We start from the raw sequence: 55297 nt of genomic DNA, 5'->3' as shown, positions 1-55297 counted from the left end.
TGCGACGAGCGTGGTCAAAACCGCCACGGGAACGGCGTTCAGCCCCGCCTCCATGCGCGGCGGGATGGATTTCATCCGTGTCATCAGCACATAACCGCCGATGCGGGTGAGATAGGTGGCGATGGCGGCGAGCGCGATCAGGATCAGCGTATCGGTGTGCAGCATGTCGCTCATGGCGTTTCCACCCCGCTTTCAGAATTCGGCTTCGGCGGATAGATGACCGCGACGAGAATTCCGGCGACGGCGCCGAGGCTGACATGCCACGGCGAGCCGACGATGTGATAGGCAACCGTTGCACCAACCGCGCTTGCCAGCATGACAGGGTAGAAATTCTCCCGCTGGCGGAAGCTCAAGACCATGCCCATGAAATAGATCGGCAGCAGCACATCGAGACCGATGGCTTTTGGATCGCCGACAAGATTGCCGAGCGATGCGCCGAGAATGGTCATGGCCAGCCACAGCACATAGACCGGCGCGGCAAAGCCCATGTACCAGGAAAAGCCGACCGTGCCGGTATTTTCGTATTTCCTGACCGATTCGGCGAATTGCGGGTCGACCAGCACGAAGAAGCCCGCGGCCTTCTGCAGGAAAGACCAGTTCGAGATCATCCGGGCAATGGCGGCGGAATAGAGGATATGGCGGAAATTGACGGCGAAGACGGATAGAACGATCAGCCAGGGGGCAACCTTCTGGCCGAAGAGTTCGATACCCACGAGCTGGCTCGCGCCCGCATAGACGGTGCCGCTCATGATCGTGGCTTCGGTGACGCTGAGCCCGTTATCGACGGCGACCGCGCCGAACAGCGCACCGAAGGGGGCGGCGGAGAGGGCGATCGGGAAACCGCTCTTCAATCCCTCGCGAAAATCTGCATTGAACATTTCTGGAAACTCCTTGCCCGCCGCTCTATCGCCGTCCCGCCCGGCTGGCAAACGAATTGCATGAATGGATCGATTGATTCCCTTGAACCTTCCGTTACGGTAACGCCTCATATGGCAGGAGCCGGGCGGATGGTTTCACCGCCTTCCTCCCGTACCCCTCAACAGTCAGACGATGGAAGATCGATGCTGGAAAAGCAGGAAAAGGCCGCCCTGGCCGCACGTATCCGGGACTATCTTGCCCGGGAGACCGAAGCCGAAATCGGCCTTCTGCAGGCGGAAATCTTCGTGGATTTTCTGGCCGAGGAGCTGGGGCATGTTTTTTATAATGAGGGGCTCAGGGATGCACATGCCGCGATCCTGAGACGCCTTGAGGATGCGGCAGGCGATATCGACGTGCTGGAGAAGCCGAAGCCGCGCTAAACTAGTCCCGCAATATGTCGCGGCTTTTGAGAATGGCCGCGCCTTTTTCCCGCATCGTCGAAATCGCGGCCTTGATGCCCTGCGGATCGATGCCGCGGCTAGCATCTTCGATGAAGCGGACATTCACACCGGGCAGCATGTCGAGGGCATCGAGCACCGAAAAACTGACGCAATAATCGGTGGCAAGGCCGCAGACGTCGAGTTGCGTGACACCCTGACGGCTCAGATAGTCGGCCAGTCCCGTCGTCGCGCCCTGGTCATTGTCGCGAAAGGCGGAATAGCTGTCGACGGCGGGGTTTTCGCCCTTCTGCTGAATATAATCGAAGGCGTCCGTCTTGAGGTCGGGATGGAATTCCGCATCCGGCGTGCCCTGCACGCAATGATCCGGCCACATCATCTGCGGTTTGCCGGAGAGTTCGCCCATGTCGAAGGGTTTCTTGCCGGGATGCTGGGAGGCGAAGCTGCCGTGATTTTCCGGGTGCCAGTCCTGCGAGGCGACGATGAGATCGTAGCCGCCATTGTCGATCAGGGCATTGGCGACGGGCACGACCCTGTCGCCATCGGCAACGGCCAGATTGCCGCCCGGGCAAAAACCGTTCTGAATATCGATGAGCAGCAGCGCCTTCATGATGTGCCTCCCTTTTCACGGCAGGATGCCAAGCCGGCTTTAACGGATCAAGCCCCTTTCGACCTCTCCGGCAGGCACGGATGTTTCGGGCAGGGGGCTTGCCCTGTCGCAGTCCTGCCGCATTTGCAGCAAATTTCCGGCCAAGTCGGAATTTACCTGACAATGCGGCGACGGAAATTTTTAGGCCGATGACGACCCTCTAAGGGGCATTTCCCCGGACGACGCAGTGCGGATGCACGCAGTCCCGGCGCAAGTCATTGTTTTGCCTTCGCCTTACAATGCGCAGACCTTAACGAATTATTTTTGCAGGGACTCGTAAACACTTTGGTTACCATAATTCGTCATGCTTCGAACCAGTCAGTTCCGAAACCGGCGTGGTGTTTGCCCGCCCTTCGGATGTCCCAAAATCCCTCCGGCGTCGGCCGGGTGTGCGTGAACGGTTCGAGTAACGAGTATCATGGCGTTTTCTGCTGCGGCCTATAATGGCGCCGGTCTTGCCGGTTCGTCTCGCCTCAAGAGAGGCAAATCCTTTGCGTTCGGCCGAATGTCCGCCCTCCTTGGCGGCGGCGCCTTTGCCGGCCTTTTCGCCTTGGCCGCCTTTGCCTCGCTGCACAGCATGGCCGCCGCTTCGCATGGTGTCGGGCAGTTTGAAAAGACGCTGGTGACGCGATTCGCTTCCACTGAGACGGCAATTGTCCACGCGGCCGCGCGGGATATTCACGTGCGCAAGTTTTCCCGCCTGAGCGACCATAGCCATGGCCAGCAGAAGGCGGTTCGCCTCGCCGGCATCATGCCCGAGATCGGTGCGAAGGAATTCGGCGAGCGCTTCGGCGCGGCTGCCAATGCAAAAGAGCAGGCGAACGTGAAGCAGCTTGCCGCGCTCAAGCCGTCGGCGATCGTCGATTCGGCGCTGGGTCGCACCTCCGAGGTTGCCTATCAGAGCGCCGTTCCGCAGCATCCGGCATTTGAAGTGGCGCTGGCGCGGCCGCAGATCGAGGAAGAGGCAAGCAGCCTGCTGCCCGATGACGTGCCGCTGCCGAGCTTCCGTCCCGAGGTTGCGACGGCTCAGACGGTTGAGCCGTCACCGCGTCCCGCGACACCGTCCAGGACCGAGGAACATGTTCCGGCCGTCGCTTCGGCGCCGGCTTTCGATGCACCGGTTCCCCTTCGCGCGCCTGCACCGCCGAAGCAGAGCACCGGCGCCATGCTCGCCTTTGCAAAGCCTGACAATCCGATGCGCGAGCCGAGCAAGATGGATGCGGTTCCGTGGCCGGATCGCGGCAATGGCACGGCGATCTACGATATTTCCTCCGGCGTGGTGCACATGCCGAATGGCGAGAAGCTCGAAGCGCATTCCGGCATCGGCAAGATGCGCGACAACCCCGATTACGTACATGTGAGAATGCGCGGTTCGACGCCGCCTTCCAGCTATCGTCTGACGATGCGCGAGGCGCGGTTCCATGGCGTCGAGGCCATTCGCCTGACGCCGGAAAACGGCGTCAACCCGCACGGCCGCGACGGCCTTCTGGCCCATACCTACATGCTGGCGAAACGCGGCGAATCGAATGGCTGCGTGGTGTTCCGCGATTACCCGCGCTTCCTTGCGGCCTTCAAGCGCGGCGAAGTCAAGCGCATGGTGGTGGTGCCGAAGTTGAACGGCAACCGGCCGACACTTGCGAGCAGCGGCGGTAAAAGTGGCGGCAAGACCCTGCTCGGCATGTTTTCGCGCGGCAGCGATTCCTGAGCTTTCCGCATTTTCCTGACTGGAAATGCTCTAGCGACCGCGCCGCTGTGTCAGCACCATGCCGGCGAAGATGAGCAGAATGCCGAGTGCGCTTGCCCAGAGTTTCGGCGGATGATCGCCGAAAAGATCGAGAACCACGCCTGAGACCATCTGGCCGCTGATGACCAGAAGGGCGGTGTTGACCGCACCGATGCGCGGAATGAGCCAGCTTCCCGAAGCGATGAAGACGACGCCGATCGGCCCGCCGATAAAGGCAAGCCAGGGCGCATCGGCCGCGCCCGGCGGAATGAGGCCGCCGACGATGAGGCCGATGACCGTCAGCACGGCAAAACCGACAATGTGGTTCCAGAACGATGCGATGAGCGGCGAGTTGGACAGGCTGAGGCGGCCGTTGATCTGGCGGCTCAGCGCCACGAAGACGCCGCCGGTAAAGGCCATGGCGATCCAGACAATCATGCCGTTCTCCCGACAAGGATGATGAGTGCGCTGCCGCACAGGATCAGCGCCACAGCCGCCATGTCCCGCAGGTCCGGCTTTCTTTTGGGCAGGCCGAAGAGTCCGAAAAGATCCGCCAGGAGGCTGAAGATCACCTGTCCACCAAGCCCGAGCGCAATGGTGCCGGAAAGCGCCAGCGGCGAATTGACGGCGGTGGAGGTGAGGATGACGATGGCGGCACCCACGACCCCGCCGCAATAGGCCCAGAGCGGCGCTTTCGGTTTTTCTGCCGCGCCCACGTCTTTCTTCGGACGCATGATGGCGAGATAGATCAGCGCCGCCACCGTGCCGGTGCCATGCGCCGTCCAGGAGGAAAACAGCGCATTGCCGTAATGGGCAAGCTGACCGTTGAAATGCACCATCAATGTCAAAAGGCAGCCGCTGGCGAAGGCGGCGGCAAGATGCAGCGGGTTGAGGCGTGAATGCGTCGTGTCTGTCATGGCGGGCCGGCAAAGCTGAAGATGGAGACGAGCTTTAGCCCATATATGCCTGAAGCGGAATCGAATTGCGCCGGCTCACGGTTTTAGACGACATTATCCTGTGCGTTGCGGAACAAGCGATGCGGCCACGCATTATTCCACCATGAAGAAAACGACGCGCAAACCATTGAACCGGATGACGATTTTCGTCATTTCGATTTTCATTCTCGCAGCCGTGATCGCGGCCGTCTATCTCGTCGGCTTCACGCCTGGCGAAGCATAAGACGGATCGATCAATGACCGGACGGGGCGGTCTTGCCTTTGCCGCGCTCCATCGCAACGCACATTTTGGCGACGGCGAAGCGAATGCCGCGCAGCAGGAACCGGCTGGTTTCCAGATAGGCGCGATAGGGCAGAACGGTGAAATAGCGCCAGCGCGGCAGGCGGTAGATGCGCAGATTGTTCTGGATCTGGCTTTCCCCATCCGCATCCTGCGTGGCGCAGAGCGGGTAGAGGAAGGCCGCCTTCAGCCCCGCGAGATATTCCAGATCGAATGCGATGTCATAAGCGAGCCGCATGGGGATGAGTTTCGATATCCATTTTCCGGCGCGGCGGTTGACGAGATAGGCTCCCGACCCTTTTTCCCGCGTGATGGCAATGGCGAGCGAACGACCGTTGGAAAGCGGGCGGAACGGGAATTTCCGGCCATTGCTGACGGTCGTGAGCCGCAGCAAGTCCCAGTCGCCGCCATTCAGCACCGCCTCGTCTATGGCGTTGAGAAAATCATCGTCGAAGACCACGTCATCCTCGAGGATGAGCGCGATATCTGCATCGCCCGCCATGAATTTATTGGCGCAGGCGACATGGCTGAGATAACAGCCGATTTCCGGCGGCGAGGTGCGGCGGCCATGCATGAGCATGTAGGACATCTCGCTGAATTCCGGGATTGGGTAATTCAGTTCCCTGCCATTGACGCCGGGGACACGCTCCGCCTTGAGCCCCATGGCGTCGAGGCGCGCGGTCATATCCGCGAGGCGTTTGGTGGCGCTGTCCATATTGATCAGGAAAACGGCGAGCCTGCGCTGGCTTTTCGGTAATATATGCAAAGCTGTCCTCGCCGGTTCCACTTCCCCATTGCAACTCCTTTATTGCAACGGCATGACGCAGGCTATGGAAAAAGCGGCCTTCAGGCACTCATGGTTGTCGAATCAGACCTTTTCCACAAATCCGTCCAGCACGCGCTTCTGGCCGGCGCGGTCGAAGTCGATGGTCAGCTTGTTGCCCTCGATGGCGGAAATATTGCCATTGCCGAATTTGAGGTGGAAGACGCGGTCGCCGACAAAAAATTTCGATGGCGTGTCGGCAACGGATTTCGCCACCAGTTCGCCGTCAATCGTGCGGGTGCGCGGGCCGCTTTCGCCATAACCGATCCGTTCCACCGCATGGCCGGAGCGCGTGCCCCAATTGTCACGGGTGGCGTCGCTGCGGTTCTGCTGCGCGCGCTTCCAGCCGGGGGTGGAATAGTTGTTGGCGAAGGGATCGGCCTTGTCGAAACGCGACTGGCCGTAACCGCCGCGGCCGCCATAACCGCCGTAACTGCTGTCGGATGCCGCGACATCCACATGGGCGGGCGGCAATTCATCGAGGAAACGCGAGGGCAGGGTGGATTGCCACAGCCCGTGAATGCGCCGGTTCGACACGAACCAGATATGGCAGAGCTTCTTGGCGCGGGTGATGCCCACATAGGCAAGACGGCGTTCTTCCTCCAGACCGGAACGTCCGCCTTCGTCCAGCGCCCGCTGGTGCGGGAACAGGCCTTCTTCCCAGCCGGGCAGGAAGACGGTGTCGAATTCCAAACCCTTGGCGGAATGCAGCGTCATGATGGAGACGGCATCGAGATTTTCGTTCTGTTCGGCATCCATGACAAGCGCCACGTGCTCGAGGAAGCCGCGCATGCTCTCGAAGGCCTCCATCGAGCGGATGAGTTCCTTGAGGTTTTCCAGTCGTCCGGGCGCTTCGGCCGTCTTGTCGGCCTGCCACATGGCGGTATAGCCGCTTTCGTCGAGAATCTGCTCGGCAAGCGTGGTGTGCTCGGTGTTTTCCAAGAGGCCTTGCCAGCGGCGGAAATCCTGCACCACATCGAACAGCGCCTTGCGCGCCTTCGGCTTCAGCTCGTCGGTCTCGATGATATCGGCGGCTGCGGCCAGCATCGGAATATCGCGGGCGCGGGCATAGTCGTGCAGATTGCGGATCGTCGTATCGCCAAGACCGCGCTTTGGCGTGTTGACGATACGCTCGAAGGCGAGATCGTCGGCCGGCTGGCAGACAAGGCGGAAATAGGCCATGGCGTCGCGGATTTCGAGGCGCTCATAAAAGCGCGGGCCGCCGATGACGCGATAATTGAGGCCAAGCGTGACGAAACGGTCTTCGAACTCGCGCATCTGGAAGGAGGCGCGAACGAGGATGGCCATGTCGTTCAGATTATGGTTCTTGCGCTGAAGCTGTTCGATTTCCTCACCGACCGCGCGGGCTTCCTCCTCGGAATCCCAGGCGGCATGCACCACGACCTTTTCGTCATCCGGGCTGCTGCGTTCGGTGAACAGCGTCTTGCCGAGACGGCCCTCATTATGGGCGATCAGATGTCCGGCCGCGCCGAGAATATGCTCGGTGGAGCGGTAGTTACGTTCGAGCTTGATGACCTTGGCGCCCGGAAAATCCTTGTCGAAGCGGAGGATATTGTCCACTTCCGCGCCGCGCCAGCCATAGATCGACTGGTCGTCGTCGCCAACGCAGCAGACATTCTGCGGTTCGCCCTTGGCGCGCTGGGCGAGAAGCCTCAGCCACATATATTGCGCCGTATTGGTGTCCTGATATTCGTCCACCAGAATGTAACGGAACTTCTGGTGATACTCCTTCAGAATATCGGTGTGGCGGCGGAAGATGCTGATGGGGTGCATCAGAAGGTCGCCGAAATCGCAGGCGTTCAGCGTTTTTAGGCGGTTCTGATAGGCGGTGTAAAGTTCGCGACCCTTGCCGTTGGCGAAGGCGCGGCTGTCGCCCTCGGGAATGTCCGGCGGCATCAGGCCCTTGTTCTTCCATCCGTCGATCATGCCGGCGAACTGCTTTGCCGGCCAGCGCTTGTCGTCCAGCCCTTCGGCTTGAATGAGCTGCTTGATCAGCCGCACCACGTCATCCGTATCGAGAATGGTGAAGTCCGATTTCAGGCCGACGAGTTCCGCATGGCGGCGCAAAAGCTTGACGCCGATGGAGTGGAAGGTGCCGAGCCAGGGCATGCCCTCGACAGCGCCGCCGACCAGAACGCCGATACGTTCCTTCATCTCGCGGGCAGCCTTGTTGGTAAAGGTCACGGCAAGAATCTGGCTCGGATAGGCGCGGCCGGTGGCCAGAATATGGGCGATGCGGGTCGTCAGAACGCGGGTCTTGCCGGTGCCGGCACCGGCGAGCACGAGAACGGGGCCGTCCAGCGTTTCCACGGCCTCGCGCTGTTCCGGGTTGAGGCCGGAAAGATAGTCGGGCGCAGCACGCGTCTGATCGCGCGCCGCCATGGCGCGGGCGGCAATGCCAAGCCCGCCGCCGCTTTCCGCACCGGCATTGTTCGTTGCCCTGCGCGGTGCGGCGGGTTCCTCATCGAAGAACGGCATATCGTCAAAACTGTTGCTCATGCGGCCCAATGTAGTGATTCGGGATATAAAGGCCAGAACCGTGTTCTGCTTTTATTCCGGTATCAACCGTCAAAACGCCCATTCCAAGGCATTTTTTCGTTTCATGTCTGCCTGTCGGCGTCGAAAGCGGCGTCAACGGGCACTTGCAGCGCCACCGCAAGCTGGTTGGTCTTGGCGGCAAGCGCGATGACGCGCAGCAAATCGGCATGCTGCTCTGTCGTCATGCCTTTGGCTTTGGCGGCGGCCGTGTGGGAATGGGCGCAATAGGAGCAGCCATTGGTGACGGAAACGGCGATATAGAGCATTTCCTTCACCACGGGATCGAGCGCCGAAGGTGTCGCCATCACCGCCTTCACCTCACCCCATGTCTTTTCAAGCAGATCGGCATCGAAGGCGAGGTAGAGCCACATATTGTTGATGAAATCCGATTTGCGGGTGGCGCGGATGTCATCGAACACCGCCTTGACGCGAGGATCGGTTTCCGGGTTTTCGGTCTTCGTCACGGTGCTCATCGCTTCCTCCGGTTATGGCGTCTCGGGGGCAGATTAGCCCAATGGCGGATATTTGCGACAGGAATGCGTGGCCCGGATTGCCGTTTGGCTGCGCCGGGCGGCATTTGCGCCCAAATTACAATTACGTAAGGAACGGATTTGTGCGTTGCCTTGCCTTGGCCAAGCAGGAATACTGCATCTGTCCCGGAACGTGTCGTTTTCGGGAATGCTTTGTGCTGCGCGGATCAACCGGAGAAATATATGCGGGTCTGGAAACAGGTGGGTGTCAGTGTTGCCGTCGTGGGAGCGGGGCTCTGTCTCTGGGGCTTCTATTCGCCCGAAGCCCGCAATGTGCTCGCCGCGATAGGGCTTGGCAAAACGCCTGCCGGGGCGATTGAAGTCGCCGCATCCGGCGGCCCGGCAGCCGGTGCGTCCACAGGCCAGAATGCCGGCGGTGCGCGCCGCAACGGCAACGCCACACTGGTGGTGACGGCCACGGTGAAGAAAGGCACGGTCAATGACCGGCTGAATGCCATCGGCAATGGCGAGGCGATCCAGTCGGTTGTCGTCATGCCACAGGCTTCCGGCACGCTTTCGGAAATTCGCACGTCGTCCGGCGCTCGTGTCGTGAAAGGCCAGGTGCTGGCGCGGCTCGACGATGAAGAGCAGGTGATCGAGCGCGACAAGGCGCAGGTGGCGCTGCGCAGCGCCGTTGAAAAATCCAATTCCTACAAGAACCTGAAATCCGTCTCCCGCCTCGATGTGCTGGATGCGCAGATTGCCGAGGAAGCCGCCAAGCTGGCGCTGAGCACTGCCGAACTCAATCTTAAGCGCCGCGACATCGTTGCGCCGATAGAGGGTGTGGCGGGTATTGTCGCCGCCAATATCGGCGATAACGTCACCACGCAGTCAACCATCGTCAGCATCGACGACCGTTCGGAAATTCTCGTCAATTTCTGGGCTCCCGAACGGTTCGCAACCGCGATCAAGGTCGGCATGCCGGTGGAGGCGACGTCGATTTCCCGACCGGGCGAGACTTTCAAGGGTGAGATCGAGGCCGTCGACAACCGCGTCGATGAGGCGAGCCGCACGATCCGCATCCGGGCGAAGTTCGGCAATGAGAAGGACGAGCTGAGGGCCGGCATGTCCTTCGGTGTCACCATGCGCTTTGCCGGAGAAACCTATGCCTCGGTCGATCCGCTGGCCGTACAGTGGGATGCGGAAGGCTCCTATGTCTGGCGTGTGACCGACAATAAATCGAACAAGGTGCGGGTGCAGATCGTGCAGCGCAATCCCGATGCCGTTCTCGTCAAGGCGGAGCTGGCGGATGGCGAGCCTGTCGTGATCGAGGGCCTTCAGCGCGTGCGCGAAGGCGGCGCGGTCCGCGTCGGCAGCCAGCCGAAGCCCGAGGAGGTTGCCAGCCAATGACGACGCAACCGCCCTCGGTTAAGGATTCCAAACTCGCCTTTACGGCATTGTTCGTACGCCGGCCGATTCTGGCGGCGGTTCTCAACACGCTGCTGGTCGTTGCCGGCCTTGCGGCGCTGGTGGGTGTCGAAGTGCGCGAACTGCCTGACGTCGACCGGCCGACGATCAGCGTCAGGACCACCTATGAGGGAGCCGCACCCGAAACCATCGATCAGGAAGTGACGCAGACCATCGAAGGTGCGGTGGCGCGTGTCAGCGGCGTCAAGTCCATTTCGTCCAACTCGCAATTCGGCACCAGCCGCGTGACGCTGGAATTCGGCGACAATGTCGATCTCGCCGTTGCAGCCAATGACGTGCGCGACGCCATTGGCCGCGTCACCAACCAGTTGCCTGACGATGCCGACGAGCCACAGATCATCAAGGCGGATTCCGACAGCCAGCCGATCATGCGCCTTGCCGTCACCTCCTCCACGCTTAGCATGGAAGATCTGACCAAGCTGGTGGATGACGAGATCATCGACCGTCTGGCCGCCGTCGACGGCGTGGCCGATGTGGAGCTTTACGGCGATCAGGAAAAGGTTTTCCGGGTCGATCTCAATCAGGCCGCATTGGCGAGCCGTGGTCTGACCGTGACCGACGTTTCCAATGCGCTTGCCAGCGCCGCCCTCGATGTGCCGGCGGGATCGCTGAAAAGCACGACGCAGGATATCGTCGTGCGCGCCACGGCCAGCCTGACGAAGCCCGAAGATTTTTCCAACCTTCTCATCAAGAACAATATCCGCCTCAGGGACGTCGCGACCGTCATGCTGGGCGCGGACGACGAATCCACCTCGCTGCGCTCCAATGGCGTGCAGGGCGTCGGTCTTGGTGTCATCCGTCAGGCGCAGTCCAACACGCTCAGCATCTCGACCGGCGTGAAGGCCGCCGTCGACGCCATGTCGGCCAATCTGCCCGAGGGCACGCGTATCGTCGTGACCAGTGACGATGCCGTCTTCATCGAAGGCGCGCTGCACGAGGTCGAACTGGCGCTCGGTCTCTCGGCGATCATCGTCGTCGTCGTGCTCTATCTCTTCCTGCGCGACTGGCGCGCCACCCTCATTCCGGCAATCACCATGCCGGTGGCGCTGATCGGCACCATTGTCGCCATCTATATGGTCGGCTTCTCGGTCAATATCCTGACGCTGCTTGCCATCGTTCTGGCGACGGGCCTCGTGGTCGATGACGCCATCGTGGTGCTGGAAAATATCGTGCGCCGCCGGGCGGAAGGCATGGGGCCGCGGGCCGCTGCCGTTCTCGGCACGCAGGAAGTCTTTTTCGCAGTCATCGCGACGACGGCGACGCTTGCCGCCGTTTTCATTCCGCTCTCCTTCCTGCCGGGCCAGCTTGGCGGTCTGTTCCGCGAATTCGGTTTCGTGCTGGCCTTCGCGGTGGGCTTGTCCTCCATCGTGGCGCTGACGCTCTGCCCGATGCTCGCCTCGCGTATGCTGAAGGAGGGGCTGAAGGAGCCAACGGGGCCGCTCGCATGGTTCGGCAATGTCTTTGCCTCCACCTACAAATCGACGCTTTCCGCCTGCCTCAACAATCCGCTGATCGTCATCGTCGTGGCGCTGATCTTTTCCGGTTTGTCATGGATCGCCTTCGGCATGATCCAGAACGAGTTGACGCCGCGCGAAGACCGCGCCTCGATCATGATGCGGGTGACAGCGCCGCAGGGCGTCAGCCTCGAATATACCCGCGACCAGTTGCAGCGGATCGAGGAAAACCTGCAGCCGCTGCGCGACAGCGGTGAAATCCGCAATATTTACTCCATCACCGGCATGAACGGCTCGTCCAATACCGGTTTCATGGTGCTGACGCTTGCGCCCTGGGCCGATCGTGAGAGGACGCAGAACCAGATTGCCGCAGATGTCACCTCCGCCGCCAACAGGGTTCCGGCGCTGCGCGGCAATGCGATGCAGCCGAACAGCCTCAGAATTCGCGGTGCCGGCAACGGCCTGCAGATGGCGATGGTTGGCAGCAACTATGCGGCGCTGACCGAGGCAACGCAGAAATTGCTGCTTTCCATGGAGGAAAGCGGCCTGTTCGATACGCCACGTTTCGACAATGAGCCCAATCAGGCGCAGATTTCCGTCTCCATCGACCGCGAGCGTGCGTCGGATCTCGGCATCGATATCACCGGCCTGTCGCGCGCCATGCAGTCGCTGCTGGAAGGACGCTCGATTGTCGACGTCTTCGTGGATGGCGATGCGATCCCGGTGCGGCTCCTGTCCTCCACCCGACCGATCAACGATCCGACCGATCTGGAAAACGTCTTCCTGAAGACGGGCGACGGCAAGATCGTGCCGATGTCGGTCATCGCCACCCTGAAGGAAAATGCGGTTGCGCCGCAGCTCAACCGCGAGCAGCAGCTTCCCTCCGTTGGCTTTACCGCCAATCTCAAGGACGGCGTTTCGCTGGGTGAGGCCCTGCAAAAGGTGAATGAGCTCTCGCAATCCGTCCTGCCGCCCGGCGCACGCCTGCTGCCGCTGGGAGAGGCTGCGACGCTGGAGGAAAATTCGAGCGGCATGTTGCTGACCTTCGGTTTCGCCATCGTCATCATCTTCCTCGTGCTCGCCGCGCAGTTCGAAAGCGTGCTGAGTTCGGTCATAATCATGACGACGGTGCCGCTCGGCCTTGCCTGCGCAGTCATCGCGCTGCTGGTCACCGGCTCGAGCCTCAACGTCTATAGCCAGATCGGGCTTGTGCTGCTCGTTGGCGTGATGGCCAAGAACGGTATTCTCATCGTCGAATTCGCCAACCATCTGCGCGATCAGGGCGCAACCGTGCGGGAAGCCATTGAAAAGGCCACCAGCATTCGCCTGCGCCCCGTCATGATGACGATGATCGCGACCATTCTCGGCGGCGTGCCACTGGTGCTGGCGCAGGGTGCCGGCGCGGAAGCGCGCATCGCGCTCGGTTGGGTCATCGTCGGCGGCCTCGGTTTTGCGACGCTGGTGACGCTTTACATCACGCCGGTCTCCTACCTGCTGATCGCCCGCTTCGCCAAGCCGCAGGCGGATGAGGAAATCCGCCTTCACCGCGAGCTTGAACTTGCCGCCCGCCGCAAGGCGCTGGAAGAGGACAAGCCGCTGCTCGCAGCGGAATGAAAAACGGTTGCCGCCAAACAGTGTTTGGCGCAATCGCGATGCTGGACAAAGCGTTAACCTTATCCCATACCACCTGACGGAATTTCGTAACGGATCGAATCCTTTACGGGCAGATGTTGCGGTGGAGACGGACGATGGCGCTGAAAGATGTGGTGGCGGGAAAGCGGAACGAAGAGGGTATCGCGTCTTCGCTCGCGGTGCTGAAGCAGCAGCTCGGCGACAGGCTCCAGACCGGACAGGCGTTTCGCGAGCAGCACGGCCACACCACCACCTATCTGACGCTGCAGGCGCCTGACGGTGTCGTTTTTGCCGAGAGCGCGGACGATGTAAAGGCGGTGGTGAAGGTCTGCGCGCAATACAAGGTGCCGGTCATTCCCTTCGGAACGGGGTCTTCGCTGGAAGGGCAGGTGAATGCGCCTGATGGTGGAATCTGCATCGATTTCAGCCGGATGAATCGCATCATTGAGGTGAATGCCGAAGATCTTGACGTGACGGTGGAGCCGGGCGTGACGCGCGAGGACCTCAATGTCTATCTGCGCGATACCGGCCTGTTTTTCCCCATCGATCCCGGCGCCAATGCCTCCATCGGCGGCATGGCCTCGACGCGGGCCTCCGGCACCAATGCCGTGCGTTACGGCACGATGAAGGACAATGTGCTGGCCGTTACCGCCGTTGTTGCCAATGGCGAGGAAATCCGCACCGCGCGGCGCGCCCGCAAGTCGTCCGCGGGTTACGATCTGACACGGCTTTTCGTCGGTGCTGAAGGCACGCTCGGTGTCATCACTTCCGTGACCTTGCGGCTTCAGGGTATTCCGGAAAAAATCGCCGGTGGGGTCTGCACTTTCGACAGCATCAAGGCGGCTTGCGATGCCGTCATCATGACGATCCAGATGGGGGTTCCGGTCGCCCGCATCGAATTGCTGGACGAAGTGCAGGTGCGGGCCTGCAACGCCTATTCCGGCCTGAACTATGCGGAGAAGCCGACACTCTTCGTGGAATTCCACGGCACCGAGGAAACGGCGGCGCTGCAATCGCAGCAGTTCGCCGAAATCGCGGCCGAATGCGGCAGCGTCGACTTCCGCTGGACAGGCGATGCGGCCGAGCGCAACAGGCTATGGAAAGCGCGGCACGACGCCTATTGGGCCTCGCGGGCGCTTGCCCCCCATCTCGACGGGCTTTCCACCGATGTCTGCGTGCCGATTTCGCGTCTTGCCGACTGCGTTGTGGAAACACAGCGGGATATCGAGGAAAACGGCTTTCTCGCACCGATCGTCGGCCATGCGGGCGACGGGAACTTCCACGTCCTTATTCTGTTCGATGGCAAGGACGCGGAAAGTGTGGCGAAAACCGAAGCCTTCGTCGCCCGTCTCAACCGCCGCGCCATCGCCATGGACGGCACCTGCACCGGCGAACACGGCATCGGACAGGGCAAGATGAGTTTCCTCGCCGAAGAGGCCGGTAATGCACTGGATCTGATGCGCGCCATCAAAACGTCGCTCGATCCCGATAACATCTTCAATCCGGGCAAGTTGTTCCGGCTTGTCTGATCATTCTCACAATTGATTGGTACAAAAGGCTGCTTGCCGTTAAGGCAGAAAAGAATAGGTTTGCAGCGTTCGCGAAGGGAGATGCAGGTCAGTGCTCGGACGTATTCTGGTTTTTCTGGGCGGACTGCTGGCCGTGGTGCTGTTTTCGGCGCTGCTTATTCCCTATTTCGTCGACTGGACGGATTTCCGCCGCGATTTCGAGGATCAGGCGAGCCGTATTCTCGGCAAGAAGGTGGTGGTGCATGGCCGGGTTGAAGCCCGTATCCTGCCTTTCCCTTCGGTAACTTTGCACGATGTGCGGGCCGGAACGGATGCGGATGGATCGCCGCTCATTCAGGTCGCCCGTTTTTCCATGGATGCCGAGCTTGCGCCTTTCCTCTCCGGCGAGGCGCGCATTTTCGACATGCGCATCGAGGAACCGAAAGCCAAGATAAGGCTGCTGAAGGACGGCACGCTGGACTGGATGCGCGGCAGCCGCGCGGAAATTCCCGCCCGCACCGTGGTTCTGGAAAGCGTACAGATCGAAGGCGGGCAGATCGAATTCATCGACGAGCAATCCGGCCGCAACCGTGTCGTGACCGGCCTCAATGCAGACATGTCCGCCAATTCGCTGGCCGGGCCGTGGAAGGCGGAGGGACGCGCCGCCGTCGACGGGCATCCGGGCTCCTTCTCGCTCTCCAGCAGCGAGCCCGATTATGCCGCCGGCCGCATGGGGCTCAGGGTGCGGGTGGTGCCGGATGAACATCCGGTCGAGGTCGATCTCGATGGGGCGATTGCTGCAACAGCGGGCAAGCCCGCCTATAGCGGTTCTTTCGCTTTCAGTTTCCGCGAAGACGAAAAGCAGAAGCAGCAGGCCGGACAATCGCTGTTTTCCTCGCCGCGCACCCGCGGCAGCTTTGAACTCACCAATGAGAGCGTGCGTATCCCGAGCTACCGAATGGAGCTCGGCGGCAGTGAAAATCCCTATGTCGTGACCGGGGAAGCGACGCTCGATACCGGCGCCAAGCCGGAATTCCTGCTGACGGCCGATGGCCAGCAGATCGATGTCGCCCGCTTTGCGCCGCCCGTCGTGCAAGCGGGCAAGACCTCGCGCCAGCCCACCGCCTCGGTTCGCCAGCGTATCGAGGCTTTTGCGGCCATGGTGGCCCGCATTCCGGTGCCGCCGGTACCGGGCAAGGCCAGCATCAGCCTTCCGGCGCTCGTTTCCGATGACACGACCATTCGCGATATCAGGCTGGATGTGCGCCCTGAAGGCAGCGGCTGGCAGGTGGTGAATGCCGTGGCGACCCTGCCGGGCAGGACGCAGCTCGAAGCCAAGGGATCGTTGACGCTTCTCGGCGGCCCTGCTTTCAACGGCAATCTGCTTCTCGCCTCAAACCAGCCTTCGGGTCTGGCGAACTGGCTTTCCGGTTCCGTCGATCCGGCGATCCGCCAGCTCAATGCTGCCGGTTTTTCTGCCGATGTCTCGCTGACGACGCTCAACCAGCGTTTCGACAATCTGGAGCTTGCAGTTGGCGATGCGTCGCTGAAGGGTGAGCTGGAGCGACGTTCCGACGGCAAGACCTCCAATCTTTCCATCGATCTTGCCGGAAACGAAATCGATCTCGATGCGCTGAAGGCGCTCGGCAGTCTGGCGCTTGGCGATCAGGTCGGCAGCTCCGTCCTTGACCACCGCATTACCGCAAAATTCAAGGCCGACCGGTTCAACATGGCCGGTGTGACCGCCAATCACGTCGAGACCGCCTTCACCATGGCGGGGGGCGTTCTCTCGCTGGAGAACATGACGGCCGGAGACATCGCCGGTGCGGAAGTCAGGGCAAGGGGTGAGCTGCAGGGTTCGCTGCTGAAATATGCGGGCAAGGGCACGGTGAACCTGCATGCGGCGGATATGCAGCCGTTCTTCACCATGCTGCAGCAGAAATTGCCGAACCATCCATTCCTCAGCCGTCTGGCGGCGAGCGCTCCGTGGTACGCCAATTCCGATCTTTCAATGGATGTTTCGGTCAATAGCGAAAATGGCGGCGCCAATGTCGCCGTTTCCGGCACCGTCAATGGCAGCCGGCTGTCGGCCGTGGCCAAGATGCCGGATTTCCTGTCGATCACCGATGATACCGCCATGTCGCTGGAAGCGGTTCTGAAAAACCAGTCGACGGCCATCCTGTTCGGGCAGGCGGGGCTCGATCCGCTGCCCTTCGATGCGGATGGCGAAGGGCTTTTATCCGTCAAGCTCAACGGCACGCTCGGCTCGCCCGCCCAGACGGAACTGCGCTTCTCGACGGAGCGCACGCATTTTTCAATGAACGGTTCCTTTGCCGTTTCATCCGCCAATTTCGGTGAGGGCAGCGCCGACGTGGCGCTCGAAAGCGCTGACATCGAGCCCTATCTCATCATGAACGCCGTCGGCCTGCCGCAGCTTGGCGGCGGCATGGCGTTGAAGGCCAATGCGAAAGTGGCGGTGGATGGACAAAAGATCGCGCTTTCCTCGATAGGTGGGCAGGCGGGCGGAAATCCGTTCTCGGGCAATCTGACCTTCCAGCGCGCCGCGCCCTATCCCGTCACCGGCGATCTTGCGGTCAGAACGGCCGATCTCGCCTGGCTGGGTGATGCGATCTATGGGCCGGTGATCGATCCGGAAACCGGGGCGCTCAATGCCAAGCCGCTGGCCATGGCCGCGTTCCCGCAGCTCAAGGCTTCGCTTGCCTTGAAAGCGGAAAGCTTCGAGGCTGGCCCCTTCGGCACTGTCACGGGTGTTTCGGCCAAGGTCACGCATGATGCGGGCAGTCTCTCGCTCGATGATGTTGCCGGCACCTTCATGGGCGGCAAGCTCACGGGGCGGCTCGCCATGTCGACGGGCGAGGGGGCGGGCATTTTCCGCACCAAGATCGCGGTGACCGACGCCAATCCGGAGCCGATCCTGTGGGCGAATGCCAACGGGCCGGTCGCGGCGGGCCGGGTCGCCATCGACCTGACGGCCGAATCGACCGGCAAGAGCGTCGGTGAAATGCTGAAATCGGCAGGCGGTTCGGGTGAAATCCGGGTCGGTGGGCTGGTGCTGAGGGGGCTAAATCCCGGTGCCCTGCCTCCGATCCTGCAGGCGGCCGATGGCTTGCAGCAACCGATCGACGCGCCCAAGGTGCGGCCGCTGGTGGACCAGAGCCTGTGGCAGGGTGAAATCGGTCTCGGCGATGTGGCCCTGCCATTCTCGCTGAATGGCGGTGCGCTTCATTTCAAGAATCTGCGGGCGGGGATCGATCCGGTAACGCTGACGGCCGATGCGACGGTCGATCTTGCGGCTTCGACAGTGAATGGCGACCTCGATCTCCTGTTCAATCCCGGCACCGAAACGGTTGCGGGGGCCGAGCCTTCGGTACGCCTGAATTATAACGGCCCGCTTGCCGCGCCGGCTTTGACGACCGATGTTTCGGCGCTCAGCAATTACCTGTCGCTCCGGGCTTTCGAAAAGGAGCGCCGCCGGGTGGAGGCCATGCAGGCCAGCGTTCTCGAAAAGCAGCGACTGCGCCGGGAAGTGGCGCTTTATCGCTCTCAGGCGGCCGAGCGGCAGGCCGAGAAGGAACGGGCAGAGGCGGAAGCCAAGGCCAAGGCGGAAGAAGAGGCGCGTTTGAAGGCCGCAGCCGAAGAACGTCTGCGTCAGGAAAAGGAACAGCAGGAGCGGTTGCAACAGCAACAGCAGCAACAGCAACAGGGGCAACAGCCGACGCCCGAGCGGCAATCCGCGCCTGTTCTGGTGGTGCCTCCGACGGAAAACGCCATCCGGCAACTGGCGCCGGAAAACGCTCCCGCCACGCCGTAAGCTTGCGTGGCAGGGAGGCCGATTTCCCTTTAAGCGAGTTGACGGACGGCGCTGGGCTTCCCTCCGCATGCCGCATCATGCTCTGGCCTGTTTGTTGATGCGTTTAGATTTTTGGCGCAGTTCCGAGGACGTCGAACGAATATGGGTTCTTCACCGGTGACTTTAAGGGCGCCGGACAGCAATGGCTTGACCTAGCGATAAGGCCAAATCTCGCAAAAGATTTGCGGTCTTCCGAGGCGAGCATTTTGCGCTGGCCATCAATCGCTTTGACGGAAAGATAACTGTCAAACCCAGGTTTCGCGTTCGCCGAATGGCGTGTCGGCGTCGAAATTTTTGGTGCCGATCCTGGTGCTTTCACCGGAAAGGCCGGGCTTTTCCGCATTCTCGCTCGAGGATGCCGATTTTTCGGCGCTGTTTTCGAGCGCCTCGAGCTGAGCCTTGAGCGACGCGATTGCGCTCTTCAGCTCTTCCTGTGCTTTTGCTTCCGTGGTCTGGGCAAGCTCCGACTGCTTTTCGGCAATCTGTGCTTTCAGTTCGGAGACGTTTGAAGACGATGTGGATGAAGAAGAAAGCAGGGAAACGGCGGCGCTCGTTCCCGAAACGGCAGAAACCATGGTCGCCTCGTGGCGGATATGTGGAATGGAAGGATATGAAACAAAATCTGGAAGCAAGGCTACGCAATACGGGGATGCCTTGGAGCGCAGATTATGCCGCTAATGTTTAATGAATACTTTCACGGCGTTACGAGTTTTCGGCGGAATTTTTCGTAGTGGCTGATGGGTAAAATCCGGCGGCGACATGCCCGCTCGTGGCAGCAGCCTCTTTGACAGACAGGTTGCGGAAGGTCAGTGGGTTTTCAGCCAGTTCAGCACATAGACCCGCAGGGACGAGGACAGGTTGCTGTCGGCGGAGCGGTTGTCGTCTATTTCGGCAAGCAGGGCCGCGAAACTGATCTTGCGTCTTTCCGCAATGGTTTTCAGCTCGTCCCAGAAGGCGTCCTCTAGTGAAATGCTGGTGCGGTGGCCGTGCAGCGTCGCGGAGTGCTTGCGGATCATCAGATCGGTCTCCGGTGAAACCGGTTGGAGGTCTGAATCATGTCTCCCCGGCAAGTCCCTGTTTTGCGATTCTTTTCCGATAGTCCCGAAATCCGCGACGGTCGGCCGGCAGGTCAGTCTTTGCCGGTCCCGTCATCGTTTTTTTCGAGCCGCCCCTGATCGAGCGCCTTTCCGGCCTTTTCGTTCAGGGCCGAGGTGAGATTTTTTTCGGTCTTGGTGCGGCCGAAGGACAGGCGGTTCTGCTCCGCCTGCTTTTCTTTTTCGCTACGGGCTTTCTGTTTCCGAAACTGGCGCAGATTGACGATATCGGCCGGCATGGGGATATCTCTCCTCGGGTTTCGTAAGCTCGGCGTAAAAGCCGTTATTGCTTCTTGCGGAAGGCATCCAGCGAAACAACCGAGCCTTCCTTCTTTTCCTCGCCGGATTTGGGCGTCTCGGCAGCGGCAGCGGCAGCGGGCTTTGCCTCATGGGAAACGGGATAAGCGGTGATCTCCGCGTCTTCGATTTCTTCCTCTTCGGCCAGAGGCACGTCGAATTCGAGTTCGAAATTGACGGAAGGATCGTAGAAACCACGAATGGCGTTATAAGGGATCACCAGCTTTTCCGGCGTATCCGAGAAGGACAGACCGATTTCGAAGCCGGTTTCGGTTACTTTCAGGTCCCAGAACTGATGCTGGATAACAATGGTCATCTGCTCGGCATATTTCGCCTTGAGGTGCTGGGAAATCCGCACGCCCGGCGCGCCGGTCAGGAAGGTGATGAAGAAGTGATGGTCGCCGGGCAGACGGCCGGTTGCGGCCACTTCCCCCAAAACCTTACGAATAACGCCGCGAAGGGCATCCTGTGCGAGAATGTCGTAACGGATATGATCCTGCCCCATGCGGTCCTGTCTTTCCCTTATTCGAACGTCTTTTCATGCACGGCGCGGCTTGCGCGCCAAGGACGCTGTAACACTTTGAATCTTCGCGTAATCCTTGAGCCGGGATCATTTCCGATCCTGACGCTCACGCGTTGGCCAAGTATACGCAATGTCCTGAACGGCAGCAACGGAAAAGCCGATGCCGATTGCGAGTCAGCTATCATATAACCAATTCAGGCAAAATGGAGAAGGTGGAGGTTTCTGTTGCCAGGTACCTCCGAACCCCGCCTCACGGGGCTAACCGTGAGGACTTTAGAGCGGAATTCCCGCACCGCCATTAGGCAGCGAGAGCATATTCCTTAGCGTTGTTGTCGTTTGCAACTACACTTGTGACCCGATAACGGCGGTATCATGCCGAGCAAAAGTTCGATCTTTACGCCCTTGTCGATCCTATTTCGCCCCCATCAAAAGCCGGCCTTCGTTTCATGAAAGTCCGCCGGTTTTTGGTGGAGGCGCCGGGTACCGCCCCCGGGTCCAATAGGTTTATTACACCGACCGTTTATCGCCATAGCCGGGTTGCCCCGGCAAGGCTCATATAGGCGTTTCGACCGCCTGAGAAAAGGGGGGTGATGACAATTCCATGAAAAGGTTTCGTGATTGCGGCCCGCACTTTAGACAATTCTTGACGACGAGGGATTGCTGTCCCATTGTCCATGCAACCGGTCACCAGAAGCAACACCGGGCCGGGGACACACGAAGGAGTGGACATGACTGACTATCTCGCAGATGTGAAGAAATACGACGCAGCAGCCGACGAAGCCGTGGTCGGCAAGATCGTCAAGCATCTCGGCATCGCCCTGCGCAACCGGGATTCCTCGCTGGTGTCCGCTTCCGATCCGGAAGAGCTTGCACGTGTGAAGGCGAGCTGGTGCGGCAAGAAGCTCGGCGTGACCGACGGTACGGCCGATCAGGCGATCGATGCCGTTGCCAAGGCCATGGCGGCGGACCGCTCCAAATCGCGCGTGACCTTTTATTATCTGGTCGCCAAGGAACTCGGGAAACTGCAATCTCTCTGATTTTTCCTGAAAGGCGGGGATAAGCGTTTCCCCGGTGATTGGTTCTGCCGCCCTGTGCTATTATATTCCCCTGATATCAGGGAATCGGCGGCAGAACGCATGAAACAATATCTCGATCTTCTCCGGCATGTGATGGAAACCGGCTCCGACCGCGGAGACCGCACCGGCACGGGTACGCGCTCGGTGTTCGGTTACCAGATGCGTTTCGATCTCTCCGAAGGCTTTCCGGTTCTCACCACCAAGAAGCTGCATCTGCGCTCCATCATTCATGAACTGCTGTGGTTCCTGAAGGGCGATACCAATATCGCCTATCTCAAGGAAAACGGCGTTTCCATCTGGGACGAGTGGGCCGACGAGAACGGCGATCTCGGTCCGGTCTATGGTGCGCAGTGGCGCTCGTGGCCCGCACCGGACGGTCGCCACGTCGATCAGATCGCGCTTTTGATCGAGGGCCTGAAAACCAATCCGAACTCCCGCCGTCACATCGTTTCGGCCTGGAACCCGGCGCTGGTGGATGAAATGGCGCTGCCGCCCTGCCATTGCCTGTTCCAGTTCTATGTTTCCGATGGAAAGCTGTCCTGCCAGCTCTATCAGCGCTCGGCGGACATTTTCCTCGGCGTGCCGTTCAACATCGCGTCCTATGCGCTGCTGACGCTGATGGTGGCGCAGGTCACTGGCCTGAAGCCGGGCGATTTCGTCCATACGCTCGGCGATGCGCATATCTATGCCAATCATTTCGAACAGGCGAAGCTGCAGATGACGCGCACGCCCAAGGCCCTGCCGACGATGCGCCTCAACCCGGATGTGAAGGACCTTTTCGCCTTTAAGTTCGAAGACTTTACGCTGGAAAACTACGAGGCCGATTCAAGCATCAAGGCGCCGATCGCGGTATGAGCGAGCCGCGCGTCACCATCATCGTCGCGGTGTCCGAAAACGGCGTCATCGGCCGCGACCTCGACATGCCGTGGAAGCTTTCCACCGACCTTAAGCGCTTCAAGGCGATGACGATGGGCAAGCCGCTCATCATGGGCCGCAAGACATTTTTATCCGTCGGCGAGCGTCCATTGCCGGGCCGCCCGCATATCATCGTCAGCCGCAATGCCGATTACCGGCCGCAAGGCGTGGATGTCGTCTCCTCGCTGGAGGAGGCTTTGAAGCTCGCCAGAAGCAAGGCTGCGGAGCTGGGTGTGGATGAGGTATTTGTGGCCGGTGGCGGTGAGATTTACCGTCAGGCCATGCCCTTCGCCGATCAACTTTCCGTCACCCATGTCGCGGTAAAGCTCGATGGCGACACTTTTTTTCCGGAAATCGATCCTGCCGTTTTTGAGAAAATCGAGGAAATCCCGGCTCCCGCAGGGGAAAAGGACAATTATCCGGTTCTGTTTACCACTTATGTGCGAAGAGCCGCGTCAAAGTGAACTATTTACCCTGATTGGGTATTTAGTTACCACCTCTGCGTTGAAACGGACGCTTCTCCTTCCTATAACGGGTCGATATTCCCGCCGCACGCGAGCAATCGCTTTCGAACGGAACCGGGAGAGGCTTTTATAAAGAGGTATTGATGCCCTGGAGCAATCAGAATGGCGGCGGCGGCCCTTGGGGCGGCGGCGGTGGAGGAAACAACCAGGGCGGCGGTGGCGGCCCATGGGGGCAGGGGCCTAACCGGCCTCGCGGCGGTGGCGGCCCGCCCGATCTGGAAGAGATCATCCGGCGCAGCCAGGATCGTTTCAAGAATGTGCTGCCCGGCGGCTTCAACGGCGGCGCAGTTGCCATCGTGGTTCTCGTCGTGCTGGTTTTCCTCGGCATCCAGTCCATCTATACCGTCCAGCCGGACGAGCGCGGTGTGGAGCTGCGTTTCGGCCGCCCGAAGGACGAAATCTCGATGCCCGGCCTGCATTTCCATCTGTGGCCGATCGAGACGGTTGAAATCGTCAAGGTCACCGAGCAGCAGCAGAATATCGGTTCGCGCGCCTCGTCGTCTTCGTCGAGCGGCGTGATGCTGACGGGCGACCAGAACATCGTCAACGTGCAGTTCTCGGTGCTCTATACGGTTTCGGATCCGAAATCCTATCTCTTCAACGTCGACAGCCCGGCCGAAACCCTGCAGCAGGTTTCCGAAAGCGCCATGCGCGAAGTCGTCGGCCGTCGTCCGGCACAGGACATTTTCCGCGATAACCGTCAGGCGATTGCGGCGGATGTGCGCACCATCATCCAGTCCACCATGGACGGTTATGGCGCGGGCATTTCCATCAATGCCGTGGCCATCGAAGATGCGGCGCCGCCGCGCGAAGTGGCCGACGCCTTCGACGAAGTGCAGCGTGCCGAACAGGACGAAGACCGCTTCGTTCAGGAAGCCAATCAATACGCCAACCAGAAGCTCGGCGCCGCTCGCGGTCAGGCCGCGCAGATCCTCGAAGAAGCGAACGCCTACAAGTCGCGCGTCGTCAACGAGGCGCAGGGTGAGGCGCAGCGCTTCGTCTCCATCTATGACCAGTATCGCACCGCGCCGGACGTGACCCGCCAGCGCATGTTCCTGGAAACGATGGAGCAGGTCCTGAAGGGTTCCAACAAGATCATCATCGACGAAAAACAGGGCGTGGTGCCTTATCTGCCTCTGAACGAGATCATGCGTAACAATCCGGGCGCAGCACAGCAGGGAGGCAACTGATATGGGTAACCGTCTTTCTGCCATTCTCGTCGGTCTCGCCGTCGTGCTTTTCCTCGGTTATTCGTCGATCTTCGTCGTCAACGAGCGCCAGCAGGCCATCGTCGTCCGCTTCGGTGAAATCCAGGATGTGAAAACCGCGCCGGGCCTCTATTTCAAGCTGCCCTTCGCCTTCATGGATGCCGACCGGGTGCAATATATCGAGAACCGCGCGCTGCGCTTCGATCACGACAATATCCGTGTTCAGGTTTCCGGTGGTAAGTTCTACGAGGTCGATGCCTTCGTGGTCTATCGCATCACGGATGCGCGCCGCTTCCGGCAGACGGTCTCGGGTGACCAGATGTCGGCGGAGTCGCGCCTGCGTACCCGTCTCGACGCATCGCTGCGCCGGGTCTACGGTCTGCGCGGTTTCGAATCGGCGCTTTCGGACGCACGTGCATCGATGATGCAGGAGGTGCGCGACGATCTGCGTCCCGATGCGGAATCGCTCGGCATCAGCATCGTCGATGTCCGCATCCGCCGTACCGACCTGACGCAGGAAGTCTCGCAGCAGACCTTCGAGCGCATGAAGTCGGAACGTCTGGCCGAGGCCGAACTGATCCGCGCCCGCGGTAACGAAGAAGCGCAGCGCCGCCGCGCCATCGCCGACCGCCAGGTCGTCGAGCTGGAATCCGATGCCCGCCGTCAGTCCGAAGTTCTGCGCGGTGAAGGCGATGCGGAGCGCAACAAGGTGTTCGGTGAGGCTTTCCAGCGCGATCCGAACTTCTTCGAGTTCTATCGCTCCATGTCGGCCTATGCCAATGCGCTGAACGGCAACGGCACGACGCTGGTTCTGTCCCCGGACTCGACCTTCTTCCGTTATTTCAACAATATCGACGGTGCGGCTCCTGCCGCTCCAGCTGCCCCTGCGCCAGCACCGGCGAACTGATAGCGGATAAAATGATTTTGGAGGGGCCGGTTTTACCGGCCCTTTCTTTTTGGTCCGTTTTCGTGCCAATGCTGTGGCTAAGGGCAAGGCGTCCCCCGCCTGTTCACGAAAAGGTATTTTTACACTTCATCATTCCGCCTTATGCTTTGCCGATATATGCAGGGCAAGACTATTTGAAACGCGAGGACGCTTATGGCCGTGACCCTTCTTTCGCCTTTTCGCAGCAGCATCGCCGCAGTCGCGGGCATCGCGCTTGTGGCAGGTAGCCTGACGGCACCGGTTGCTGCGAGAGCGCAGAGCCATGGGCCGGAATCGGTGGCCGATCTTGCCGAGCCGCTTCTCGATGCGGTGGTGAATATTTCCACGTCGCAGAACGTCAAGACCGAGGGCAAGGGCCCGGTTCCGCCGCGTCTGCCGGAGGGCTCGCCCTTTCAGGAATTCTTCAAGGATTATTTCGACAGCCAGAAGCCCGAGGGCGGCGAAAAGGTGAGTTCGCTGGGCTCGGGTTTCGTCATCGATCCGGCCGGCTATGTGGTTACCAACAACCACGTCATCGAGGGCGCCGACGCCATCGAGGTGATTTTCCCGAACGGCTCGAAGCTCAAGGCAACGCTGGTCGGCACCGATACCAAGACCGACCTTTCGGTGTTGAAGGTGGAGCCGAAAACGCCGCTGAAGGCCGTCAAGTTTGGCGATTCGCGCAGCATGCGCATCGGCGACTGGGTGATGGCCATCGGCAACCCCTTCGGGCTTGGCGGCTCGCTGACAGTCGGCGTCATTTCCGCGCGCGGGCGTAACATCAATGCCGGTCCCTATGACAATTTCATCCAGACGGATGCGGCCATCAACAAGGGCAATTCCGGGGGTCCACTCTTCAACATGAAGGGTGAGGTTATCGGCATCAATACGGCGATCATTTCCCCGAGCGGCGGTTCGATCGGCATCGGTTTCGCCGTGCCGACGGAGCTTGCCCAGAATATCGTCCAGCAGCTCATCGAGTTCGGCGAGACGCGTCGCGGCTGGCTCGGCGTTCGTGTTCAGCCCGTCACCGACGATGTGGCGGCAAGCCTCGGCATGGACAGCGCAAAAGGTGCGCTCATCTCCGGCGTCGCCAAGGGCGGACCGGTGGAGAACGGCCCGATCCAGGCCGGCGATGTCGTGCTGAAATTCGACGGCAAGGATATTCATGAAATGCGCGACCTCTTGCGGATCGTGGCGGAAAGCCCGGTCGGCAAGGAGGTCGATGTGGTGATCCTGCGTGACGGCAAGGAGGAAACCGTCAAGGTCAAGCTTGGGCAATTGCAGGATACGACCGACGAAAAGGCCTCGGCCGAAGATCAGCAGAACGAAGATGGCGATAGCGGTGTGGTTGCACCGGAAGATGATGGCGGCGCCGACGATCAGGCGCAGGACCAGACGCCGGAAGTGCGCGAGGCGCCGCAGAGCGTGCTCGGCATGAATCTCGTGGTGCTGAGCAACGAGTTGCGCACCGAAAAGGGCATTGCCGAAAGCGTCGAAGGCGTGCTGGTCGCGAGCGTCGATCCGGGTTCGCCCGCCGAGCAGAAGGGCATGAAGGCCGGCGATATCATCGTCGAGGTCGGGCAGGACTTCATGGAAGTTCCGGGCGACGTGCTGGTGCGCGTCAACGGCCTGAAATCCGAAGGCCGCAAGAATGCGCATATGATGGTGGCCGATGCGCAGGGCAATCTGCGCGTCGTGGCGCTGCCGCTGGAATAAGGCGCTTTCCGCCCGGCCGGGCAGGAATCGGGTGGTTGTGATCCCGGCTGCTCTCTAATTCTTGGTCTCCATCGAACGGAGGCCAAGGATATGAAATTACTCGAAAACAAGGTTGCCATCATCACCGGCGCGTCATCCGGCATCGGCCGGGCGACGGCGATGCTGTTTGCCGCCGAAGGTGCGGCCGTTGTCATCAATGCGCGTGGCGAAAAGGCCCTGCATGAGGTTGCCGCAGACATTCGTGAGGCTGGCGGCCGTGTCCACACGGTTGCTGGCGATGCCGGTGTTGCCGAAACCCATTCCCGGTTGGCGGATGCGGCCATAAGCGTCTTCGGTGGCCTCGATATCGCCGTCAACAATGCCGGTGCGGTGGGAGCCATGAAGCCGCTGGCGGAGATTTCGCCAGCGGAATGGGATCATGCGCTCAACGTCAATCTCACCTCCGCCTTTCTGGGGGCGCGTTACCAAATACCGCCGATGTTGATGCGGGGTGGAGGCTCCATCGTCTTTACCTCGAGCTTTGTCGGCACCAGTGCCGGCATACCGGGCATGGCGGCCTATGGCGCGGCCAAGGCGGGGTTGATGGGGCTGGTGAAAGGCATCACCGCCGACTATGCGGTCAAAGGCATTCGCGCCAATGCGCTGCTGCCCGGCGGGGTCGATACACCTGCCGCAGGAGACGACGCGCAAAAGGAATGGGCCGCCGGCCTGCACGCGATGAAACGTATCGCTGAGCCGCCGGAAATTGCGCGGGCAGCGCTTTTCCTCGCGAGCCCCATGGCGAGCTTCGTCGCCGGTGCCGCTCTGTTCGCTGATGGCGGCAATGCCGCGGTGAAATGACCTTGGGAGCTGGCGGGCAGGTGTCTTATCGCGCCCGCCATTCCTCCAGCGTCAGCGCATAGGTGACGTGCGGCCGCAGATGCGGATGCGTGTCTTCCGGCACGCGCGGATGGTCGAAGTCGCGGGAAGGATCGCGCTTCAGGCCGATGCGTTCCATTACCGCCGTCGAACGGTGATTGTTGTGGACGGCGAAGGAGACGATTTCCGGCGTTTCCTTTTCGTCGAAGGCCATGACGAGCAGCGACCGCGCCGCTTCCGTGACATAGCCGTGGCCCCAGAAGCGGGTGGCGAGCCGCCAGCCGATCTCCATGGTGCCGACCGGGAAGGGCGGATCGAGGTTCATGACGGGGGAGATGCCGCAGAAGCCCATGACTTCACCGGTCTCGCGCAGTTCCATCGCATAAAAGCCATAGCCGCTGCCGCGGATCATGCCGTTGATGGTTTCCAGCACGGCGTCCGCTTCCGCATGGCTGCGGCGGAAGGGGAAAAACTCCATGACCTTTTCGTCGGCGTTGATTTCGCGGAACAGGTCACGGTCGCTCTCCTTCCACTCGCGCAGAATGAGTCGTGGCGTCTCTCGGATGATCATGGAGTGACAAAATCCGTCTTGCGATAGCCCTGGATGTAAAGAAGCGCCGTCAGGTCGCCATGGTCGATGCGCATCTGCGCCTCGGCGGCCACGGCCGGCTTGGCGTGCAGGGCAACGCCGGCGCCGGCCAGATGCAGCATGCCGAGATCGTTGGCGCCATCGCCGACCGCCATCGCCTCTTCCGGCGAGATGCCGAGCCTTGCGGCGATATCGTTCAGCGCATCCACCTTGGCCTGTTTGCCGAGGATCGGTTCGGCAACGGTGCCGTCAAGCTCGCCATCGGCTTCGCCGAGCAGATTGGCGCGGTTCTCGTCAAAACCCAGCATGGCGGCGACGCGGCCGGTGAAGACGGTGAAGCCGCCGGAAACGAGGGCGGTGTAATAGCCCTTGCCCTTCATGGTGGCGATCAGCTCCCTGCCGCCGGGGGTAAGCGTGATGCGCTTTTCGATGACGTCGTCGATCACCGAGACAGGCAGGCCCTTCAGCAGCGCCACACGTTCCCGCAGTGCGGGTTCGAAGGCGATCTCGCCATTCATGGCGCGGGCGGTAATGGCGGAAACTTTTTCCTTCAGTCCGACTTCGGCGGCCAGCTCATCAATGCATTCCTGGCCGATCATGGTCGAATCCATATCGGCGATCAGCAGTTTCTTGCGGCGCTGATCCTGTTCCTGGATGACGATATCGATCGGTTTTCCGACAAGCGTGGCTGCAATAGCACTGCGAGCCTGTTCGGCTGCGGTGCCGGAAGGCAGGGCGATATCGCAGGCGATGCCATCGGCCAGCCAATAAAGGCCCGATGCGTTGACGGCCTTTGCGGCCGCCTCGCCGAGGGCCGGTGTCAGAACAGGATTTGACGGATTGGCGATAAGCGTGGCAACGAGAGCCATGATGAAAAACCTTGATGAGAATTTTGATGCGATCCTGATAACCGGCCCGACGGCAAGCGGCAAGTCCGCGCTTGCGCTTCGTCTGGCGCGGGAGCGGGACGGCGTCGTCATCAATGCCGACAGCATGCAGGTTTACGACACGCTGCGGGTGCTGACCGCGCGGCCCTCCGAAGACGAGATGGAAGGCGTGCCGCATCTTCTCTACGGCCATGTGCCGGCGAGCAGCCTCTATTCAACCGGCGAATGGCTGCGGGAGATTTCCGCCCTGCTTGCGGATTTGCGCGGGCAGGGGCGTTTGCCCGTCATCGTCGGCGGTACGGGGCTTTATTTCAAGGCGCTGACGGGTGGGCTTTCCGACATGCCCGTCATTCCCGATGACATCCGCGATGGGCTGCGTGCCAAGCTGATCGGGGAGGGGGCGGCTGCGCTCCATGCCGAACTCGCACGGCACGATCCGGCCATGGCGGATATGCTGCAGCCGGGAGACGGCCAGCGTATCGTCCGGGCGCTTGAGGTGCTCAAGACGACCGGAAAGTCGATCCGGGATTTTCAGCGCGCCAGCGGCCCGATGATCGTCGATCCCGACCGGGCGCAAAAATTCGTCGTCCTGCCGGAAAGGCCGGTGCTGCATGACCGCATCAACCGGCGTTTCGAGATGATGATGGATAGCGGGGCGGTGGAGGAGGTGCAGGCGCTTCTCGCGCTCAACCTGGCATCCGATGCCACCGCAATGAAGGCGATCGGCGTTGCCCAGATCGCCGATATGCTGGCCGGGCGCATCGGCGAGGCGGAGGTCATCGAAAAATCGGCGGCCGCGACCCGTCAATATGCCAAACGGCAGATGACCTGGTTCCGCAACCAGATGGGAGACGACTGGACACGTATCCAGCCGTGAGAGCGCCCGTCAGTCTTTCCGGTAGAGACTGCCGAGCGGCTTCTTCAGCAGGCTTTCGCGGAGCGAAGGACGTGCATCGCCGGGCGGCGGGCCATTCTGCGCCTGCATCTGGAAACTCGCCTTGCGCAATTCGTTGACCGCGCCGGAGGCGGCATCGGTTGCCGCCGGATTTGGCGATGCGGAGAGCGTGCGGCCGGGCAGCATGTCCGGGCGGTAGGGCTCGTATCCCTCCGGTGCGGCCGTTCCCAGTTCCCGCTTCCAGCGGTCGATGTCGTCCGTCTCCCGTGGTGCGGCTGCCGGCTCCGGCAGATCGGAAAAGGCTGCCTCGACGCTTTGCTGGAAGCCGGTGATAACAGGCTTGGCCGTGGCGCGCATGCGGGTGACGATGTTGTTCAGATCGACCGTGTCAGGGGTTTCATGGTTCGTATGGCTGATGGTGCCGCTTGCTTTCGGCAATTTGGCCGTGGCCACGCGGTCGAAACGCATGCGCATCGGTACATTGACGGCCTCGCCAAAGGCGATGGCCTCGCCATTGCCGATGGAAGACAGAAAGCTGGTGGTCGAGGTCGATGCGTTCGGTACGGCGGAGAGAATGATCTTCTGGTCGATCTCGTTCGACAGCCGCATGGCGAAAACGGTCGAGCATTGCGACAGGATGGTCTGATCCAGCTCGCTTGGCCGCTGGCTGATGACGCCGAGCGAAATGCCGTATTTGCGGCCTTCCTTGGCGATCTGGGCAATGGATTGCCGGGTGGGGAAAAAGCCGCGCTCGGGGTCGGCGGGCACATAACGGTGCGCTTCCTCGCAGACGACAAGCATATGCAGCGAGCCGCGCGCCAGCACCGCCAGTTCGAAGGACATGCGGCAGAGGACGGAGACCACCGAATTCACCACTTCGGAGGGGATGCCGGAAAGCTGGAACACCGAAATCGGCTTGCCTTCCCCGGGAATACGGAAAATATGCGCGACCGTCTCCAGAATGGTGTCGCTGATCGTATTGCTGGAGAACATGAAATTATAGCGCGTGTCGTTGATGGCCGAGAGGATGCGGCCTTTCAGCGAACGCAGCGCGGGTTTTTCGCCACGCCCTTCCAGCCGGCCGATACGCTCGTCGATGAGGGCGAGAAGATCGGCCATGCGATAGGGCACCGGCGTATCCGGCGTGATCGCGCTCTTGTCGGACGTGCGGCGCACGGCGGAACCCTCGGTGCCGCGAAATGCTTTTTTCGCTTCCGGAACGAGGTCGCGAAGGACATCCATTTCTTCCGGCACCGGTTTGCGGCCGCGGAAAATCACTTCCGCAAATTCCTCAAGGCGCATCAGCCAGAAGGGAAGATCCAGCGTATCGGTGTCGATGACGACCGAATGATCGGGAAAGGCGGCCGCGAATTCATTATGCGGATCGAGAATGAGGACGCGCAGCTTCGGGTCGGTCTCGATCGCCTTGTTCAGAAGCAGCGAGACGGCGGTGGTCTTGCCCACGCCCGTCGAGCCGACGACGGCGAAATGTTTGGAGAGCATCTGGGGAATGCTGATGGTGGCGTTGATCGTATCGTCCTGCGTCAGCCTGCCGATCGTGCAGGCGTCGCGCTTGCCGCTGTCGTAAATCTTGGCAAGATCGCTGGTGCGGATGCGATGCGCCACCGCACCGAGATAGGGATAACGGGAAATGCCGGTGGAAAAGCGCTCGCTGCCATCCTCGGTGCGATAGACTTCGCCCACCAGTTCAACGTCGATCAGCAGCCTGTTCGGCCTGTCCGCCGCCCAGTATTCCTCGCCGGTTCGCATGGAAAAGACCAGCGCTGCGACACGGCTCGTACCCATTTCGATGGAGATCAGGCGTCCGACGGACCAGAGCTGCGATGCATCGGTGGTGCCGGGTTCGGTTTCGGCGGCGATGGTGGCATGCGCACCGTTACAGGCGATGACGCGGCCCAGCATGCGGTTCGCCGGCTGCTGGCCGGATCGCCGTTCGTTTTCGTCCATGCGGGACGCATTATGAAACGTGTCGTTACTCACATTTTTTCCCGGTACATGCGGATGATCGCGGTGGTTCGGGCAGTATCTGCGTTCTCGATATTAAAAGATTATGCTTAACAACATGTGTATCGGCTGCGTTCGAAAATTTCGCGCAAGCAGCCTTTCAGGTAATAAAAGAAGGCGGCGGCGATTTTTTCCCGCAATATGCGTTGACGGCTGGGGCTTTTGTGGCTAACACTCCGGCCCATGAAAAATCTTAACGTACTTATCGTGGTGGGACGGCGCATGGGCAGGATGGTGTAACCATCCGGCGAAAGCACCCATGCGCTGAACGAGGCTCCTTAAGGGGCCTTTTTTTATGTCTTCAAACAGGCCCTCGGGCTCCTCGATATCCAAAGCCAAAGCGGGATGGAAACAGGCAATGACGGATAAGGACAATACGGAAAACAGCAATCGCATGACAGGTGCGGAGATCGTTCTGCAGGCGCTGAAGGACAATGGCGTCGAGCACATCTTCGGTTATCCTGGCGGTGCCGTGCTTCCGATCTATGACGAGATTTTCCAGCAGGAAGACATCCAGCATATCCTCGTGCGCCACGAGCAGGGCGCTGGCCACGCCGCCGAAGGTTATGCCCGCTCCACCGGCAAGGTCGGCGTCATGCTCGTCACCTCCGGCCCCGGCGCCACCAATGCGGTCACCCCGCTGCAGGATGCGCTGATGGATTCCATTCCGCTCGTCTGCCTGTCCGGCCAGGTTCCCACCACGCTCATCGGTTCCGATGCGTTCCAGGAATGCGATACCGTCGGTATCACGCGCCCCTGCACCAAGCACAACTGGCTGGTCAAGGACGTCAACGAGCTGGCGGGCATCATCCATGAAGCCTTCCGTATCGCGCAGACGGGTCGTCCCGGTCCTGTCGTCGTCGATATTCCGAAGGACATCCAGTTCGCCACCGGCACTTACACGCCGCCCTCCGCCGCCACCCAGCACGAGAGCTACAAGCCGAAGGTTCAGGGCGATCTGAACGCCATTCATGCCGCCATCGACCTGATGTCGAAGGCGAAGAAGCCGGTTTTCTATACTGGCGGCGGCGTCATCAATTCCGGCCCGGAGGCAACCCGGCTGCTGCGCGAACTGGTCGAGCTGACCGGCTTCCCCATCACCTCGACGCTGATGGGTCTCGGCGCCTATCCGGCTTCCGGCAAGAACTGGCTCGGCATGCTGGGCATGCACGGTTCCTACGAAGCCAACATGACGATGCATGATTGCGACGTTCTGGTCTGCGTCGGCGCGCGTTTCGACGACCGAATTACCGGCCGCATCAATGCGTTCTCGCCGAATTCCAAGAAGATCCATATCGATATCGATCCGTCCTCGATCAACAAGACGGTTCGCGTCGACGTGCCGATCATCGGCGATGTCAGCCATGTTCTGGAAGATATGGTTCGTCTGTGGCGCGCTCTGCCGAAGAAGGTTGAGAAGGCGCAGACGGCCGACTGGTGGGCGCAGATCGAGCGCTGGCGCGCACGCAATTCCTTCGCCTACAAGAACTCCAACGATGTCATCATGCCGCAATATGCCTTGCAGCGGCTTTATGAGGCTTCGAAGGGCCGCGACACCTATATTACCACCGAAGTCGGCCAGCATCAGATGTGGGCGGCGCAGTTCTTCGGTTTCGAGGAGCCGAACCACTGGATGACCTCGGGTGGTCTCGGCACCATGGGTTACGGCCTGCCGGCGGCCATCGGCGTTCAGGTCGCGCATCCGGACGCGCTGGTCATCGATATTGCCGGTGACGCCTCGATCCAGATGTGCATTCAGGAAATGTCCTGCGCCATCCAGTACGGTCTGCCGGTGAAGATCTTCATCCTCAACAACCAGTATATGGGCATGGTGCGCCAATGGCAGCAGCTGCTGCACGGCAACCGCCTGTCCAACTCCTATACGGAAGCCATGCCCGATTTCGTCAAGCTGGCGGAAGCCTATGGCGCGGTCGGCATGTATTGCGACGATCCGAAGGAGCTGGACGACAAGATTGCAGAAATGATCGCGGTCAAGAAGCCGGTCATTTTCGATTGCCGCGTCGCCAATCTTGCCAATTGCTTCCCGATGATCCCGTCTGGTAAAGCCCATAATGAGATGCTGTTGCCGGATGAGGCGACGGATGAAGCGGTTGCCAACGCCATCGACGCCAAGGGCCGTCAGCTAGTCTGAGCCGGGAGAGGAAAAGGACATGAACGCACACCTACAACCCACCGGCTCGGCCTATTTCATCCAGAAGGAAACGGCTGCCGTTGAAAATCACACGCTGTCGGTTCTCGTCAGCAACGAGCCGGGCGTCCTCGCCCGGGTCATCGGCCTGTTCTCCGGCCGCGGTTACAACATCGAAAGCCTGACGGTTTCGGAAACGGAACATGAGGCGCATCTGTCGCGCATCACCATCGTCACGCGCGGCACGCCCATCGTGCTGGAGCAGATCAAGGCGCAGCTTGAGCGCATCGTGCCGGTGCACCGGGTTCTCGATCTCACCGTTCGCGCCCGCGAGCTGGGACAGGAGCGGCCGATCGAGCGCGAAGTGGCGCTTATCAAGGTTGCCGGTTCCGGCGAGGACCGCGCCGAGACGCTGCGCCTTGCCGATGCGTTTCAGGCCAAGGTGGTGGATGCGACGGTGGAGCATTTCATCTTCGAGATCACCGGCAAGTCGTCGAAGATCGACCAGTTCGTGGCGATCATCAAGCCGCTCGGCCTGATCGAGATTTGCCGCACCGGTATCGCGGCGATGAATCGCGGCCCACAGGGGATGTAATCTCCATATCCGGAGCATATGCTGGAATATAAGCCCGCGGTTCGCCGCGGGTTTTTTTATGGCCTCGCCCGGATCGACAGATGTTCAACCATATGGTTGACTTTCAGGGTGGATAGTCTATATTCAACAACATGGTTGAATTATCCGCTTCACATCTCGACACTGTCTTTCATGCCCTTGGCGACGCCACGCGGCGCACGATGCTACGCGATCTTTCCCTTGGTGAGCGAACGGTGAGCCAGTTGGCCCGGCCGTTCGACATATCGCTCGCTGCCGCTTCCAAACATATCAAGGCGCTGGAAAATGCGGGGCTTATCCGCCGCGAGGTGAGGGGGCGCATCCATGTCTGCCGCCTTGCGCCGGAACCGTTGGCGCAGGCGCATGAATGGCTCGATTTCTACCGACAGTTCTGGGGCAGCCGCCTCGATATTCTTGAGCAGATGCTCAGGGAGGATGATCAGGGAAAAATCCCTGCAGATGGAGGAAATGACAATGGCTGATATTGCAATGCCTGACGCCTATGGCCGTCTTGTCGAACCGACGACCCTTAAGATCGAACGGCTGCTGCCGGGGCCTATCGAGCGGGTATGGGCCTATCTCACACAAAGCGAGCTTCGCCGTCGCTGGCTGGCTTCCGGCGAAATGCGGCTTGCGCCCGATGCGCCGTTCGAACTCGTCTGGCGTAACGATGAGCTTTCCGATCCGCCAGGCCGTCGCCCGGAAGGCTTTTCCGAAGAGCACAGAATGGCGTCCCGCATCATCACCGTCGTTCCGCCGCACCGCCTTGTCTTCAGTTGGGGCGAGGGCGCGGAGGTGTCCATCGAGCTTCAGGCTCTGGGCAAGGACGTGCTTCTGACGCTGATCCATCGCCGACTGGCGGATCGCACGGCCAAGCTCAATGTCAGCGCCGGCTGGCACGTGCACCTCGACATTCTCGCTGCCCGGCTTCAGGAAGAGGAACCGGGACCCTTCTGGGATACCTGGCTGGGGTTGAAAGAGGAATACGAGCAGCGCATACCGTAATGAAGCGCGGTGCGTTCTCATGGTCTGACGGCGCGGCTTGTCGCGCCGTTTCTTCTGGTCCGGGATTGATGACGCAACCCCGAACAACAGGCCTGCTTTTCGGCGTGGCGTTCACATTCCGATTCAACCGCTTGAGCGATTGATTCCGAAGTGTTTCGTAACCCTCGGTTACCTCACAGCATTTCCAGCGAAGTTTTGCGCATCGGCGGCGGGAAGACGGCGTCGAGAGCGGCCCAGTCTTCCTCGGTTATTTCAAGATCGGTCGCGCCGCGATTTTCCTCGACGCGGGAAACGCTGGCGGATTTAGGAATGGCGATGACGTCATCCCTCTCCAGAAGAAAGGCGAGCGCCAATTGCGCCGGTGTCGCCTGATAGGCCTTGGCGATGCGGATGAGTTCGTGGTTCTTCAAGATGCGGCCCTGCTCGATGGGGGAATAGGCCATCAGCGGCACGCCGCGCTTCTGGCACCAGGGCAGCAGCGAAAACTCCGGCCCACGCCGGGACAGATTGTAGAGCACCTGATTGGCGGCGCAGTTCTTGCCGCCGTCAACCGCGAAAAGCTCCTCCATATCGTCGGTGTCGAAATTGGAGACGCCCCAGTCGCCGATCTTGCCGTCGCTCTTCAGCCTTTCGAAAGCCGCCACGGTTTCTGCAAGCGGGTGCTCGCCGCGCCAGTGCAGCAGATAGAGGTCGATATGGTCGGTGCCGAGCCTTGCAAGGCTGCGCTCGCAGGCCTCCGCCGTGCCTCTGGCGCTGGCGTTCCAGGGATAGACCTTGCTGACCAGAAACACGTTCTGTCGACGGCCGGCGATGGCCGCGCCGACCACTTCCTCCGATCTACCGTCCGCATACATTTCCGCCGTGTCGATCAGCGTCATGCCGAGATCGATCGCCTTGCGGATGCTTTCGACCTCCTGCGGCGCGGAGGATCTCGTCTCCCCCATGTTCCAGGTGCCAAGGCCAAGGGCCGGAACCTCTTTTCCGGAGGGCAGGGTGACGGAAGGAATATCGTCATACATGGGTTCGCTCCAGCGGTTGGTGATCGGACAATAGAACTTTGTTCCGACTTCTCAAAGCCGGCATGGAGAGGATCGATCCATCAAAAAAATTGACCTCGGCCATCGACCCGGCGGGGTGGCCTGATGTTGGCCCGGCGGATAGGATTTCGGCTCAAGGAGAAATCATGACTGTCGAAACTCTTGTCGCGCTGGTGCTGTTTGCCTTCACCACATCCATCACGCCCGGCCCGAACAATATGATGCTTTTCGCCTCCGGCGTGAATTTCGGATTCCGCCGCACCATCCCGCATATGCTGGGCATCGGGGCGGGGTTCCTGTCGTTGCTGATCGGGGTCGGCTTCGGTCTCGGCGCGTTGCTTCATTCGGTGCCCGTGCTATACACCGGGCTGAAATTCGCAGGCGGGCTCTATCTCGTCTGGATCGCGTGGAAGATCGGCACCTCCCGCAGCCTGAGTGAGGGTTCGGCCGCATCGGAGCCGATGAGTTTCCTTGCCGCCGCCGCCTTTCAGTGGGTCAATCCCAAGGCGTGGGTGATGGCGGTGACGGCAATGGCGACCTATACGGATGAGCGGCAATATTTCCTCACCGTGCTTCTCGTCGGCGTGGCCTTCGCCGCGGTCAATCTTCCCAGCGTTTCCACCTGGGCGGGTTTCGGCTCGGCATTGCGGGGATGGCTGGCTGTGCCGGTCCGGCTCAAATGGTTTAATATCACCATGGCCGTGCTTCTCGTCATCAGCCTCTGGCCGATGCTGAAATAACGGTCTTCACGTCGGGAACTGCCGGTAACATTCCTCGGCGATTGCCTGCACCTCGTCGCGCGTCAGCTCGGCGGACACGGCGTAACCCAGTTCATTGTCGATCCAGTAGAAGGTCTCGATACCGTCGGCGCTGGCCATGCGGAAGCTGGTGGTGCGGTTTTCCTCGTTGTGGCCGATCAGCACCGTCACCCGGCGGCCGGTCTTGTCCTGATACATCAGCATCGCGCCCGGTTTGCCGCTGACGGGGATAAGGCGCCCGCCGACGAGGTCGTATCCGATCTTCGAGAGATCGGGGATGGTGAAGGGGTAACCGAGCCGCTTGCCGAGCCATGTGGCGAGATGCTGCTGTTCTCCCGCGCCGACTTCGACGGGATGGCGCACTTCGCTCGCATAGATGAGATAGGCGGATTTCGCCTGCGCCGGAATATCCGTCGTCAGCGACGCCAGGGTCACGTCCTGCGGCGTGGAAAAAGACGGCGGCAGAAGCCTGCCCGCCGCAGCACCCGCCACGAAGATCAAAAGGGCGGCCGCTGTTTGCAGCAGAACCGGTTTTGCCCGCCATGCGCGGTCCCTCTTTTGCGGGCTGAGCATCGATGCGTCATGCGGATGTGCGGCGGCATAGGAGGCGAAGGCGTTGCGCAGAATGTCGGCCTGTTTTCTCCATTCCTCCACACGGGCCTGCTCTTCCGGCCTTTCCGCCAGCCAGGCCTCGACAGCCGCGCGGTCATCGTCGGAAAGAAGTCCGTCGACATAGGCGTGCAGATCGTCTTCGGTTATGGCGTCCGGCCGTTTCATCGTGGTCTCCGCAGGGGAATGATATTATCTGCCGCCAGATGCTGGCGAAGGGTTTCGCGGGCGCGGGAAAGTCTGGACATGACGGTGCCGAGCGGGATCGCCAATGTCTCGGCCGCCTCCTGATAGCTGTAGCCTTCCACCGTCACCAGCATCAGCACGGCGCGCATGTCCGGCGAAAGAAGGGCGAGTGCGCCGTGCAGCCGGTCGTTCTCCAGCGTGTCGGAGAGCGTCTCCGCGCCGGCGATGCTCTCATGGCCGTCCAGGCTCTCGGACGGGTGGCGTTTCTCGGCGCGGTGGCGGTTACGATAAAGATTCGTCATTATCGTGTAAGCCCATGATTTCAAACCCGTTCCGCGCCATTGCCTTTTATTGGCCAGCGCCTTTTCCACGCAGTCCTGCAAGAGGTCCTCGCCATCGGCATCTGAACGGGAAAGGCTGCGGGAATAACGGCGCAGCATGGGCATCAGCGCCAGCATTTCGGTTTCGAAACTGCCGGCTGCGGGGGAATGGTTCCCCCGCTTTTCGTCCGTCATGCCATCAGGGTTTTGCGGCATCCCATACACCGTTCACACCATCACCGGTGGCATCGCCCTTCTTGGTATCCTTGACCCAGTAATAAAGCGGCATGCCATCCTTTGCCCACTGCATCTTGCCATCCTTGCGCTTCACGAGGGAATAGGCGCCCTCGGCCTTGTCGCTGGCGGCTGCGAAAAACGGCGGCCAGTTCACCGCGCATTTGTCATAACAATTGGATACGCCCTTCTTGTCGTTCTTGAAAGTGTAGAGCGTCATGCCTTTTTCGCCCGCCAGCACATCGCCCTTGGCGGTCTTGACGGTTTCGACCATAGGGGCGGCGTAGGCCGTTCCGGCAAAAGCCAGAACGAGGGCGGGAACGATAAAGCGGATCTTCATGGACATATCCTCCTTGGTTCGGGCGGCCTCTGCCGCCAGCACATCAAGAGACACCGCAACCCGACGGATTATTCCCTGGGGCAAAGAATTTTCGCGATTTTTAAACTTATCCATTGAGCTAACTATTTCGACGTGATAGTTAGCCTTATGGAAAACTATTCAGCTGCGCTCGACGATATCTTCCAGTCTCTTGCCGATCCGACCCGCAGGGCGGTGATCCTGAAGCTGGGCGGCGGGGAGGCGAGCATCGGAACGCTGGCCGAGCCCTTCGACATGGCCCTGCCATCCTTCATGAAACATATCCGCCAGCTGGAAGAGGCGGGGCTGATCGTGACGCGCAAGCAGGGGCGTGTCCGGTTCTGTTCCCTGGAGAAGCAGAGGTTTTCCATGCTCGATGGCTGGTTGTCGCAACAACGCGCCATCTGGGAAGGCCGCACGGACCGGCTCGAACAATTCATCATGGCGCAACAGGACAGGATGTCCAGCAAAGGGGAGAATGACCAATGACCGAGACTTTCAATCCCGATCTCGATCTGAAGATTTCACGCATCATCAGAGCGCCGCGCCGGCTCGTCTGGAATGCCTGGACGGACAAGGCCAGCCTCGAACAATGGTGGGTGCCGCATCCCGGCCAATGCCGGGTCGACCGCATGGAGCTCCATCCCGGCGGCGCCTTCGAAACGCGCTATAGCGAGGACGGCACGGCCTTCGGTCCGCATGTCAAAGGATGTTTTCTGGCGGTGGATCATGAGCAGCGTCTGGTTTTTACCGACGCGCTGACGGCGGGTTTTCGCCCCTCCGCCCAGCCGTTCCTCACCGCCGTGATGACATTTCGCGATCACCCCGACGGCATGGAATATGTGGCCTATGCCATGCACAACAATCTTGAGGATCGCGACAGGCACGCGGAGATGGGCTTCTTCGACGGCTGGAACACGGTTGCGGAGCAATTGGCGCAGCTTGTCGAGCGACAGGCGGCCAATTGAGCCGCATCAGCCGAACAGGAGAATGTCCGGCTTGTTGAGCATGAGCCAGATGATGCCGAGAACCGCGAAAAAGGCGGGAAAACCGCAGGCGAACCAGATGCGGTAAAGGCGGAACCATTGTGCCGGCAGGGCCTGTCCGGTGGCGGCGCAGTCGCGGGCGATATCGCGCAGTCTGATCTGTATCCACACCACCGGCAGCCAGAAAATGCCGGTGAAGACATAAAGGGCGAGCGAAAGCGCGATCCAGCCTTCGGTCAGCGGCCAGCCGATGATGCGCGCGAGAAAATATCCGGTGACCGGCTGGATGATCGCGGCGGTGGCGGTAAAGACCGTGTCGGCGATGACGACGGTGCCTGCGACATGGGCGATCAGCGCCGGGCTTGCTGTCTGCCGTGCCATCACCATGAAAAAGGCAATGCCCGCGCCGGTGCCGAACAGCACCGTTGCGCCGATGACATGGGCGAGCCGCAGCAGTTCCTCAAGTGTCATCAGCGTTCATCCAAGGTGGCGAGGGCAACGAGCGTCAGGGCGACGGAAGGCAGAACCTTGACCAGAGGACCGAGCGGATCGAGCCAAAGGGTTGGTTCCAGCAGGCTGCCGCCAGCGAGGTAAGCGGCGCTGACCAGCAACATGCTGATGAGCGCCTTTCTGGCGAGCGGTCGCAGCAGGACTGTGACGCCGAGGGCGATATCGAGGAGGCAGGTGGTGAGTGTGAGCGCGACCGCCAGTGCCTGCGGCATGAAGGGCAGGAAATGCGCTGCTGCTCCAGTGATATTCAGCAGCGGCATGAGGCCGGACAGCAGCCAGAATAAAGACAGGCAGAGAATGACCAAGGGTTTCAGCAGATATAATCTGGCAAACCACAGGTCCTGCACACCGGAAGGGTGGGCGGCCAGCGTCTGTTCCAGGGTCTTGAGTGAGGCCATCGCCGGTCCTGCTTCATTCTCCGTTACGATGCCTTCCGACATGACCGTCATGGCGGTCGAACGCAGCGGCGACCGCCAGCCGAGTCTGCCTGCGGCATCCGCCACAAGGCCGACGGGGCGCATGAAGGCGGCGGGAAGATTTATGACCGGAGCACGGGGCAGGCCCAGCCATTGCCGGTGTCTGGCGACCACGTCCTGCAATGTCAGCGTTTCCTTCGCGGCGAGTTCGAGATCGCTGTCCGGCGGGATTTCGCCTTCGATCGCCGCGCATACCATGGTTGCCACATCCTCCGCCGCGACCGTCCGGACGGCGATTTGTCCATTGACGAGCGGCACCACGAAGGGAAAACCTGCAAGCGCGCGCACGAGCGCCGTGCCGCCGTGCGCGTTTCGCCCAACCACCAGCGCGGGGCGCAGAATGACGTGAGACAGACCGCTTGCGGCGAGCGCCTCATCGGCGCGGCGTTTGGTGGCAAGGAAGGGCAGGCCGGATGCGGCCCCCGCCGTGCGGGCCGATATCTGGATTATCCGTCTGCCGCCCGCCTGCGCCGCTGCTTCATAGAGCGCCAGCATCGCCTTTTCCTGCGTCGCGGCAAGGTCATCCGACAGGCCGTCCTGAAGCGCGCCCGCGCAATTGACAATGGCGTCGTGGTCATGGACGAGCGATGACCAGTCTGTCGCGTGCGTCATCTTGGAAAGATCGGCTGAGACCCAGTTGGCGAAAGGCCATTTGTCCCGGGCGCGGGTGACCGAACGCGCCAGCCCCGTCACGGAATGCCCGCGGAGGTGCAGGCTTTTGAGAACCTCCGAACCGATGAAACCTGTTGCGCCGAGAATCAATATCTTCATACGAGGGATGATAGCGACCACGGCTTAAAAACCAGCCGTGTTTTATTGCCGCATTCTCACACGGCGATTCATCTTTCGTTCTTTTTCTGTTGCGCATCAGGCTCGAATCCTGCGATGAGGGCGCATGTTATTTTCACCGCAACAGGACGAAGCGCTGAAGGCTGTTTCCCGCTGGCTGAAGGAAGGCCGGACGCCGGTTTTCCGGCTGTTCGGTTATGCCGGAACGGGCAAGACGACGCTTGCCAAGCATTTCGCGGAAAATGTCGATGGCGAGGTGCTGTTTGCGGCCTTCACCGGCAAGGCGGCGCAGGTGCTGCGCTCACGCGGGGCGACCAATGCCCGCACCATCCATTCGCTGATCTATCGCCCGCGCGGCGAAGAAACCGTGGAAGACGAGGAAACCGGCAAGACTTCGATTGCGCCGATGTTCTCCATCAACCGCCAGAGCCCGCTCGCCAAGGCGGCGCTCATCATCATCGATGAATGTTCGATGGTGGACGAGCAGCTCGGCAGGGACCTGATGAGCTTCGGCACGCCGATCCTCGTGCTCGGCGATCCCGGCCAGCTGCCGCCGGTTTCGGGCGGCGGTTTCTTCACCGAGCAGGAGCCGGACTATCTGCTGTCGGAAATCCATCGCCAGGCCAAGGACAATCCCATCATCCATCTCGCCATGGACGTGCGGGAGGGCCGGGAGATCATGCGCGGCGATTACGGGACCGCGCAGGTGATTTCCAAGTCCGAAGTGACGCAGTCGCTCGTGCTCGAGGCCGATCAAGTGCTCGTCGGCACCAACCGCACCCGCCGCCGCTACAATCAGCGGCTTCGCGAGCTGAAGGGTTTTACCGCCGATTACCCGCAATCCGGCGACAAGCTGGTCTGCCTCCGGAACGATCCGGCCAAGGGGCTGCTCAACGGTTCGCTCTGGCAGGTGATGAGTTCATCGCGCGAGACGGTGAAGCCCGGCATCAACCTGATGATCCGGCCTGAAGACGACGATATGGATCGCGGCGCGGCCAAGATCAAATTGCTGAAGGCGGCCTTCGAGGATGTGGAGACGGAAATTCCGTGGTCCACGCGCAAGCGTTATGACGAATTCGATTTCGGCTATGCGCTGACCGTGCACAAGGCGCAGGGTTCGCAGTGGAACAACGTGGTTCTTTTCGACGAGAGCTATGCTTTCCGGGACTCGCGCGAGAGGTGGCTTTACACCGCCATTACCCGCGCGGCGGAGACACTGACCATCGTTCGTTGATCGTGACTATGCGCGGATGACGCCGAGCAGAACCGCCTTGGCGACCGCCTGAAAGCGGTTGCTGGCATTGAACTTGCCGATGATCTTCGCCTCGAGAACATTGAGGTCGCTGCCCGAAAGACCAAGGGCGCGGGCGAGCCGCACCGGCGCATAACCCTCCGCCATCAGTTCCAGGCATTTGCGTTCGGTGTCGGTGAGGGCGATGTCCTTTGCCGGCGCCCGTTCCGCGCCATCCATGCCGTCCGCATCGGTGTCAGTGACCAGCAGTTCCTCGATCTGCTGGGCCTGGCGCTGAAGGGTGGAAAGCTCGGCCGTCAATTCCCGCTTCCGCTGCCGAAGCGCGGCGTGGAATATATCGTCCGCCTCGCTTTGCGAGAGCGAACGGACGAATTTTTCCATGATCTCGGTAATGGCGGCGACGGAAATGCCCACTTCGCGGCAGACGTTGATGACGGCCATGCGCTGGACGTTGCGGTGGGTGTAGACCCGCATCTGGCCGATGCGCTTCGAGGTCAGCAGCGCCTTTTCTTCGTAAAAATGCAGCGTCCGGTGGGTCACCCCGAAGATATTGGCCATGTCGGCGATGGGCACGGGTTCCGCGGGCAGGGAGGAGGGCAGGCTTATATCCGGTAGAAAGCTGCTGATCCTTAGATTGGGTTTGTCCTCGTCGCCGTGACTTTCGAACGGCATCCGGCCATCCTGCATTGTCTCCCCCTTCGCGCTCTTTGACAGTGTGCCTGCCTTTTTTAAAGGTGTCCGTTGCTTGTTCCCCCAAGACGGACATGTTTTCCGATCAAGACCTCATGCCAAACGCTACATCAGAACCGTAACGTGTATTGCCTGTTTTCGTTCCCGCAATAATAAAAAATTTGCCGGCCTCCTTGCGATTGGCCTCAACCTGCGTGAAACAGGATGTCAATTCCGAACCGGAGCCCGATGCCATGCCCGCAAAACTTTCTGTCAATCTGAACGCAATTGCCATGTTACGCAACCGCCGCGATCTTCCATGGCCGGATGTCGCGCATTTCGGGCATATTGCACTGGCGGCGGGGGCAAGCGGGCTGACTGTACACCCGCGGCCAGATCAGCGCCATATCCGCTTTTCCGATCTGCCGGTGCTGCGCGCCCTGATCGACGACAGTTTTCCCGGCGCGGAATTCAATATCGAAGGTTATCCGAGCGAGGATTTTCTCGTGCTTTGCGAGAAGACCCAGCCGGAGCAGGTGACGCTGGTGCCTGACGACCCGTCGCAGGCGACGTCCGACCATGGCTGGGATGTCCGCAAGCACGCCGTTTTCCTGAAAGACGTGGTGGGACGCCTGAAGGCCGGCGGCATGCGCGTCTCGCTTTTTGCCGATGGCGATGGCGAACGCGAGCCGGTGGAACTGGCCGCCGAGACGGGTGCGGCGCGCATCGAACTTTACACCGGCCCCTATGGCGGCTGTTTTGACGATCCGCAAAAGGGTGAGGCGCTTCTCGAAAAGCTCGGGCAGACGGCGGATCATGCAAGAGCGCTCGGACTTGCCGTCAATGCCGGCCATGATCTCACTGTCGCAAACCTGCCCAGGCTGATGAAACGTATCCCTTATCTGGCTGAGGTTTCCATCGGTCACGCGCTGACGGCGGATGCGCTTGAATATGGCATGGCTGAAACAGTCCGGCGTTTTTGTCACGCCTGCGGTCAGCCTATTTCATAACCAAAGTCAATTTTTTCGCCTATGCTTTGGCCGCGCATGCTCCGTGCGCGAGCTTTTGAAGGCAGAAGACATATGCAAGAACATCACGTTGTCGTCGTGGGTGGAGGCTTCGGCGGTTTGCAACTGGTACACGGGCTGGAGGGGGCCCCTGTCCGCATCACACTGATTGATCGTCGCAATCACCACCTGTTCCAGCCATTGCTTTATCAGGTTGCGACGACGGCTCTGGCGACATCCGAAATCGCCTGGCCGATCCGCCATCTCTATCGCGACCGCAAGGAAGTCACGACCCTGCTTGCAGAAGTGACCGGCGTGGACCGTGCGGCGCGGACCGTGCATCTGAATTCGGGTCAGGTCATCGGTTTCGATACGCTGGTGCTGGCCACCGGCGCCCGCCACGCCTATTTCGGCCGCGACGAGTGGGAGCGCTCCGCCCCCGGTCTCAAGACGCTTGAAGATGCGACGACAATCCGCCGCCGCCTGCTTTTGGCTTTCGAGCGGGCCGAACTCGCCACCAGCGAAGAGGAACGGCAGGCGCTGCTGACTTTCGTCATCATCGGCGCAGGTCCGACGGGCGTGGAAATGGCAGGCATGATTGCGGAGCTGGCGCACAAGGCGCTGCCGGCGGAATTCCGCAATGTGGATACCAGAAAGACCCGGGTGCTGCTCGTCGAGGCTGGCCCTCGCGTTCTCCCGGTCTTCACGGAAGACCTTTCTGCCTATGCGAAGGAAGCGCTCGAAAAACTTGGCGTCGAGGTTCTGCTCGGCACGCCGGTGACAGCTTGCAGCGATGAGGGCGTGACGGTGGGCGAGACCTATTACCCCTGCCGCACCGTGGTCTGGGCCGCCGGCGTGCAGGCGTCGCCCGCCGCAAAATGGCTCAACGCCGCCGCCGACCGGGCGGGACGTGCCGTTGTCGGGCCGCATCTTCATCTGGAGGACGATCCGAATATCTTCGTGATCGGCGATACGGCCGCCGTCAATCAGGAAAACGGCAAGCCGGTACCGGGCATTGCGCCTGCGGCGAAGCAGCAGGGCGCCTATGTCGCGAAAGTCATCAAGGCGCGGCTGGCCGGCCAGCCGTCACCACCGCCGTTCCGCTACAGCCATCAGGGCAATCTGGCGACCATCGGCAAACGCGCGGCGGTGATCGATTTCGGCAGGTTCAAGCTCAAGGGCGTGCTGGCATGGTGGATATGGGGGCTTGCCCACATCTACTTCCTCATCGGAACCCGGTCACGGCTTGCCGTGGCTTGGAGCTGGCTGTGGATTTACCTGAGCGGCCAGCACAGCGCGCGGCTGATTACCCAGAAAGAGACGTTGAAGGACGAGGCCTGAGGGGCGGGCGGGCAAAGGAAAAGACGGGAAGCATTGGCTTCCCGCCCTTATGTTATGACAGCTGCGCCAAACTACTCCTCCGTCATGCCGGACTTGATCCGGCATCCAGCCGCCGCGCGTATGCGCGGCGAGAAGAGTTTTTCAGCCCAAGGACTTGAGCTGGCTGGACCCCGGATCTAGTCCGGGGTGACGGAGTGTGGATGGGGCGGGTTTGCCCAATCCAAGGCTCACGCGTCGAGCGATGCCATGTCGATGACGAAGCGATACCGCACATCGCTCTTCAGCACGCGCTCATAGGCTTCGTTGACGTCCTGGATGTTGATCGTCTCGATCTCCGACACGATGTTGTGCTTGCCGCAGAAATCCAGCATTTCCTGGGTTTCCTTGATCGAACCGATCATCGAGCCGGACAGGTTCTTCGCACCGAAGATCAGCGCGAAGGCGTGAACCGGGATCGGATGTTCCGGCGCACCGACGACGACCATGCTGCCCTTGGGCTTCAGGAGGCCGAGATAGGCGTTCCAGTCGATGGCGACGCCGGCCGTGCAGATGATCAGGTCGAAGGTGCCGGCCAGCTTCTCGAAGGTCGAGGCGTCGCTGGTGGCGTAATATTCCTTTGCGCCGAGCTTCAGGCCGTCTTCCTTCTTCGACAGCGTCTGGGAAAGCACGGTGATATCCGCACCCATGGCCGCGCCGAGCTTGACGCCCATATGACCGAGGCCGCCCATGCCGACAATCGCGACCTTCTGGCCGGGACCGGCATTCCAGCGGCGCAGCGGCGAATAAAGCGTGATGCCGGCGCAGAGAAGCGGTGCGGAAGCGTCGAGCGGCAGGTTGTCCGGGATCGACAGGACATAACCTTCCTTGACGACGATCGAGTCGGAATAACCGCCATGGGTCGCGGTCTTCGTGAACGGATCGACGTCGTTATAGGTCTGGACGAGGCCGGGCATATAATGTTCGTTGTCGAGATCGCGAGTGGCGCAGCCAACACAGGAATCGACGAAGCAGCCGACGCCGACATGGTCGCCGACCTTGAACTTCGTGACCTTGGAGCCGACAGCCTTGACGACACCGGCAATCTCATGGCCGGGAACGATCGGGTAGACGGCGTTCTTCCATTCGTTGCGGACGGTGTGGATGTCCGAGTGGCAGATGCCGGCATATTTGATGTCGATGACGACGTCATCATCGTTCGGCTCGCGACGTTCGAAGGTGAACGGGGTAAGCGGCTTGGACGCGTCGGTCGCAGCGTAACCTCTAGCAATAGCCATCTGAATATCCTTATCGAGGGGTTGGGGACGACGGAATATGCGATGGAAGCGCGAGACAGCGTTAGAGCGATTCTCCGAGCTTTTTGCACGATCCTGCAAAAATATGGTGGCGCACTCTTTGCGCGGGCCGTGCGGCTTTCTAGATAAAAGGCAGCAGACGCACCTCTTCCTTCAGTTAAGGGATTTCCCCTATGTCCTTGCCGTTCAATGTCTATCAGGAGATCGCCTCAATTGCCGCGCGGCATGCTACCCAGGACGGTGAGGTGCAGACGGCAATCGACTCCCTCGGCATCAGCAGGCGTACGACGCCGAGTGCGCCTTGCCACGGCAGCTATCGCCCCTGTCTCGCGCTGGTGATCCAGGGCTCGAAAAGCGTTCAATTGGGAACGGACACCATCAATTATGGCGCGGGGGATTATCTCCTGACCTCGCTTGATCTGCCGGTTGCATGGCGGGTGGTGGAGGCGAGCAGGGAGGTGCCGCATTTCTGCATTGCGCTTGCCATCGACAGTGAGAAGCTGCTCGATCTCATGCGGCGTGTGCCCATCGATCCGCCTGCCGAGCCGGCGAATGCCCAGCGCGGCATCGTCGTCAATACGGCCACGCCGGAACTTCTCGATGCGGCTATCCGCCTGTTGCGCCTGCTCGACCGTCCGGCGGACATCGCGGCCATGGCGCCGCTGATCGAACAGGAAATCCTCTACCGCATTCTGACCGGACCGGCAGGCGGGCAGCTTATGAACATCATCGCGGCCGGCAGCCATGGCAACCGCATCGCCCGCGCCATCGCCTGGCTGCGCGAGAATTTCGCACGCCAGCTACGTATCGAGGATCTGGCCGATCATATCGGCATGAGCGTCTCGTCCTTCCATCATCATTTCAAGACGATCACGGCCATGACGCCGGTTCAGTACCAGAAACAACTGCGGCTGCATGAGGCGCGGCGGCTGATGCTGCTGGAGCGGCTGGATGCGGGCACCGCCGGCCACCGCGTCGGTTATCAGAGCCCGTCGCAGTTCAGCCGCGAATATAGCCGTTTCTACGGGTTGTCGCCGTCGCGGGATATCGATGCATCGCGTGAGATTATCGCGGCGGAACAGGCTGTTTCGCCCTCGACCCTTCGGGCTTGAGCATAGGTCGTTGTTTTATGGCCCGTTCCTTCCCGGAGGGGACGGAACGGGCCGGCATTTCAGCCGAGCAGCGCGGATCTATGCGCGCTGAAGAAATCCGCTGCGGATTGCGGCGTCGCGCCCGTCAGCGTTTCGAAGTCTCGGGTCACGATGTCGAAGTTTCCGGCGGCGATATTGGCGTCGGCGGAGGCAATCATGCCGGCAATGATTTCCGGCAATCCCGTCGCCGCTATTGCCTGCTTGAGCTGTTCGGGCGTGACCTGCACCACGGCAAGCGGCTTGCCCGTCACCTCGCTTATCAGGGAAGCCAGCCCGTCGGCTGTCGATGTTTCAGTTCCGGTTAGCGTATAGGTACGGTTTTCCGCCGGTTTCAGCAGGGCGGCGGCAGCGGCATGGGCGCAGTCTTCACGGGAAATATCTGCGACCCTGCCGTGGCCCCGCGCGGTGAACCATTGGCCGTTTTTCAGATTTTGCGGCATGCCGTGCAGGTGGTTGTCGAAATACCAGGCATTGCGAAGAATGGTATAGGGCAGGTCGCTTGCCTTGATCGCTGTTTCCGTTCCCAGATGATCGGGTGCGAAGCTGACGAGCGATTTGTCGGGGCTTGGCATCGACGTATAGGCGATATGCCGGATGCTGGCTTTTGCGGCGGCCTCCACCGCCGTTTGATGTTGTCTGAGGCGAAGGCCGGGGACCATGAGCGCGTCGGTGGAGATGACCAGCAGCGTGTCGATGCCGTAAAAGGCCGCGTCAAGCGAAGCGGGGTCGTCGAAATCCGCCCGTCTTACTTCGATGCCCTTTGCAGCAAGGGCGGAGAGCCGGGATATGTCGCGGGTGGCGGCGACGATACTGGCGGCGGGGACATGGTGGGTTTCCAGGAGGTGGCGAATGACGGCCTGTCCAAGCTGTCCGGCGGCGCCGGTCACCAGAATTCTGCTCATGATTTCTATCCTTTCGGTGGTCTCAAAAAGAGAGCAGCACTAAAATAGGAATTGCCGAAAGGCTGTAAAGAAGGCAGGTTCTGTGCGGATCGTTACCAAAAGGGAACCATGCTTATGAACGTTGCCGGGCCCACAAGGCAAGAAAACAGGCTGGACGAGGCCTTTGGGCTGGTGTTTTCCGCCACCAGTCTTGCCGATTGTCCCGTGCGGGATGTCATGAACCAGATCGGCGGCAAATGGTCCACTTTGCTGTTAGGGGCGATAGCATCGAAGCCCTATCGTTTCGGCGAACTGCGGCGCATGGTGCCGGATATTTCCCAGCGCATGCTGACCCAGACGCTGCGTGATTTGCAGCGCGAAGGTTATATTCACCGGCAGGTCTTTCCGACCAAGCCGCCGAGCGTGGAATACAGCATTACTCCGCTCGGGGCATCGCTCTACGCGCCGCTTAAAGTCGTCATTCAGTGGGCGCTCGACAATCACGATGCGATACGCGAGGCGAGAAGCCGGTACGACATCGAGAACTGAATGCCGGCGTCTGCCGCGCTTCATGGTGCACCGCGTCAATTCTCATCCTCCTCTGAAGAATCCGCTTGACCGGGAAGCTGCCTCCGCTTAAATGGCGCTCGAACCGTACCGTACGGTACATTAATCGAGCCCCTGGAGTGGAAAAGACTTGGCTTCCGACCCGATCACAGCGCAGGAATTTTCGCCGCGCCAGAACGCCGTTCTGGATCAGGCATTGCGTCTATTGGTCGAGGGCGGCGAGAAAGCGCTCACTACATCCGGGCTGGCGCGCGCCGCCAACTGTTCCAAGGAAAGCCTCTACAAGTGGTTCGGCGATCGCGATGGTCTGCTGGCGGCGATGATCACCTTTCAGCAGAGCAAGGTCCGCACCTTCGAGAAGGCGGGCGACCGCGTTTCCGCGCCGCAGCTTGCCGATCATCTCGAGGTTTTCGCGCATGATCTGCTGGATGTGCTGGCGGGTGACGTGTCACTGGCGCTTAACCGTCTGGCGATAGGGCAGGCGAGCCGTGACGGCTCGAAGCTCGGCGATCTGCTCTTGGAACGCGGCCGTCGCCAGATTGACCGGCGGGCGCGTGGGTTGATCGAGGCGGGTCGCCGTTCCGGCTACCTGCGTTTCGATGACGCTGAAGAGGCGTATCGCAGTTTTTACGGTCTCATCGTTTCGGATCTGCATGTGCGCATGCTGCTGGGCGAGGCGCCGGACAAGGATTTTTCCGCCCGGGCGAAGAAGGCGGTCGTCGCCTTTCTGACCCTCTACGGCACGGAAAAGGTACATTCGGAACTCAGCGGCAAACCCGCCTGACATTCCGGTTCAGACAACTGAGAGACAAGCATTAGGGAAGGACCATAAAATGCGCGTTTATTATGATCGTGATGCCGATCTCAATCTCATCAAGTCCAAGAATGTCGTCATCGTTGGTTACGGCTCCCAGGGCCGCGCCCATGCGCTGAACCTTAAGGATTCCGGCGCCAAGAACGTCGTCATCGCCCTGAAGGCCGGTTCGCCGACCGTCAAGAAGGCAGAAGCCGACGGCTTCAAGGTCATGACCGTTGCCGAAGCCGCCAAGTGGGGCGACCTGCTGATGATGGCGACGCCTGACGAATTGCAGGCCGACATCTACAAGGCCGACATTGCCGGCAATATCCGCGATGGCGCAGCGATTGCCTTCGCACACGGCCTCAACGTTCACTTCGGCCTCATCGAGCCGAAGGCATCGCTCGACGTCGTCATGATCGCACCGAAGGGCCCCGGCCACACGGTTCGCGGCGAGTACCAGAAGGGCGGCGGCGTTCCCTGCCTCGTTGCCGTTCACCAGAACGCTTCAGGCAACGCCCTTGAACTCGCTCTCTCCTACGCCTGCGGCGTTGGCGGCGGCCGTTCGGGCATCATCGAAACCAACTTCAAGGAAGAGTGCGAAACCGACCTCTTCGGCGAACAGGTCGTTCTGTGCGGCGGTCTCGTCGAGCTCATCCGCGCCGGTTTCGAAACCCTGGTTGAAGCCGGTTACGCTCCGGAAATGGCCTATTTCGAGTGCCTGCACGAAGTGAAGCTGATCGTCGACCTGATCTATGAAGGCGGCATCGCCAACATGAACTACTCGATCTCCAACACGGCTGAGTGGGGCGAATACGTCACCGGTCCGCGCATCATCACCGCCGACACCAAGGCTGAAATGAAGCGCGTCCTGCACGACATCCAGACCGGCAAGTTCACCTCCGAGTGGATGCAGGAATGGAAGGCCGGCGCTGCCCGCTTCAAGGGTATCCGTCGCAACAACGACGCCCACCAGATCGAAGAAGTCGGCGCCAAGCTGCGCGGCATGATGCCCTGGATCGGCAAAAACAAGCTGGTCGACAAGGCTGTCAACTAAGCTTCATTGACTGGTAGAGAATAGGAAGGCCGGAGCGAAAGCTCCGGCCTTTTTTGTTTTCGATGCGCCGTTACACGATGGCGTCGTCTTCCTCGATGACAACGGAAACGGGGAAGTGATCGGAAAAACCACCGAGATTGACGTTTTTGACCGCATCGCCTTTCGACAGGCCGAAGCGGATCGGTCCCTCATTCTTGCTGTGGCTGACCATGGCGGCAATCGCTTCGATTTTTGCCGTCTCCTCACGCGCCTTGAAACCGCTGCTACCGGTCAGAAGCGATCGGGAAACGAGGATCTGATCGAAGATATTGGCGTCTCCGTTGAAATAGAGTGTGCCGTAGATCGTTCTTGCCGTGCCGACGGAATCGACCACCGGCTGGCGCAGGTAATTCCAGGTGAGATTGTAGAACATGGCCGATTGCGAGTTCTCGACATCGTCGCGCTCGCGGGTGGAGTTGGCGTGGTAGCGCAGTGATGCATCGGAAGGATCGTCGTTGAAGTCGCCGAAGGCGATGACGGCGATGTCGTTGCCTTTCTCTTCGCGAATTCGCTGATGCCAATAGCCCAGCGTTTCACCTGCCGTCATGCGAAAACCGGCGCTTTCCACCGCGCCGCCAGAGCGCGACGGCCAGTGATTGGAGAGCGCGATAAGCTGGCGGCCGCCCTTGGTGATGAAGGTGCATTGGGTAATGTCGCGTGTGCCGGTGCGGCGCATCACGAAATGGCTGAAAATCTCGTTCTCGTTGATCAGCAGCTTTTTGCTGTCATAGATGAAGGCGGTATCGATGCCGCGCTGGTCCTTGCTGGAATCGGCATGCACGACCCGATAGGAGCGCGCGGGCATGAGGTCGTTCAGATGTTCCGCCAGCGTCTCCAGAACGAAACGGTTCTCGACTTCGCAGACACCGAGCAGATCCGGTCCCGCGCCGCCGATCTGGCTTATGATCAGACCGAGCTGTTTGACCTTGGTTTTGAACAGGTCCTCGGTCCAGCCTTTCAGATCGTTCTTCAGCCGCTCGGCAATCCACGGCTCGCGCGCCGGATAACCCTCCGGCGCAAACAGGTTTTCGACATTCCAGAACGCCAGGACATATTGGGTCATGATCCGCACACCTCCGGTTGGTTTTTCAAGCCTAGTGGAAGTTTTTGTCATAACAACTTGAAATTGTCATGAAGGCCGGCGGCCAGCGCAATTTTCCCGTTTTTGGCCTTATGTGGCCGGCGGGATGACGCCCTTCGTCAGAAGGAAGCAGCCATAAAATCGTGTCTCCCCCGTGGTGATGACGCAATAGGCTTTTTTTGCCTGTTCGTAGAAGGCGAAGCGCTCGATGCCATACATAGGAGCGGATTTTCCTTCCGCCACGTCGATTTCTTTCTGCACTTCCACCTGTACCGGCTCCAGCTGATCCGGTGCGCCCATCACCTCCATGCGGCCGACCGAGGGCTGCAGCGGTGTGTCGAGCGGCAGGACGGAGAGGATCGCCTTCATGGCGCGGGCTGCGGAGACGTTGTCGATATGCAGCACCTTGCCGACGGTCGTGTGGCGGGCAACCGAATCGGAAGGGAAGTTGGTGTCGGAGATCACCAGCGTATCGCCATGCCCCATGGCGCGCAGCGCGTGCAGGACATCGGCATTCAGCGCCGGGTCGATGTTTTTCAGCATGTCGTCAAACTCCCATGATGCTTTCGCCGTGTTGCGGCGCGCGCGCAATCCAGCCGGAAAACCATGCCGCGTCAATCGCAAAGGTGTGATTGTGAAGCTTTGCGCAAGGGTGTATTTGGCTTTGTCCGCAAAATCGGGCCTCAAGGCAGGTCGGTTGCGGGCAATGTGCAGGGAGGCAGAAATAATTCGAAAAACTGATAAGTCAGTATTGCTGACGTATCGACATTTCTGTAAAGATGCACGCATAAAAACGACACAAGAGGAAACGTACCCATGCTTAATTGGGAACAAATTTTCGCCACGCGCTCTTCGCGCATGAAAGCGTCCGAAATTCGCGAGTTGCTGAAGCTGCTCGAACAGCCCGATATCATTTCCTTTGCCGGTGGTATTCCGGATCCGGCTCTTTTCCCCGCAGAGGAGTTTCAGCAGGCTTATGCGGAAATTTTTTCGGGTTCGCAGGTAAACTCGGCGCTGCAATATTCTGTCAGTGAGGGTTACAAGCCGCTGCGCGAATGGCTGGCCGGCGAAATGGCCGAGATCGGTATCGACTGCACCGCCGACAACGTCTTCATCGTTTCCGGTTCGCAGCAGGGTCTCGATTATCTCGGCAAGCTGTTTCTGTCGCCGAAGGATACGGCGCTGGTGACCTGGCCAACCTATCTCGGCGCGCTTTCCGCCTTCAACGCCTATGAGCCGAATTACGACCAGCTGAACCCCGGCGGTAACCGCACGCCCGAGACCTACCGTGAGAATGCCGCCAAGCTCGGTGGCGCGGTGAAGTTCGCTTATCTCTCCGCCGATTTCTCCAACCCGACCGGCGAAACCGTCGATCTGGCCGGCCGCGAAAAGGTTCTGGCACTGGCCGACGAGTTGGATATTGCCGTCATCGAAGACGCCGCTTACCAGTCGCTGCGTTACGATGGCGAGGCTGTTCCGCCGATCATGGCGCTCGACATCGCCCGCTCGGGCGGCATCGAGAACACCCGCACCATCTATTGCGGCAGCTTTTCGAAGACGCTCGCACCTGGCCTTCGTGTCGGTTACATCGTCGCTTCCGCGCCGGTTATCCGCAAGCTGGTGCTGATGAAACAGGCCGCCGACCTGCATTCCTCGACCATCAACCAGATCGCCATCGAACGTGTCGCCTCGCGCGGCTTCGACAAACAGGTCGCCAAGATCAAGGCAGCGTATAGCGCCCGCCGTGACGCGATGCTGGCCGCGCTCGACAGATACATGCCGAAGGGCACGCGCTGGACGAAGCCGGAAGGCGGCATGTTCATCTGGGTGACGTTGCCCGAGGGTATGGATGGCGCGGCACTGCTGGCGA

At 60.6% G+C, this 55297-nt stretch carries 55 protein-coding genes and 1 other RNA gene (2 of these 56 running past the window's edge); 29 read left to right on the top strand and 27 right to left on the bottom strand.

From position 1 onward, the window contains the following. Both ACIK7D_RS09615 and ACIK7D_RS09610 read right to left on the bottom strand, forming a co-directional pair. Positions 1 to 174, bottom strand: the 5' portion of a protein-coding gene (locus ACIK7D_RS09615) for an AzlD family protein (protein WP_080816506.1). It extends 141 nt beyond the left edge of the window; 174 of the gene's 315 nt are visible here — the first part of the coding sequence; it begins with the start codon at positions 172 to 174; its stop codon lies beyond the left edge, outside the window. After that, positions 171 to 878: an AzlC family ABC transporter permease gene (locus tag ACIK7D_RS09610; protein ID WP_400156178.1), complete on the bottom strand. Its 708-nt coding sequence runs from the start codon at positions 876 to 878 to the stop codon at positions 171 to 173. The genes ACIK7D_RS09615 and ACIK7D_RS09610 overlap by 4 nt, the downstream gene beginning before the upstream one ends. 183 nt (positions 879 to 1061) lie before the next feature. On the opposite strand from ACIK7D_RS09610, the gene ACIK7D_RS09605 reads away from it, so the two are divergent. Next, positions 1062 to 1298: a DUF2164 domain-containing protein gene (locus ACIK7D_RS09605; protein ID WP_400156177.1), complete on the top strand. Its 237-nt coding sequence runs from the start codon at positions 1062 to 1064 to the stop codon at positions 1296 to 1298. A gap of 1 nt (position 1299) precedes the next feature. On the opposite strand, the gene pncA is transcribed toward ACIK7D_RS09605, so the two are convergent. Beyond that, a complete protein-coding gene (pncA, locus tag ACIK7D_RS09600) occupies positions 1300 to 1926 on the bottom strand; it encodes a bifunctional nicotinamidase/pyrazinamidase (protein WP_137452980.1) in 627 nt (208 codons plus the stop codon). 457 nt (positions 1927 to 2383) lie between these two features. Between pncA and ACIK7D_RS09595 the strand changes: the two genes are divergently transcribed. Continuing rightward, positions 2384 to 3670, top strand: a complete 1287-nt coding sequence (locus tag ACIK7D_RS09595) for a tlde1 domain-containing protein (protein ID WP_400156176.1) — start codon at positions 2384 to 2386, stop codon at positions 3668 to 3670. A 30-nt stretch (positions 3671 to 3700) separates the two neighbouring features. Here ACIK7D_RS09595 and ACIK7D_RS09590 read toward each other — a convergent pair whose 3' ends face one another. From ACIK7D_RS09590 to ACIK7D_RS09570, 5 genes are all read right to left on the bottom strand, one after another. Further along, positions 3701 to 4126, bottom strand: a complete 426-nt coding sequence (locus tag ACIK7D_RS09590; RefSeq protein WP_020812062.1) for a DMT family transporter — start codon at positions 4124 to 4126, stop codon at positions 3701 to 3703. Further along, positions 4123 to 4605: a DMT family transporter gene (locus tag ACIK7D_RS09585; protein ID WP_400156175.1), complete on the bottom strand. Its 483-nt coding sequence runs from the start codon at positions 4603 to 4605 to the stop codon at positions 4123 to 4125. The genes ACIK7D_RS09590 and ACIK7D_RS09585 overlap by 4 nt, the downstream gene beginning before the upstream one ends. 272 nt (positions 4606 to 4877) lie before the next feature. Further along, on the bottom strand, positions 4878 to 5690 hold the full coding sequence (locus ACIK7D_RS09580) for a glycosyltransferase family 25 protein (RefSeq protein ID WP_400156174.1): 813 nt from the start codon (positions 5688 to 5690) through the stop codon (positions 4878 to 4880). Between the two features lie 102 nt (positions 5691 to 5792). After that, positions 5793 to 8267 (bottom strand): ATP-dependent helicase, encoded by a 2475-nt coding sequence (locus tag ACIK7D_RS09575; protein WP_400156173.1) that lies wholly within the window; start codon positions 8265 to 8267, stop codon positions 5793 to 5795. A 101-nt stretch (positions 8268 to 8368) separates the two neighbouring features. Continuing rightward, the gene (locus ACIK7D_RS09570; RefSeq protein WP_065655832.1) at positions 8369 to 8779 is read right to left on the bottom strand and encodes a carboxymuconolactone decarboxylase family protein; all 411 of its coding nucleotides are present in this window, start codon (positions 8777 to 8779) and stop codon (positions 8369 to 8371) included. A gap of 240 nt (positions 8780 to 9019) precedes the next feature. Between ACIK7D_RS09570 and ACIK7D_RS09565 the strand changes: the two genes are divergently transcribed. The 4 genes from ACIK7D_RS09565 to ACIK7D_RS09550 all read left to right on the top strand — a co-directional run bounded on the left by ACIK7D_RS09565 (position 9020) and on the right by ACIK7D_RS09550 (position 18690). Beyond that, positions 9020 to 10186: an efflux RND transporter periplasmic adaptor subunit gene (locus tag ACIK7D_RS09565; RefSeq protein ID WP_400156172.1), complete on the top strand. Its 1167-nt coding sequence runs from the start codon at positions 9020 to 9022 to the stop codon at positions 10184 to 10186. Next, complete coding sequence (locus ACIK7D_RS09560; RefSeq protein ID WP_400156171.1) at positions 10183 to 13332, top strand: efflux RND transporter permease subunit; 3150 nt, start codon at positions 10183 to 10185, stop codon at positions 13330 to 13332. Before ACIK7D_RS09565 ends, ACIK7D_RS09560 begins: the two co-directional genes overlap by 4 nt. A gap of 134 nt (positions 13333 to 13466) precedes the next feature. Next, positions 13467 to 14879 (top strand): FAD-binding oxidoreductase, encoded by a 1413-nt coding sequence (locus ACIK7D_RS09555; protein ID WP_400156170.1) that lies wholly within the window; start codon positions 13467 to 13469, stop codon positions 14877 to 14879. A 91-nt stretch (positions 14880 to 14970) separates the two neighbouring features. Beyond that, positions 14971 to 18690, top strand: a complete 3720-nt coding sequence (locus ACIK7D_RS09550) for an AsmA-like C-terminal region-containing protein (RefSeq protein WP_400156169.1) — start codon at positions 14971 to 14973, stop codon at positions 18688 to 18690. Positions 18691 to 18974: 284 nt separating this feature from the next. Here the strand turns inward: ACIK7D_RS09550 and ACIK7D_RS09545 are convergent, their stop codons facing one another. The 5 genes from ACIK7D_RS09545 to ssrA form a co-directional block, all read right to left on the bottom strand. After that, positions 18975 to 19304, bottom strand: a complete 330-nt coding sequence (locus ACIK7D_RS09545) for a hypothetical protein (protein ID WP_400156168.1) — start codon at positions 19302 to 19304, stop codon at positions 18975 to 18977. Positions 19305 to 19535: 231 nt separating this feature from the next. After that, positions 19536 to 19745 carry a ribbon-helix-helix domain-containing protein gene (locus ACIK7D_RS09540; RefSeq protein WP_149146140.1) on the bottom strand — a complete coding sequence of 70 codons (210 nt, stop codon included), beginning with the start codon at positions 19743 to 19745 and terminating at the stop codon, positions 19536 to 19538. 113 nt (positions 19746 to 19858) lie between these two features. After that, entirely contained in the window at positions 19859 to 20062 is a 204-nt protein-coding gene (locus tag ACIK7D_RS09535) for a DUF4169 family protein (RefSeq protein WP_400156167.1), read from the bottom strand. A 44-nt stretch (positions 20063 to 20106) separates the two neighbouring features. Then, positions 20107 to 20625, bottom strand: a complete 519-nt coding sequence (locus ACIK7D_RS09530; RefSeq protein ID WP_400156166.1) for an SspB family protein — start codon at positions 20623 to 20625, stop codon at positions 20107 to 20109. A gap of 229 nt (positions 20626 to 20854) precedes the next feature. Next, positions 20855 to 21229, bottom strand: a transfer-messenger RNA (tmRNA) gene (gene ssrA, locus ACIK7D_RS09525). A 142-nt stretch (positions 21230 to 21371) separates the two neighbouring features. Here ssrA and ACIK7D_RS09520 point away from each other — a divergent pair. From ACIK7D_RS09520 to ACIK7D_RS09490, 7 genes are all read left to right on the top strand, one after another. Further along, on the top strand, positions 21372 to 21680 hold the full coding sequence (locus tag ACIK7D_RS09520) for a DUF2853 family protein (protein WP_003522365.1): 309 nt from the start codon (positions 21372 to 21374) through the stop codon (positions 21678 to 21680). A gap of 99 nt (positions 21681 to 21779) precedes the next feature. Then, positions 21780 to 22574: a thymidylate synthase gene (locus ACIK7D_RS09515; protein ID WP_059756713.1), complete on the top strand. Its 795-nt coding sequence runs from the start codon at positions 21780 to 21782 to the stop codon at positions 22572 to 22574. Further along, the gene (locus tag ACIK7D_RS09510; RefSeq protein ID WP_127757240.1) at positions 22571 to 23098 is read left to right on the top strand and encodes a dihydrofolate reductase; all 528 of its coding nucleotides are present in this window, start codon (positions 22571 to 22573) and stop codon (positions 23096 to 23098) included. The genes ACIK7D_RS09515 and ACIK7D_RS09510 overlap by 4 nt, the downstream gene beginning before the upstream one ends. Positions 23099 to 23241: 143 nt before the next feature. Continuing rightward, complete coding sequence (gene hflK / locus ACIK7D_RS09505) at positions 23242 to 24348, top strand: FtsH protease activity modulator HflK (RefSeq protein WP_400156165.1); 1107 nt, start codon at positions 23242 to 23244, stop codon at positions 24346 to 24348. A 1-nt stretch (position 24349) separates the two neighbouring features. Then, positions 24350 to 25273 (top strand): protease modulator HflC, encoded by a 924-nt coding sequence (hflC, locus tag ACIK7D_RS09500; protein ID WP_020812048.1) that lies wholly within the window; start codon positions 24350 to 24352, stop codon positions 25271 to 25273. 192 nt (positions 25274 to 25465) lie between these two features. Further along, positions 25466 to 27010 (top strand): Do family serine endopeptidase, encoded by a 1545-nt coding sequence (locus ACIK7D_RS09495; RefSeq protein WP_174023727.1) that lies wholly within the window; start codon positions 25466 to 25468, stop codon positions 27008 to 27010. Between the two features lie 90 nt (positions 27011 to 27100). Then, positions 27101 to 27850, top strand: coding sequence for an SDR family oxidoreductase (locus tag ACIK7D_RS09490; protein WP_400156164.1), 750 nt, complete (start codon positions 27101 to 27103; stop codon positions 27848 to 27850). 25 nt (positions 27851 to 27875) lie between these two features. On the opposite strand, the gene ACIK7D_RS09485 is transcribed toward ACIK7D_RS09490, so the two are convergent. Continuing rightward, positions 27876 to 28439, bottom strand: a complete 564-nt coding sequence (locus ACIK7D_RS09485) for a GNAT family N-acetyltransferase (protein ID WP_400156163.1) — start codon at positions 28437 to 28439, stop codon at positions 27876 to 27878. Continuing rightward, on the bottom strand, positions 28436 to 29326 hold the full coding sequence (gene serB, locus ACIK7D_RS09480) for a phosphoserine phosphatase SerB (RefSeq protein ID WP_400156162.1): 891 nt from the start codon (positions 29324 to 29326) through the stop codon (positions 28436 to 28438). The genes ACIK7D_RS09485 and serB overlap by 4 nt, the downstream gene beginning before the upstream one ends. Here serB and miaA point away from each other — a divergent pair. Further along, on the top strand, positions 29325 to 30221 hold the full coding sequence (miaA, locus tag ACIK7D_RS09475; RefSeq protein ID WP_400156161.1) for a tRNA (adenosine(37)-N6)-dimethylallyltransferase MiaA: 897 nt from the start codon (positions 29325 to 29327) through the stop codon (positions 30219 to 30221). The genes serB and miaA overlap by 2 nt on opposite strands. Positions 30222 to 30230: 9 nt before the next feature. Here miaA and ACIK7D_RS09470 read toward each other — a convergent pair whose 3' ends face one another. Beyond that, the gene (locus tag ACIK7D_RS09470) at positions 30231 to 32240 is read right to left on the bottom strand and encodes an ATP-binding protein (protein ID WP_400156160.1); all 2010 of its coding nucleotides are present in this window, start codon (positions 32238 to 32240) and stop codon (positions 30231 to 30233) included. Positions 32241 to 32622: 382 nt separating this feature from the next. On the opposite strand from ACIK7D_RS09470, the gene ACIK7D_RS09465 reads away from it, so the two are divergent. From ACIK7D_RS09465 to ACIK7D_RS09450, 4 genes are all read left to right on the top strand, one after another. Next, on the top strand, positions 32623 to 34416 hold the full coding sequence (locus ACIK7D_RS09465; protein ID WP_035239227.1) for an acetolactate synthase 3 large subunit: 1794 nt from the start codon (positions 32623 to 32625) through the stop codon (positions 34414 to 34416). Between the two features lie 19 nt (positions 34417 to 34435). Beyond that, positions 34436 to 35008, top strand: a complete 573-nt coding sequence (gene ilvN / locus ACIK7D_RS09460) for an acetolactate synthase small subunit (protein WP_003522378.1) — start codon at positions 34436 to 34438, stop codon at positions 35006 to 35008. 131 nt (positions 35009 to 35139) lie between these two features. Continuing rightward, positions 35140 to 35508, top strand: a complete 369-nt coding sequence (locus ACIK7D_RS09455) for a helix-turn-helix transcriptional regulator (RefSeq protein ID WP_137004357.1) — start codon at positions 35140 to 35142, stop codon at positions 35506 to 35508. Beyond that, positions 35501 to 36031: an SRPBCC family protein gene (locus ACIK7D_RS09450; RefSeq protein WP_174023719.1), complete on the top strand. Its 531-nt coding sequence runs from the start codon at positions 35501 to 35503 to the stop codon at positions 36029 to 36031. Before ACIK7D_RS09455 ends, ACIK7D_RS09450 begins: the two co-directional genes overlap by 8 nt. Before the next feature lie 173 nt (positions 36032 to 36204). Here ACIK7D_RS09450 and ACIK7D_RS09445 read toward each other — a convergent pair whose 3' ends face one another. Then, positions 36205 to 37050 (bottom strand): aldo/keto reductase, encoded by an 846-nt coding sequence (locus ACIK7D_RS09445; RefSeq protein WP_400156159.1) that lies wholly within the window; start codon positions 37048 to 37050, stop codon positions 36205 to 36207. Positions 37051 to 37214: 164 nt separating this feature from the next. On the opposite strand from ACIK7D_RS09445, the gene ACIK7D_RS09440 reads away from it, so the two are divergent. Continuing rightward, the gene (locus tag ACIK7D_RS09440) at positions 37215 to 37808 is read left to right on the top strand and encodes a LysE family translocator (RefSeq protein ID WP_400156158.1); all 594 of its coding nucleotides are present in this window, start codon (positions 37215 to 37217) and stop codon (positions 37806 to 37808) included. 6 nt (positions 37809 to 37814) lie between these two features. Here ACIK7D_RS09440 and ACIK7D_RS09435 read toward each other — a convergent pair whose 3' ends face one another. Genes ACIK7D_RS09435 through ACIK7D_RS09425 form a run of 3 tightly spaced genes read right to left on the bottom strand, consistent with a single transcriptional unit; the run spans position 37815 to position 39521 of the window. Beyond that, positions 37815 to 38603: an anti-sigma factor gene (locus ACIK7D_RS09435; RefSeq protein ID WP_262533174.1), complete on the bottom strand. Its 789-nt coding sequence runs from the start codon at positions 38601 to 38603 to the stop codon at positions 37815 to 37817. After that, positions 38600 to 39157: an RNA polymerase sigma factor gene (locus tag ACIK7D_RS09430; protein WP_065655851.1), complete on the bottom strand. Its 558-nt coding sequence runs from the start codon at positions 39155 to 39157 to the stop codon at positions 38600 to 38602. Before ACIK7D_RS09430 ends, ACIK7D_RS09435 begins: the two co-directional genes overlap by 4 nt. Next, positions 39141 to 39521, bottom strand: coding sequence for a hypothetical protein (locus ACIK7D_RS09425; RefSeq protein ID WP_080818673.1), 381 nt, complete (start codon positions 39519 to 39521; stop codon positions 39141 to 39143). Before ACIK7D_RS09425 ends, ACIK7D_RS09430 begins: the two co-directional genes overlap by 17 nt. A 141-nt stretch (positions 39522 to 39662) precedes the next feature. On the opposite strand from ACIK7D_RS09425, the gene ACIK7D_RS09420 reads away from it, so the two are divergent. Both ACIK7D_RS09420 and ACIK7D_RS09415 read left to right on the top strand, forming a co-directional pair. Then, positions 39663 to 40022, top strand: coding sequence for an ArsR/SmtB family transcription factor (locus tag ACIK7D_RS09420; RefSeq protein WP_400156157.1), 360 nt, complete (start codon positions 39663 to 39665; stop codon positions 40020 to 40022). Further along, positions 40019 to 40501, top strand: coding sequence for an SRPBCC family protein (locus ACIK7D_RS09415; RefSeq protein WP_400156156.1), 483 nt, complete (start codon positions 40019 to 40021; stop codon positions 40499 to 40501). Before ACIK7D_RS09420 ends, ACIK7D_RS09415 begins: the two co-directional genes overlap by 4 nt. A 6-nt stretch (positions 40502 to 40507) precedes the next feature. On the opposite strand, the gene ACIK7D_RS09410 is transcribed toward ACIK7D_RS09415, so the two are convergent. Then, complete coding sequence (locus tag ACIK7D_RS09410; RefSeq protein ID WP_400156155.1) at positions 40508 to 40990, bottom strand: DUF2269 family protein; 483 nt, start codon at positions 40988 to 40990, stop codon at positions 40508 to 40510. Continuing rightward, positions 40990 to 42276 carry an SDR family oxidoreductase gene (locus ACIK7D_RS09405; protein WP_400156154.1) on the bottom strand — a complete coding sequence of 429 codons (1287 nt, stop codon included), beginning with the start codon at positions 42274 to 42276 and terminating at the stop codon, positions 40990 to 40992. The genes ACIK7D_RS09410 and ACIK7D_RS09405 overlap by 1 nt, the downstream gene beginning before the upstream one ends. Positions 42277 to 42400: 124 nt before the next feature. Here ACIK7D_RS09405 and ACIK7D_RS09400 point away from each other — a divergent pair, with 124 nt between their 5' ends. Next, positions 42401 to 43528 (top strand): ATP-dependent RecD-like DNA helicase, encoded by a 1128-nt coding sequence (locus ACIK7D_RS09400; RefSeq protein ID WP_127757230.1) that lies wholly within the window; start codon positions 42401 to 42403, stop codon positions 43526 to 43528. A gap of 6 nt (positions 43529 to 43534) precedes the next feature. On the opposite strand, the gene ACIK7D_RS09395 is transcribed toward ACIK7D_RS09400, so the two are convergent. Further along, positions 43535 to 44233, bottom strand: a complete 699-nt coding sequence (locus tag ACIK7D_RS09395) for a MerR family transcriptional regulator (protein ID WP_080816562.1) — start codon at positions 44231 to 44233, stop codon at positions 43535 to 43537. A gap of 236 nt (positions 44234 to 44469) precedes the next feature. On the opposite strand from ACIK7D_RS09395, the gene ACIK7D_RS09390 reads away from it, so the two are divergent. Further along, a complete protein-coding gene (locus ACIK7D_RS09390) occupies positions 44470 to 45225 on the top strand; it encodes a pyridoxine 5'-phosphate synthase (protein ID WP_400156153.1) in 756 nt (251 codons plus the stop codon). A gap of 72 nt (positions 45226 to 45297) precedes the next feature. Next, positions 45298 to 46563, top strand: coding sequence for an NAD(P)/FAD-dependent oxidoreductase (locus ACIK7D_RS09385; protein WP_269313827.1), 1266 nt, complete (start codon positions 45298 to 45300; stop codon positions 46561 to 46563). 227 nt (positions 46564 to 46790) lie between these two features. Here ACIK7D_RS09385 and ACIK7D_RS09380 read toward each other — a convergent pair whose 3' ends face one another. Continuing rightward, positions 46791 to 47837, bottom strand: coding sequence for an NAD(P)-dependent alcohol dehydrogenase (locus ACIK7D_RS09380; RefSeq protein ID WP_080816566.1), 1047 nt, complete (start codon positions 47835 to 47837; stop codon positions 46791 to 46793). A gap of 191 nt (positions 47838 to 48028) precedes the next feature. On the opposite strand from ACIK7D_RS09380, the gene ACIK7D_RS09375 reads away from it, so the two are divergent. Then, positions 48029 to 48967: an AraC family transcriptional regulator gene (locus ACIK7D_RS09375; RefSeq protein WP_137453004.1), complete on the top strand. Its 939-nt coding sequence runs from the start codon at positions 48029 to 48031 to the stop codon at positions 48965 to 48967. A 59-nt stretch (positions 48968 to 49026) separates the two neighbouring features. On the opposite strand, the gene ACIK7D_RS09370 is transcribed toward ACIK7D_RS09375, so the two are convergent. After that, complete coding sequence (locus ACIK7D_RS09370; protein ID WP_400156386.1) at positions 49027 to 49911, bottom strand: SDR family oxidoreductase; 885 nt, start codon at positions 49909 to 49911, stop codon at positions 49027 to 49029. A gap of 111 nt (positions 49912 to 50022) precedes the next feature. Here ACIK7D_RS09370 and ACIK7D_RS09365 point away from each other — a divergent pair, with 111 nt between their 5' ends. The 3 genes from ACIK7D_RS09365 (at position 50023) to ilvC (ending at position 52307) form a co-directional block, all read left to right on the top strand. Continuing rightward, positions 50023 to 50436, top strand: coding sequence for a helix-turn-helix domain-containing protein (locus tag ACIK7D_RS09365; protein ID WP_080816571.1), 414 nt, complete (start codon positions 50023 to 50025; stop codon positions 50434 to 50436). Between the two features lie 148 nt (positions 50437 to 50584). After that, the gene (locus ACIK7D_RS09360) at positions 50585 to 51238 is read left to right on the top strand and encodes a TetR/AcrR family transcriptional regulator (RefSeq protein WP_003507581.1); all 654 of its coding nucleotides are present in this window, start codon (positions 50585 to 50587) and stop codon (positions 51236 to 51238) included. Between the two features lie 49 nt (positions 51239 to 51287). Beyond that, the gene (gene ilvC, locus ACIK7D_RS09355; RefSeq protein ID WP_035260000.1) at positions 51288 to 52307 is read left to right on the top strand and encodes a ketol-acid reductoisomerase; all 1020 of its coding nucleotides are present in this window, start codon (positions 51288 to 51290) and stop codon (positions 52305 to 52307) included. 70 nt (positions 52308 to 52377) lie between these two features. Here the strand turns inward: ilvC and ACIK7D_RS09350 are convergent, their stop codons facing one another. Both ACIK7D_RS09350 and ACIK7D_RS09345 read right to left on the bottom strand, forming a co-directional pair. Next, positions 52378 to 53409: an endonuclease/exonuclease/phosphatase family protein gene (locus tag ACIK7D_RS09350; protein WP_080816577.1), complete on the bottom strand. Its 1032-nt coding sequence runs from the start codon at positions 53407 to 53409 to the stop codon at positions 52378 to 52380. Positions 53410 to 53517: 108 nt separating this feature from the next. Then, positions 53518 to 53970, bottom strand: coding sequence for an RbsD/FucU family protein (locus ACIK7D_RS09345; protein ID WP_400156152.1), 453 nt, complete (start codon positions 53968 to 53970; stop codon positions 53518 to 53520). Between the two features lie 273 nt (positions 53971 to 54243). On the opposite strand from ACIK7D_RS09345, the gene ACIK7D_RS09340 reads away from it, so the two are divergent. Next, positions 54244 to 55297: the 5' portion of a PLP-dependent aminotransferase family protein gene (locus tag ACIK7D_RS09340; protein WP_080816583.1), read on the top strand. It continues 191 nt past the right edge of the window; only the first 1054 of its 1245 coding nucleotides appear in the window; its start codon is at positions 54244 to 54246; its stop codon lies off the right edge, out of view.

Origin of the sequence: Agrobacterium sp. P15N1-A (genome assembly GCF_044626815.1) — a bacterium.
Lineage (GTDB): Bacteria > Pseudomonadota > Alphaproteobacteria > Rhizobiales > Rhizobiaceae > Agrobacterium > Agrobacterium leguminum.
This window is presented reverse-complemented; position numbering and strand designations above follow the sequence as displayed.

Bases quoted from the DNA above. Each gene is read 5' to 3' on its own strand.
- ACIK7D_RS09610 (WP_400156178.1), bottom strand. From the start codon at position 878: ATGTTCAATGCAGATTTTCGCGAGGGATTGAAGAGCGGTTTCCCGATC.
- ACIK7D_RS09605 (WP_400156177.1), top strand. From the start codon at position 1,062: ATGCTGGAAAAGCAGGAAAAGGCCGCCCTGGCCGCACGTATCCGGGAC.
- pncA (WP_137452980.1), bottom strand. From the start codon at position 1,926: ATGAAGGCGCTGCTGCTCATCGATATTCAGAACGGTTTTTGCCCGGGC.
- ACIK7D_RS09595 (WP_400156176.1), top strand. From the start codon at position 2,384: ATGGCGTTTTCTGCTGCGGCCTATAATGGCGCCGGTCTTGCCGGTTCG.
- ACIK7D_RS09590 (WP_020812062.1), bottom strand. From the start codon at position 4,126: ATGATTGTCTGGATCGCCATGGCCTTTACCGGCGGCGTCTTCGTGGCG.
- ACIK7D_RS09585 (WP_400156175.1), bottom strand. From the start codon at position 4,605: ATGACAGACACGACGCATTCACGCCTCAACCCGCTGCATCTTGCCGCC.
- ACIK7D_RS09575 (WP_400156173.1), bottom strand. From the start codon at position 8,267: ATGAGCAACAGTTTTGACGATATGCCGTTCTTCGATGAGGAACCCGCC.
- ACIK7D_RS09570 (WP_065655832.1), bottom strand. From the start codon at position 8,779: ATGAGCACCGTGACGAAGACCGAAAACCCGGAAACCGATCCTCGCGTC.
- ACIK7D_RS09565 (WP_400156172.1), top strand. From the start codon at position 9,020: ATGCGGGTCTGGAAACAGGTGGGTGTCAGTGTTGCCGTCGTGGGAGCG.
- ACIK7D_RS09560 (WP_400156171.1), top strand. From the start codon at position 10,183: ATGACGACGCAACCGCCCTCGGTTAAGGATTCCAAACTCGCCTTTACG.
- ACIK7D_RS09555 (WP_400156170.1), top strand. From the start codon at position 13,467: ATGGCGCTGAAAGATGTGGTGGCGGGAAAGCGGAACGAAGAGGGTATC.
- ACIK7D_RS09545 (WP_400156168.1), bottom strand. From the start codon at position 19,304: ATGGTTTCTGCCGTTTCGGGAACGAGCGCCGCCGTTTCCCTGCTTTCT.
- ACIK7D_RS09540 (WP_149146140.1), bottom strand. From the start codon at position 19,745: ATGATCCGCAAGCACTCCGCGACGCTGCACGGCCACCGCACCAGCATT.
- ACIK7D_RS09535 (WP_400156167.1), bottom strand. From the start codon at position 20,062: ATGCCGGCCGATATCGTCAATCTGCGCCAGTTTCGGAAACAGAAAGCC.
- ACIK7D_RS09530 (WP_400156166.1), bottom strand. From the start codon at position 20,625: ATGGGGCAGGATCATATCCGTTACGACATTCTCGCACAGGATGCCCTT.
- ACIK7D_RS09520 (WP_003522365.1), top strand. From the start codon at position 21,372: ATGACTGACTATCTCGCAGATGTGAAGAAATACGACGCAGCAGCCGAC.
- ACIK7D_RS09515 (WP_059756713.1), top strand. From the start codon at position 21,780: ATGAAACAATATCTCGATCTTCTCCGGCATGTGATGGAAACCGGCTCC.
- ACIK7D_RS09510 (WP_127757240.1), top strand. From the start codon at position 22,571: ATGAGCGAGCCGCGCGTCACCATCATCGTCGCGGTGTCCGAAAACGGC.
- hflK (WP_400156165.1), top strand. From the start codon at position 23,242: ATGCCCTGGAGCAATCAGAATGGCGGCGGCGGCCCTTGGGGCGGCGGC.
- hflC (WP_020812048.1), top strand. From the start codon at position 24,350: ATGGGTAACCGTCTTTCTGCCATTCTCGTCGGTCTCGCCGTCGTGCTT.
- ACIK7D_RS09495 (WP_174023727.1), top strand. From the start codon at position 25,466: ATGGCCGTGACCCTTCTTTCGCCTTTTCGCAGCAGCATCGCCGCAGTC.
- ACIK7D_RS09490 (WP_400156164.1), top strand. From the start codon at position 27,101: ATGAAATTACTCGAAAACAAGGTTGCCATCATCACCGGCGCGTCATCC.
- ACIK7D_RS09485 (WP_400156163.1), bottom strand. From the start codon at position 28,439: ATGATCATCCGAGAGACGCCACGACTCATTCTGCGCGAGTGGAAGGAG.
- miaA (WP_400156161.1), top strand. From the start codon at position 29,325: ATGATGAAAAACCTTGATGAGAATTTTGATGCGATCCTGATAACCGGC.
- serB (WP_400156162.1), bottom strand. From the start codon at position 29,326: ATGGCTCTCGTTGCCACGCTTATCGCCAATCCGTCAAATCCTGTTCTG.
- ACIK7D_RS09465 (WP_035239227.1), top strand. From the start codon at position 32,623: ATGACGGATAAGGACAATACGGAAAACAGCAATCGCATGACAGGTGCG.
- ilvN (WP_003522378.1), top strand. From the start codon at position 34,436: ATGAACGCACACCTACAACCCACCGGCTCGGCCTATTTCATCCAGAAG.
- ACIK7D_RS09455 (WP_137004357.1), top strand. From the start codon at position 35,140: ATGGTTGAATTATCCGCTTCACATCTCGACACTGTCTTTCATGCCCTT.
- ACIK7D_RS09450 (WP_174023719.1), top strand. From the start codon at position 35,501: ATGGCTGATATTGCAATGCCTGACGCCTATGGCCGTCTTGTCGAACCG.
- ACIK7D_RS09445 (WP_400156159.1), bottom strand. From the start codon at position 37,050: ATGTATGACGATATTCCTTCCGTCACCCTGCCCTCCGGAAAAGAGGTT.
- ACIK7D_RS09440 (WP_400156158.1), top strand. From the start codon at position 37,215: ATGACTGTCGAAACTCTTGTCGCGCTGGTGCTGTTTGCCTTCACCACA.
- ACIK7D_RS09435 (WP_262533174.1), bottom strand. From the start codon at position 38,603: ATGAAACGGCCGGACGCCATAACCGAAGACGATCTGCACGCCTATGTC.
- ACIK7D_RS09430 (WP_065655851.1), bottom strand. From the start codon at position 39,157: ATGCCGCAAAACCCTGATGGCATGACGGACGAAAAGCGGGGGAACCAT.
- ACIK7D_RS09425 (WP_080818673.1), bottom strand. From the start codon at position 39,521: ATGTCCATGAAGATCCGCTTTATCGTTCCCGCCCTCGTTCTGGCTTTT.
- ACIK7D_RS09420 (WP_400156157.1), top strand. From the start codon at position 39,663: ATGGAAAACTATTCAGCTGCGCTCGACGATATCTTCCAGTCTCTTGCC.
- ACIK7D_RS09415 (WP_400156156.1), top strand. From the start codon at position 40,019: ATGACCGAGACTTTCAATCCCGATCTCGATCTGAAGATTTCACGCATC.
- ACIK7D_RS09410 (WP_400156155.1), bottom strand. From the start codon at position 40,990: ATGACACTTGAGGAACTGCTGCGGCTCGCCCATGTCATCGGCGCAACG.
- ACIK7D_RS09405 (WP_400156154.1), bottom strand. From the start codon at position 42,276: ATGAAGATATTGATTCTCGGCGCAACAGGTTTCATCGGTTCGGAGGTT.
- ACIK7D_RS09400 (WP_127757230.1), top strand. From the start codon at position 42,401: ATGTTATTTTCACCGCAACAGGACGAAGCGCTGAAGGCTGTTTCCCGC.
- ACIK7D_RS09395 (WP_080816562.1), bottom strand. From the start codon at position 44,233: ATGCAGGATGGCCGGATGCCGTTCGAAAGTCACGGCGACGAGGACAAA.
- ACIK7D_RS09390 (WP_400156153.1), top strand. From the start codon at position 44,470: ATGCCCGCAAAACTTTCTGTCAATCTGAACGCAATTGCCATGTTACGC.
- ACIK7D_RS09385 (WP_269313827.1), top strand. From the start codon at position 45,298: ATGCAAGAACATCACGTTGTCGTCGTGGGTGGAGGCTTCGGCGGTTTG.
- ACIK7D_RS09380 (WP_080816566.1), bottom strand. From the start codon at position 47,837: ATGGCTATTGCTAGAGGTTACGCTGCGACCGACGCGTCCAAGCCGCTT.
- ACIK7D_RS09375 (WP_137453004.1), top strand. From the start codon at position 48,029: ATGTCCTTGCCGTTCAATGTCTATCAGGAGATCGCCTCAATTGCCGCG.
- ACIK7D_RS09365 (WP_080816571.1), top strand. From the start codon at position 50,023: ATGAACGTTGCCGGGCCCACAAGGCAAGAAAACAGGCTGGACGAGGCC.
- ilvC (WP_035260000.1), top strand. From the start codon at position 51,288: ATGCGCGTTTATTATGATCGTGATGCCGATCTCAATCTCATCAAGTCC.
- ACIK7D_RS09350 (WP_080816577.1), bottom strand. From the start codon at position 53,409: ATGACCCAATATGTCCTGGCGTTCTGGAATGTCGAAAACCTGTTTGCG.
- ACIK7D_RS09345 (WP_400156152.1), bottom strand. From the start codon at position 53,970: ATGCTGAAAAACATCGACCCGGCGCTGAATGCCGATGTCCTGCACGCG.